The organism is Corynebacterium sp. HMSC074C04 (genome assembly GCF_001838295.1).
Classification (GTDB): Bacteria; Actinomycetota; Actinomycetes; order Mycobacteriales; family Mycobacteriaceae; genus Corynebacterium; species Corynebacterium amycolatum.
Genome location: NZ_KV836272.1, coordinates 35,160 through 92,830 on the forward strand (window position 1 = coordinate 35,160; position 57,671 = coordinate 92,830).

48 protein-coding genes and 1 tRNA gene (1 of these 49 only partly in view) are annotated in these 57,671 nt (G+C 59.2%); 19 read left to right on the forward strand and 30 right to left on the reverse strand.

All coding sequences use genetic code 11. The features are described 5' to 3' along the window. The first annotated feature begins 64 nt into the window (after positions 1-64). From HMPREF3011_RS04515 to HMPREF3011_RS04530, 4 genes are all read left to right on the forward strand, one after another. The gene (locus tag HMPREF3011_RS04515; protein WP_070841221.1) at positions 65-916 is read left to right on the forward strand and encodes a pseudouridine synthase; all 852 of its coding nucleotides are present in this window, start codon (positions 65-67) and stop codon (positions 914-916) included. 66 nt (positions 917-982) lie between these two features. Further along, on the forward strand, positions 983-3,292 hold the full coding sequence (gene der / locus HMPREF3011_RS04520) for a bifunctional cytidylate kinase/GTPase Der (RefSeq protein WP_070841522.1): 2,310 nt from the start codon (positions 983-985) through the stop codon (positions 3,290-3,292). A gap of 157 nt (positions 3,293-3,449) precedes the next feature. After that, the gene (locus HMPREF3011_RS04525; RefSeq protein ID WP_070841222.1) at positions 3,450-4,463 is read left to right on the forward strand and encodes a PASTA domain-containing protein; all 1,014 of its coding nucleotides are present in this window, start codon (positions 3,450-3,452) and stop codon (positions 4,461-4,463) included. A gap of 86 nt (positions 4,464-4,549) precedes the next feature. Beyond that, a tRNA-Pro gene (locus HMPREF3011_RS04530) sits at positions 4,550-4,623 on the forward strand. Between the two features lie 110 nt (positions 4,624-4,733). Here HMPREF3011_RS04530 and rraA read toward each other — a convergent pair. Further along, a complete protein-coding gene (rraA, locus tag HMPREF3011_RS04535; protein WP_070841223.1) occupies positions 4,734-5,207 on the reverse strand; it encodes a ribonuclease E activity regulator RraA in 474 nt (157 codons plus the stop codon). Between the two features lie 205 nt (positions 5,208-5,412). On the opposite strand from rraA, the gene secA2 reads away from it, so the two are divergent. The 5 genes from secA2 to HMPREF3011_RS04560 all read left to right on the forward strand — a co-directional run bounded on the left by secA2 (position 5,413) and on the right by HMPREF3011_RS04560 (position 10,723). Then, a complete protein-coding gene (secA2, locus tag HMPREF3011_RS04540; protein ID WP_070841224.1) occupies positions 5,413-7,692 on the forward strand; it encodes an accessory Sec system translocase SecA2 in 2,280 nt (759 codons plus the stop codon). A 238-nt stretch (positions 7,693-7,930) separates the two neighbouring features. After that, positions 7,931-8,356, forward strand: a complete 426-nt coding sequence (gene odhI / locus HMPREF3011_RS04545; RefSeq protein ID WP_038625554.1) for an oxoglutarate dehydrogenase inhibitor Odhl — start codon at positions 7,931-7,933, stop codon at positions 8,354-8,356. A 71-nt stretch (positions 8,357-8,427) separates the two neighbouring features. Then, complete coding sequence (locus tag HMPREF3011_RS04550) at positions 8,428-9,186, forward strand: transcriptional regulator FtsR (RefSeq protein WP_070560220.1); 759 nt, start codon at positions 8,428-8,430, stop codon at positions 9,184-9,186. Between the two features lie 45 nt (positions 9,187-9,231). After that, positions 9,232-9,831 (forward strand): bifunctional nuclease family protein, encoded by a 600-nt coding sequence (locus HMPREF3011_RS04555; protein WP_070628530.1) that lies wholly within the window; start codon positions 9,232-9,234, stop codon positions 9,829-9,831. A 388-nt stretch (positions 9,832-10,219) separates the two neighbouring features. Then, positions 10,220-10,723: a MerR family transcriptional regulator gene (locus HMPREF3011_RS04560; RefSeq protein WP_172620271.1), complete on the forward strand. Its 504-nt coding sequence runs from the start codon at positions 10,220-10,222 to the stop codon at positions 10,721-10,723. A 144-nt stretch (positions 10,724-10,867) separates the two neighbouring features. Here the strand turns inward: HMPREF3011_RS04560 and HMPREF3011_RS04565 are convergent, their stop codons facing one another. From HMPREF3011_RS04565 to gndA, 7 genes are all read right to left on the reverse strand, one after another. Beyond that, complete coding sequence (locus tag HMPREF3011_RS04565) at positions 10,868-12,481, reverse strand: vWA domain-containing protein (protein WP_070841225.1); 1,614 nt, start codon at positions 12,479-12,481, stop codon at positions 10,868-10,870. Positions 12,482-12,578: 97 nt separating this feature from the next. Next, positions 12,579-13,496 carry a 3-methyladenine DNA glycosylase gene (locus HMPREF3011_RS04570; RefSeq protein WP_070841226.1) on the reverse strand — a complete coding sequence of 306 codons (918 nt, stop codon included), beginning with the start codon at positions 13,494-13,496 and terminating at the stop codon, positions 12,579-12,581. After that, complete coding sequence (locus tag HMPREF3011_RS04575; RefSeq protein ID WP_070841227.1) at positions 13,493-14,707, reverse strand: hemolysin family protein; 1,215 nt, start codon at positions 14,705-14,707, stop codon at positions 13,493-13,495. The genes HMPREF3011_RS04570 and HMPREF3011_RS04575 overlap by 4 nt, the downstream gene beginning before the upstream one ends. Continuing rightward, positions 14,704-16,089, reverse strand: a complete 1,386-nt coding sequence (locus HMPREF3011_RS04580; protein ID WP_070841228.1) for a hemolysin family protein — start codon at positions 16,087-16,089, stop codon at positions 14,704-14,706. Before HMPREF3011_RS04580 ends, HMPREF3011_RS04575 begins: the two co-directional genes overlap by 4 nt. A gap of 3 nt (positions 16,090-16,092) precedes the next feature. After that, a complete protein-coding gene (locus HMPREF3011_RS04585; RefSeq protein WP_246821420.1) occupies positions 16,093-17,427 on the reverse strand; it encodes a DEAD/DEAH box helicase in 1,335 nt (444 codons plus the stop codon). Between the two features lie 79 nt (positions 17,428-17,506). Next, positions 17,507-19,120: a bifunctional hydroxymethylpyrimidine kinase/phosphomethylpyrimidine kinase gene (locus HMPREF3011_RS04590; RefSeq protein WP_070841230.1), complete on the reverse strand. Its 1,614-nt coding sequence runs from the start codon at positions 19,118-19,120 to the stop codon at positions 17,507-17,509. A 47-nt stretch (positions 19,121-19,167) separates the two neighbouring features. Then, positions 19,168-20,610 carry an NADP-dependent phosphogluconate dehydrogenase gene (gene gndA, locus HMPREF3011_RS04595; protein ID WP_210401640.1) on the reverse strand — a complete coding sequence of 481 codons (1,443 nt, stop codon included), beginning with the start codon at positions 20,608-20,610 and terminating at the stop codon, positions 19,168-19,170. Between the two features lie 114 nt (positions 20,611-20,724). Between gndA and HMPREF3011_RS04600 the strand changes: the two genes are divergently transcribed. After that, positions 20,725-21,288 carry a PaaI family thioesterase gene (locus HMPREF3011_RS04600; protein WP_224786555.1) on the forward strand — a complete coding sequence of 188 codons (564 nt, stop codon included), beginning with the start codon at positions 20,725-20,727 and terminating at the stop codon, positions 21,286-21,288. 92 nt (positions 21,289-21,380) lie between these two features. Here HMPREF3011_RS04600 and HMPREF3011_RS04605 read toward each other — a convergent pair whose 3' ends face one another. Beyond that, positions 21,381-22,802 carry an NAD(P)/FAD-dependent oxidoreductase gene (locus tag HMPREF3011_RS04605; RefSeq protein WP_070841232.1) on the reverse strand — a complete coding sequence of 474 codons (1,422 nt, stop codon included), beginning with the start codon at positions 22,800-22,802 and terminating at the stop codon, positions 21,381-21,383. 186 nt (positions 22,803-22,988) lie between these two features. Here HMPREF3011_RS04605 and HMPREF3011_RS04610 point away from each other — a divergent pair, with 186 nt between their 5' ends. Beyond that, positions 22,989-24,443, forward strand: coding sequence for a class I SAM-dependent methyltransferase (locus HMPREF3011_RS04610; protein WP_070841233.1), 1,455 nt, complete (start codon positions 22,989-22,991; stop codon positions 24,441-24,443). Between the two features lie 117 nt (positions 24,444-24,560). Further along, positions 24,561-26,288: an FAD-binding dehydrogenase gene (locus HMPREF3011_RS04615; protein WP_038625529.1), complete on the forward strand. Its 1,728-nt coding sequence runs from the start codon at positions 24,561-24,563 to the stop codon at positions 26,286-26,288. A gap of 39 nt (positions 26,289-26,327) precedes the next feature. Here HMPREF3011_RS04615 and HMPREF3011_RS04620 read toward each other — a convergent pair whose 3' ends face one another. Next, positions 26,328-26,612: an Lrp/AsnC family transcriptional regulator gene (locus tag HMPREF3011_RS04620; RefSeq protein WP_005511316.1), complete on the reverse strand. Its 285-nt coding sequence runs from the start codon at positions 26,610-26,612 to the stop codon at positions 26,328-26,330. Positions 26,613-26,786: 174 nt separating this feature from the next. Here HMPREF3011_RS04620 and tpx point away from each other — a divergent pair, with 174 nt between their 5' ends. Continuing rightward, entirely contained in the window at positions 26,787-27,284 is a 498-nt protein-coding gene (gene tpx, locus HMPREF3011_RS04625; RefSeq protein ID WP_070841234.1) for a thiol peroxidase, read from the forward strand. 64 nt (positions 27,285-27,348) lie between these two features. Here the strand turns inward: tpx and HMPREF3011_RS04630 are convergent, their stop codons facing one another. The 5 genes from HMPREF3011_RS04630 to HMPREF3011_RS04650 all read right to left on the reverse strand — a co-directional run bounded on the left by HMPREF3011_RS04630 (position 27,349) and on the right by HMPREF3011_RS04650 (position 31,831). Then, on the reverse strand, positions 27,349-28,386 hold the full coding sequence (locus HMPREF3011_RS04630) for a hemolysin family protein (RefSeq protein ID WP_070841235.1): 1,038 nt from the start codon (positions 28,384-28,386) through the stop codon (positions 27,349-27,351). A 3-nt stretch (positions 28,387-28,389) separates the two neighbouring features. Then, positions 28,390-29,826: a hemolysin family protein gene (locus HMPREF3011_RS04635; protein WP_070841236.1), complete on the reverse strand. Its 1,437-nt coding sequence runs from the start codon at positions 29,824-29,826 to the stop codon at positions 28,390-28,392. Between the two features lie 487 nt (positions 29,827-30,313). Beyond that, positions 30,314-30,532 carry a hypothetical protein gene (locus tag HMPREF3011_RS04640; RefSeq protein WP_070841237.1) on the reverse strand — a complete coding sequence of 73 codons (219 nt, stop codon included), beginning with the start codon at positions 30,530-30,532 and terminating at the stop codon, positions 30,314-30,316. Between the two features lie 181 nt (positions 30,533-30,713). Then, entirely contained in the window at positions 30,714-31,424 is a 711-nt protein-coding gene (locus HMPREF3011_RS04645) for a YceI family protein (RefSeq protein ID WP_049181060.1), read from the reverse strand. 17 nt (positions 31,425-31,441) lie between these two features. Continuing rightward, positions 31,442-31,831, reverse strand: a complete 390-nt coding sequence (locus HMPREF3011_RS04650; protein ID WP_083327068.1) for a hypothetical protein — start codon at positions 31,829-31,831, stop codon at positions 31,442-31,444. Positions 31,832-31,912: 81 nt separating this feature from the next. Between HMPREF3011_RS04650 and HMPREF3011_RS04655 the strand changes: the two genes are divergently transcribed. After that, the gene (locus HMPREF3011_RS04655) at positions 31,913-32,302 is read left to right on the forward strand and encodes an RNA polymerase-binding protein RbpA (RefSeq protein ID WP_005511311.1); all 390 of its coding nucleotides are present in this window, start codon (positions 31,913-31,915) and stop codon (positions 32,300-32,302) included. Between the two features lie 290 nt (positions 32,303-32,592). Here the strand turns inward: HMPREF3011_RS04655 and HMPREF3011_RS04660 are convergent, their stop codons facing one another. From HMPREF3011_RS04660 to HMPREF3011_RS04680, 5 genes are all read right to left on the reverse strand, one after another. Next, a complete protein-coding gene (locus tag HMPREF3011_RS04660; protein WP_070841239.1) occupies positions 32,593-33,408 on the reverse strand; it encodes a polyprenol monophosphomannose synthase in 816 nt (271 codons plus the stop codon). A 12-nt stretch (positions 33,409-33,420) separates the two neighbouring features. Next, complete coding sequence (lnt, locus tag HMPREF3011_RS04665) at positions 33,421-35,109, reverse strand: apolipoprotein N-acyltransferase (RefSeq protein WP_070841240.1); 1,689 nt, start codon at positions 35,107-35,109, stop codon at positions 33,421-33,423. Positions 35,110-35,147: 38 nt separating this feature from the next. Continuing rightward, entirely contained in the window at positions 35,148-35,768 is a 621-nt protein-coding gene (locus HMPREF3011_RS04670; RefSeq protein WP_049181058.1) for an FxsA family protein, read from the reverse strand. 112 nt (positions 35,769-35,880) lie between these two features. Beyond that, positions 35,881-39,531 (reverse strand): cobaltochelatase subunit CobN, encoded by a 3,651-nt coding sequence (gene cobN, locus HMPREF3011_RS04675; protein ID WP_070841241.1) that lies wholly within the window; start codon positions 39,529-39,531, stop codon positions 35,881-35,883. Between the two features lie 173 nt (positions 39,532-39,704). Continuing rightward, positions 39,705-41,258, reverse strand: a complete 1,554-nt coding sequence (locus tag HMPREF3011_RS04680) for a lipase family protein (RefSeq protein WP_070841242.1) — start codon at positions 41,256-41,258, stop codon at positions 39,705-39,707. A gap of 249 nt (positions 41,259-41,507) precedes the next feature. Here HMPREF3011_RS04680 and cobG point away from each other — a divergent pair, with 249 nt between their 5' ends. The 5 genes from cobG (at position 41,508) to HMPREF3011_RS04700 (ending at position 46,151) form a co-directional block, all read left to right on the forward strand. Further along, a complete protein-coding gene (cobG, locus tag HMPREF3011_RS04685) occupies positions 41,508-42,683 on the forward strand; it encodes a precorrin-3B synthase (protein ID WP_070841243.1) in 1,176 nt (391 codons plus the stop codon). An 11-nt stretch (positions 42,684-42,694) separates the two neighbouring features. Further along, positions 42,695-43,345 (forward strand): precorrin-8X methylmutase, encoded by a 651-nt coding sequence (locus tag HMPREF3011_RS04690; RefSeq protein ID WP_070841244.1) that lies wholly within the window; start codon positions 42,695-42,697, stop codon positions 43,343-43,345. A gap of 3 nt (positions 43,346-43,348) precedes the next feature. Continuing rightward, positions 43,349-44,971: a precorrin-3B C(17)-methyltransferase gene (gene cobJ / locus HMPREF3011_RS04695; protein WP_070841245.1), complete on the forward strand. Its 1,623-nt coding sequence runs from the start codon at positions 43,349-43,351 to the stop codon at positions 44,969-44,971. Between the two features lie 297 nt (positions 44,972-45,268). Then, on the forward strand, positions 45,269-45,865 hold the full coding sequence (locus HMPREF3011_RS11085) for a hypothetical protein (RefSeq protein WP_141737494.1): 597 nt from the start codon (positions 45,269-45,271) through the stop codon (positions 45,863-45,865). Beyond that, positions 45,846-46,151 carry a hypothetical protein gene (locus HMPREF3011_RS04700; RefSeq protein ID WP_070432160.1) on the forward strand — a complete coding sequence of 102 codons (306 nt, stop codon included), beginning with the start codon at positions 45,846-45,848 and terminating at the stop codon, positions 46,149-46,151. The genes HMPREF3011_RS11085 and HMPREF3011_RS04700 overlap by 20 nt, the downstream gene beginning before the upstream one ends. 24 nt (positions 46,152-46,175) lie before the next feature. Here HMPREF3011_RS04700 and HMPREF3011_RS04705 read toward each other — a convergent pair whose 3' ends face one another. The 10 genes from HMPREF3011_RS04705 to tatA all read right to left on the reverse strand — a co-directional run. Beyond that, complete coding sequence (locus tag HMPREF3011_RS04705) at positions 46,176-46,907, reverse strand: cobalt-precorrin-6A reductase (protein ID WP_070841246.1); 732 nt, start codon at positions 46,905-46,907, stop codon at positions 46,176-46,178. Continuing rightward, complete coding sequence (cobM, locus tag HMPREF3011_RS04710) at positions 46,895-47,668, reverse strand: precorrin-4 C(11)-methyltransferase (RefSeq protein ID WP_038625492.1); 774 nt, start codon at positions 47,666-47,668, stop codon at positions 46,895-46,897. Before cobM ends, HMPREF3011_RS04705 begins: the two co-directional genes overlap by 13 nt. Positions 47,669-47,713: 45 nt before the next feature. Continuing rightward, positions 47,714-48,940 carry a bifunctional cobalt-precorrin-7 (C(5))-methyltransferase/cobalt-precorrin-6B (C(15))-methyltransferase gene (locus HMPREF3011_RS04715; protein ID WP_070432158.1) on the reverse strand — a complete coding sequence of 409 codons (1,227 nt, stop codon included), beginning with the start codon at positions 48,938-48,940 and terminating at the stop codon, positions 47,714-47,716. Continuing rightward, positions 48,937-49,701, reverse strand: a complete 765-nt coding sequence (locus HMPREF3011_RS04720) for an SDR family NAD(P)-dependent oxidoreductase (RefSeq protein ID WP_070841247.1) — start codon at positions 49,699-49,701, stop codon at positions 48,937-48,939. The genes HMPREF3011_RS04715 and HMPREF3011_RS04720 overlap by 4 nt, the downstream gene beginning before the upstream one ends. A gap of 31 nt (positions 49,702-49,732) precedes the next feature. Next, positions 49,733-50,848, reverse strand: coding sequence for a M24 family metallopeptidase (locus tag HMPREF3011_RS04725; RefSeq protein ID WP_070432156.1), 1,116 nt, complete (start codon positions 50,846-50,848; stop codon positions 49,733-49,735). Positions 50,849-50,895: 47 nt separating this feature from the next. Next, positions 50,896-52,512, reverse strand: coding sequence for an AMP-binding protein (locus tag HMPREF3011_RS04730; RefSeq protein ID WP_070841248.1), 1,617 nt, complete (start codon positions 52,510-52,512; stop codon positions 50,896-50,898). A gap of 68 nt (positions 52,513-52,580) precedes the next feature. Continuing rightward, positions 52,581-53,432, reverse strand: coding sequence for a GDSL-type esterase/lipase family protein (locus HMPREF3011_RS04735; RefSeq protein WP_005510760.1), 852 nt, complete (start codon positions 53,430-53,432; stop codon positions 52,581-52,583). Between the two features lie 162 nt (positions 53,433-53,594). Next, positions 53,595-56,381 (reverse strand): DEAD/DEAH box helicase, encoded by a 2,787-nt coding sequence (locus HMPREF3011_RS04740; protein ID WP_070841249.1) that lies wholly within the window; start codon positions 56,379-56,381, stop codon positions 53,595-53,597. Positions 56,382-56,405: 24 nt separating this feature from the next. Then, the gene (gene tatC, locus HMPREF3011_RS04745) at positions 56,406-57,632 is read right to left on the reverse strand and encodes a twin-arginine translocase subunit TatC (RefSeq protein ID WP_235191256.1); all 1,227 of its coding nucleotides are present in this window, start codon (positions 57,630-57,632) and stop codon (positions 56,406-56,408) included. 18 nt (positions 57,633-57,650) lie between these two features. Further along, on the reverse strand, positions 57,651-57,671 hold the final stretch of the coding sequence (gene tatA / locus HMPREF3011_RS04750) for a Sec-independent protein translocase subunit TatA (protein WP_070841250.1). The gene runs 309 nt beyond the window's last position; only the last 21 of its 330 coding nucleotides appear in the window; its start codon lies off the right edge, out of view — the gene reads right to left on this strand; it ends in the stop codon at positions 57,651-57,653.

The window sequence follows — 57,671 nt, forward strand, 5'->3', positions numbered from 1 at the left end:
CAACCGCGTACACGGCTCCACTAACGCCCAGCGCAATCGCAGCCGTCGCGACAGCGGCGCGAAGATGGAGACCTCCAACGTCCACGCGAAGGACATTTACGTGTCCAACGCCCGCCCGGCGCGCCATCAGCACGTGGACTCCGACCGTCGTAGCTCGGGCAAGCGCGCTCACAGCCAAGCAGGTGAGGGCGTGCGCCTGCAGAAGGTACTCGCGCAGGCAGGCGTGGCGTCGCGTCGTATGGCGGAAAAGCTTATCGACGAAGGCCGCGTCGAGGTCGACGGCAAGATTGTGACGCGACAGGGCGTACGGGTGGACCCGAACACGTCTGTGATTCGCGTTGATGGTTCCCGCGTCATCGTCAATGAGGACATGCAGTACTTCGTCCTGAACAAGCCGCGTGGTGTGCAGTCGACCATGCACGATGACATGGGCCGCCCGTGTGTGGGCGACATCATCGGTGAGAAGATCAGCGCTGGTCAGCGGCTCTTCCACGTTGGTCGTCTGGATGCGCCCACCGAAGGGCTGCTGCTGCTCACCAACGATGGTGAGCTGGCCAACCGTCTGATGCACCCGAGCTACGAGGTCACCAAGACCTACATGGCCACCGTTGTCGGCGAGGTCGACCCCAAGGTCATGCGTGAGCTGGAAAAGGGCATTGAGCTCGATGATGGCATCGCTAAGGCGGACATGGCGCAGATCATCGATGTTTGGCAGGGGCGCTCTATCGTCCGCATCGAGCTGCACGAGGGGCGCAAGCACATTGTGCGCCGGATGCTCAAGACTGCGGGCTTCCCGGTCGAGCGCCTGGTGCGCACTAAGATTCACACTGTCCAGCTGGGCGAGCAGACCCCGGGCGCTCTCCGCGCACTCAACCGCGCTGAGCTGACCTCCCTCTACAACGCGGTGGGGCTGTAAATGGCACTAGTGAAGAAGAACGAAGAAAACCACGGAGTGGAACAACAAGGCGCTGAAGGAGCCCACATGAGCGAGCAGAACACTGACGACATGCTGTTGGTTGCCATCGATGGCCCCTCCGGCACTGGCAAGTCGACTGTCTCTCGGATGGTCGCAACCGAACTGGGCGCAAAGTACCTGGACACCGGCGCAATGTACCGCGTGGCCACCCTGTGGGTGCTGCGCCAGGGCATTGACCCGACCGACGAGGAAGCCGTGGCCAAGGCGACCGCCGCCCTGCCACTGGAAGTCTCCGATGACCCGAACTCCACCGCTGTCCTCCTCGACGGCGAGGATGTTTCCGGCGAGATTCGCGGCCCGGAGGTTACCCGCAACGTGTCGGCTGTCTCCGCGATTCCGGCCGTGCGCACCAACCTGGTTGCGCTCCAGCGCTCGCTGGCCGCATCGGCGGTGCGCTGTGTGGTGGAAGGCCGCGACATCGGCACGGTTGTGCTTCCGGACGTTCCGGCGAAAATCTTCATGACCGCCTCCGCTGAGGTGCGCGCCCGCCGCCGCTACGACCAGGACATCGCCACTGGTCGTGACGCTGACTTCGACACCGTGCTTGCCGACGTCATCCGCCGCGACGAACTCGACAGCAACCGTGCGACCTCGCCGCTGAAGCCAGCCGAAGACGCATTCATTTTGGACACCTCTGAGATGGACATCGAAGAGGTCGTGGAAAACGTCCTCGATGTCGTTGAGGCCGGCTACCCGGGGTCCACCATGGACTGGGACGATGTCGACAACGAGGAGTTCGAGGGCTCTTACGAGGACTCCGAGGACGCTGACGACGACACCGCCGGACACCTGGTCGCAAACGTGGAGAGCGAAAACGCGCCGGGCACCGCAGGTAGCCACACCAGCGCAGACGAGTTCATCGACCGCACGATCGCTGACCACGAGACGATCATCTCCGAAGCCATCGAGCGCGCCGAAACCGGCCAGATCGACGACGATGCCGACTGGGAAGAGTTGGAAAACGCATTCGCAGCACTTGGTGTCAGCGACGAGGAGGAAGAAGCTCTTCCGACCGTGGCCATTGTGGGACGACCGAATGTTGGTAAGTCCACCATGGTTAACAGGTTCATTGGCCGTCGTGAAGCAGTTGTCGAAGACTTCCCGGGCGTGACCCGCGACCGCATCTCCTACCTGGGTGAATGGGGCGGACGTCGCTTCTGGGTGCAGGACACCGGCGGCTGGGATCCGGATGCCAAGGGCATGCACGCGGCGATTGCTCGTCAGGCGGAGACCGCCATGGAGACCGCCGATGTGATTGTCATGGTCGTCGACACCACCGTCGGCATCACCGCCACGGAAGAGGTTATGGCCCGACGTCTGCAGCGCGCGGAGCAGCCGGTTATTCTCGCCGCCAACAAGTTCGAGTCGGATTCGCAGCTTGGCGACGTCGCGGAGTTCTGGGCCCTCGGGCTCGGCGAGCCGCACCCAACCTCGGCCCTCCACGGTCGTGGCAATGCCGACGTGATGGACGAAGTTGTGGCCTCCTTCCCGGAGGTGCCGCGTGCGAAGTCGCTGCCGACCGGGCCGCGTCGCGTGGCGCTGGTGGGCAAGCCGAATGTGGGCAAGTCCTCGCTGCTGAACAAACTCTCCGGTGAAGATCGCGCAGTAGTCAGCGACGTGGCCGGTACTACGGTTGATCCGGTGGACTCGCTGGTGCAGATGAACGACACGCTGTGGCGCTTCGTGGATACCGCGGGTATCCGCAAGAAGACCAAGACCGCCAAGGGCCACGAGTTCTACGCTTCGCTGCGTACTCGTTCGACGATTGATAACGCCGAGGTTGTGATCTTCCTGGTCGATGCCTCTGAGCAGATTACCGAGCAAGATCAGCGCGTGCTGCGCATGATTCTCGACTCCGGTCGCGCACTTGTGGTGGCCTACAACAAGTGGGACCTCATGGATGAGGACCGCCGCGACCTGCTCGAGCGCGAGATTGAAGAGCAACTGGCACATGTGCCGTGGGCTCGTCGGGTGAATATCTCCGCCAAGACCGGGCGTGCTGTGCAGAAGCTGGAGCCGGCCATGCTGGAGGCTGTGGAGTCGTGGGATAAGCGCATCTCCACTGGTCGCTTGAACACTTGGTTGCGTGCGATTATGCAGCAGAACCCGCCACCGCTGCGTGGTGGTCGACAGCCGCGCGTGCTGTTTGCCACCCAGGCGTCCTCGCGCCCGCCGGTGATTGTGCTGTTCACAACCGGCTTCCTGGAGCACGGCTACCGTCGCTTCCTGGAGCGCAAGCTGCGTGAAGAATTCGGATTCGAGGGCTCGCCAGTGCGCATCGCGGTGCGTGTCCGCGAAAAGAAGAAGCGTCGGTAGGAAGCTGCTAGGAAGCGCCGCTGGGACGTGCTTTTAAGCCCTGCTAGTCGCTCGAACTGAGCTGAGAAAAGCCCAAAATGTGATTTAGGCAATTGCATTTTGGGCTTTTCGTTGGCATTTTGGAGTTTTAGGAAATTAGCGATAAGGAGAACTGACAATGGTCAGGCGCGGCAACAACCGTGACGGCTCTCAGCACGACGGCCGAGACAACAGCTACGGACGCGATTCCTCAAGCTCATACGGCGATGACTCCGCGACTCGCTACATTCCGCGGGGCGAGGGACATCGCGGGTACAACCCAGATGCCGACTTTGCGGGCGAGCAACCGACCGAATACTTCGGTGGCGACTCCTCTGAGACGCAATTCCTCCAGCGTGGCGGTGAAACACGATTTGATAACCCGCGAGGTGCCGGTGTCGGCTCAGGCGCGGGTGCCGGGGCGCAAGGTGCTGGCGCACAGGGCAGTGGCCAGTACTGGGCGCCGCTGTCTGAAGAAGAGCGCGGCTATAGTCAGGCGAGCCAGCAGGCAGGTCAGACCCAGCAGTACGCTGCAGGTGGTGCAGGTGTCGCAGGCGGTTACGGCGACCCGAACAACGGCAACAACCGCGGTAATAACCGCGACAACCGCGGTAACGATGACTCCAAGAAGGGCTGGGGTAAGCCCGTCGCCATCGTGGCCATTGCCGCGATGGTGGCCGTAGTCGCGCTGGTAGCCCTGGTTTTGTCCTTTACTTCCGGAACCGAGGACAAAAACGACAATATGGCGGAGCCGACGCAGGAGACGTCGTCAAGCCCGACGCCGACGACAACCTCGCCGGAGGAAACCACGACAAGCCCTACCGATCGTTTGGACCCGTCGGGCACGATTAACGACACCCGTGAGCGCCTTGAGCAGGAGCTGGATCAACTTCGCGAGTCGCCACCAGCTATCCCTGGGCCCGGTGAGCGCAGTAGCGGCCGGGGTACTATCCCGCAGGGTGTGGTGGGCAAGAGCCCGGCCTCGGTCGAGGTGGAGCTGCGTACCAACGGCTACCAGAACGTGACCGTCGTCGACGCAGAGGGCAACCAGACCAATTCTGTGGCCGCGATCATGGGCAAGGTTGCCTCGATCGATCCACCGGAGGGACAGATGGCGGAGACATCCACGCCTGTGACCATCTACCTGCAGTAATGCGATAGGTAGGGCATGCGTCAGGGGCGATTTCCGCCAGCAAACACCAATGATGTAACCTATAGCTCGTTGCACTTTCGTGCACACGGGCTGTAGCGCAGTTTGGTAGCGCACCTCACTGGGGGTGAGGGGGTCGTCGGTTCAAATCCGGTCAGCCCGACAAAAATAACCGCCGCCTTCTGGAAGATTCCGGGAGGCGGCGGTTTTTGTTTACGGCTATTGCTTACGGTTTGTTTGCCGTCTATCGCACCGCACTAGCGCACAATCGCACTAGCGCACGACAATGCCGTCAGAGTCCGCGTAGAGCGTCTCGCCCGGAACGAAGTCAATGCCGCCGAAGGAGACAACGACATCGCGCTCGCCCTCGCCGGTCTTGGTGGACTTGCGCGGGTTTGTGCCAAGCGCCTTGCAGCCGAAGTCCATCTCGCCAATCAGCTTAGAGTCGCGGATTGCACCGTTGACGATCACGCCAGCCCAGCCATTGTCCTTGCCGAGCCCCGCAATCACGTCACCGACCAGCGCAGTGTGGACAGAAGCGTCACCGTCGATGACGAGCACGCCGCCCTCAGACGGCTCGGAGAGGACCTTCTTCAGCAGCGCGTTGTCCTGGAAGCACTTGACCGTGGAGATCTTGCCACAGAACTCCAGGCGACCGCCGAGGTCGCGCATCTGAGTATCGCAGGAACGCACGTCCGGGCCGATTTCGTCAACCAGGTCAGCAGTGGGGATGAATTCGATTGCCATAGGGGATTTCAAGTCCTTCCGAAAAATGATCACAAGAATGTGTTCGTAACAAGTGTTAACTCCATTGTTTCAAACTCAAGATGTGACCAAAGACATATGGTGCAAATTCGCTGGCAGCGATTGACACTCCGAAGGCCGGTCCAGATTGATTACTCTGGTGAGTCAGAACGCGCCGACAACCACACGTGCGCAGGAAGGGTAGAAGATGGCTGGGTTTAATTGGTTTTGGAAGGCTCTCGGCGGCAAGCAGGGGCGCAACCAAAAACGCAGCGTAGGGCTGGTGGCGCGCGCTGCTGAGCTCGAGCCACAGGTACAGGCGCTTTCCGACGCCGACCTCGCCGACTTCGCCCGCCAACACGCCACCGATGCACCGGAGCTTTTAGCCGCGCTCCGCGAAGTCTCCCAACGCACCCTATCCATGCGCCCCTTCGATGTGCAGCTGCAAGGCGCGCTGGCGCTCATGGAGGGAGACGTTGTCCAGATGGCCACCGGTGAGGGCAAGACTCTCTCCGGCGCCCTGGCCGCAGCCGGGTTCGCGCTGCGTGGCCACCGCGTGCACTCCGTGACCGTCAACGACTACCTCGCAGGCCGCGACGCGCAGTGGATGCAACCGCTGTTCGGGTTCCTTGGACTCTCGGTGGCGGCTATTTCGCCGCAGGATGGTCCGGGGGAGCGTCGTAAAGCATATGCGGCAGACATCATCTACGCCGCCGTCAACGAACTCGGCTTTGACGTCCTGCGCGACCGTTGCGCGCCGACTATCGAAGACCGCGTGCAGTCGCCTGCTGACGTCGCCATCATCGACGAAGCCGACTCCGTGCTGGTCGATGAAGCGCTGGTCCCACTCGTGCTCGCCGGCAACGAACCTGGCACCGCGCCAACCGGGCAGATTACCGACGTGGTGCGCCGCCTGCAGCTCGGCGATGACTACACCGTCGACGAAGGCCGCCGCAATGTCTTCCTCACCGATACCGGCGCTGCGCGCGTCGAACGGCTGCTCGGCATCAGCTCGCTGTACGACGCCGAACACGTCGGCACCACCCTGGTTCAGGTCAACGTCGCACTGCACGCCCACGAGCTGCTGCAGCGCGATGTCGACTACATCGTGCGCGACGGCAAGGTACAGCTCATCGACGCCTCGAAGGGACGCGTGGCGGAACTGCAGCGCTGGCCGGACGGTCTACAGGCGGCGGTAGAGGCCAAGGAGGGCCTGCAAGTCTCGGAGGGCGGTCGCATCCTAGACTCCATGACCATCCAGCAACTCGTCGGCCGCTACGACATCACCTGCGGCATGACCGGCACCGCCACCTCCGCGGGCGACCAGTTCCGCGAGTTCTACGGACTCCACGTCTCTGTCATTGAACCCAACGTCCCATGCATCCGTGACGACGAGCCCGACCGCATCTACGCCACCACCGACGACGCGTTCGCCGCGCTTGTCGACGAGGTCGTGGAACTCAACGGCACTGGTCGACCAATACTCGTAGGCACCCGTGACGTGGCGGAATCGGAACGACTGGCCGATGCGCTGGTTCTGCGCGGCATCGAATCGTCGGTACTGAACGCGAAGAACGACGAGCTGGAGGCCCAAGTCATCGCGGGTGCTGGCGATATTGGCCGCGTCACGGTGTCCACCCAGATGGCCGGCCGCGGTACCGACATCCGCCTCGGAGGGGCAGACGAATCCAACCGCGATGCCGTAGTCGAACGCGGTGGCCTATGCGTCATTGGTCTGGGTAAGCACCGCACTGACCGACTGGATAACCAGTTGCGTGGCCGCGCCGGGCGCCAGGGCGATCCGGGCTCGTCGGTGTTCTTTGTCTCCCTGGATGACCCGGTGATTTCCGAAGGTGCTGCCGGCGAAACACTGAGCGTGCTGCCTGAAGACGACGGTCGCGTCCGCGATAAGCGGGCATACCAGTTCATCGACCGAGCACAGCGCGTGACAGAGGCGACCATGCTGTCCATTCATGCGACGACGTGGAAGTACAACAAGCTCATCGGCGACCAGCGCGAGATTCTGGATGAGCGCCGGGAGAAACTGCTGACTACGAATGCTGCCTGGGAAGAACTGTCCAAGCTGGCATCGGCGCGGGCGAAAGACGTGGAAGCCGCAGCCGGGCGCGACGTCGCCGAGGACGCTGCCCGGGAAATCATGCTGAGCCACCTGGATCTCGGATGGTCGGAACACCTGGCGGATCTGGACGACCTGCGGGAGTCGATTCACCTGCGCGCGCTGGCTAAGGAAAGCCCCATTGATGAGTTCCACCGCGCCGCCATCGGTGCCTTTAAAAACCTGGTCAACAATGCCGTCACCGAGTCGGTGCAGACCTTCCAGGAGGCCGAAATCGATAGCGATGGCGCGCATCTGGAGGACACGGGACTTGCCCGCCCGAGCTCGACGTGGACGTACATGGTCAACGACAACCCATTGAGCAATGGTGGTGGCTCGGTCGTCGGTTCAATTGCAGCGATGTTTAGGTAAGCCGTAACCACAGGTTTGGTAACAATTTGAAAATATTTCTCAAGTGACCGGCCTAGGTACACCCACGGAGAAAGCTCTCCGATGTCGGTATTTACGCATATCAATCATGTTGTACATACCCTCTCGGTGAGCTGCGTCACAACATGGTTGGGATTAGATAACAACACGAAAGCGGTTGGGGCGCTATTATCTAAAAAGTAACGAGTAAATCGCCCAAGGTTATCCCGGAGGGAAAGATATGACTAGCAATAGCGGCCAGCCAGAGGCATCGGTCGAGACCACCTCGGTCTTCCGTGCAGATTTGCTGAAGGAGATGGAGTCCAGCTCTAACACGGACTCCACGGTCTCCGGTGTTGAAGGACTTCCGGCAGGCTCGGCACTCTTGGTCGTCAAGCGGGGGCCAAACGCGGGTTCGCGTTTCCTGCTCGATCAGGCAGTCACCACCGCTGGTCGTCACCCGGAAAGCGACATTTTCCTCGATGACGTGACTGTTTCCCGTCGCCACGCAGAGTTCCGCAAGAACGGTGACTCCTACGAGGTTGTCGACGTGGGATCGCTGAACGGCACCTACGTTAACCGCGAGCCGAAGAACTCCGCGGTTCTGGCTAATGGTGACGAGGTCCAGGTCGGTAAGTTCCGCCTCGTATTCCTTATCGGTAACTAATTCGACATCGGTTAGTGTCGACGTCTGTCGGCATTAACCCCCTTATTTTTGTAAAGGCTCGGAAAAGACCAGTGGCAGCAGTACACAAATCAGCGGTTTCGCAGCCGGCTTCGTCAGAAAGCACTGCGAAGCAAGCACGCTCGGTGGGCAAGAAGAAGACCATCGGTGCTGTGCTGAAGGAAGTCAAGGTTGAGTTCCCTGATGTAACGCTGTCCAAAATTCGTTTTCTCGAGTCGGAAGGGCTGCTGTGCCCGTCGCGTAGTTCCTCGGGCTATCGTCGCTACAGCCAGGCGGACATTGACCGCCTGCGCTACATTCTGACCGTTCAGCGCGATAACTACTTGCCGCTGAAGGTTATTAAAGAGCAGCTCGACGAAATTGATGCGGGCAACGCTGGCGGCGACGGTCTGGCTTCGGTTACTCCACTGGTGACGGCGGATCAGTTCCGCGAAGCTGCAGTGGTCTCGCTGACGCAGGCGGAGCTGGCAGAGCGCACCGGCGCTAGCGAGAAGTTCATCACTGAGCTGGTCCGCGTCGGCTTGATTACTCCGGACACGCTGAACATGTTCGACGGCGATGACCTGCTCATCACCGAGACGGCAGTCAAGCTGTCTGAGTTCGGTCTGGATGCCCGCCACCTCAAAACTGTGCGTACCGCTGCGACCCGTGAGGCTGATTTGGTGTCGCTGGCAGCTAGTCCGCTGAGTAAGTCGCGTGCGGCTAGTGGCAAGCAGAAGGCTGTGGAAATGGGTCGTGAGATGACCGCGCTGATGGTCACGCTGCACGGCACTTTGGTCAAGCGCCAGGTCAACAAAGATCTGGGGAAGTAGTCAGTAGTCCCGCGTGAATAGCGGCTCGCTACAATTATCGCTGTTATGGACGAAAAACTCGTAGAAGTCAAGTTTCTAGACTGGATGGCGCACCCTCCTGAGGATGATCCGGTGCTGCTCCTGCATGCCGAAGAGACTAACCGGATTATCCCGATCTGGATTGATTTGGCGACGGCGACGGAGTACTCCGCCCGCGAGACCGGCGCTACGCAGCGTCGTCCGGGCATGCATGACGTCTTTGTCGATACGCTGGACATGGTGGGGCAGAGCGCCCTGCGTGGTCAGATTACGGGCGTGCACGAGGGCGTTTTCATCGCCAGCCTGGTGCTTGAAGGCGGCGCAGAGATTGACATGCGCCCCTCCGACCTAATCCTTATCGCCAGCGAGCTTGAGGTGCCGCTATATGTTGCACGCGATGTGCTCGATGCCATGTCGGTGTCGGCGCGTCTTGTCGCTACCAATGGCGGTTCGCTTACCGACGACACGGAGACCGACTCTGTCGAGGCGTCGGTGTCGGAGTTTGCTGAATTTCTCGACAGTATTGATGCTGACTACTTTGCCGAGCCGTATGGTGATGCGGAGGGTAGGGAGTCCGATGGTGAAGCCGACGGTGGCGCCGACTCGGCTTCCGATAGCGACCGTTAGCAGTGTGACTGGAGTGAACACCTGACAACTTTTGATGTAGTTGTGGCGCGTATTTCCTCCGGCACGTCGCTGAATGACCCCATAAAAGGGGTAACTTTTCTTAAGTTATAGTTTCACCCCTTCCTGGGGTTTTTCTCCCGGGCTGTGCTTGAGCTGGGGAAACTGCGACTCCAAACTCTAAACCTTAACTTTAGGTTTAGAGATTCGGCGTGTCGTCCTGTGATGTATTGACAGCCGATTAACCTTGGCGAAAGATAAATAACGGCAGTGAAACTACCTCGGGAGAATTTATATGGTCGACGACAACAGCGGTTCGCTCTTTGGCGACAATGAGCTCCGTGCGTCGGACTCGCAAGAGCCACGCGCGGTCCAGGAATCCCTGTTCGACATGGGACCGGACGAGCAAGTTGGCTACCGCGTTCCCATCGCATGTCAGGTAGCGGGCATTTCTTACCGTCAGCTGGACTACTGGGCGCGCACCAAACTGGTGGAGCCTTCGATTCGTACCGCCAAGGGCTCGGGCACCCAGCGTCTGTACTCCTTCCGCGACATCCTCGTTTTGAAGATTGTTCGCGGTCTGCTGGACACCGGTATTTCCCTGCAGAACATCCGTCTGGCTGTCGACCGTCTGCGCGACCTCGGTGTCGATGACCTGGCTACCATCACGCTGGTTTCCGACGGTCGCACCGTCTACCAGTGTCGCTCCAATGAAGAAGTCATTGACCTGCTCAACGGTGGCCAGGGAGTGTTCGGCATTGCTGTCCCGGGCATTATGAAGGAACTGACTGGCACCATCGCCTCCTTCCCATCCGAGCGTATCGACGGTACTCAGGAAAACCCAGGTACTGGCATCGACGAGTTGGCTGAGCGCCGTCGCCGCCGCATCTCCTAACAGCCAGCGATACGGCTAGATAGTGGCGTTGCTGCTACGGCCGCCGCTCAAAGAAGCGAAACAAAACTAAACGAAAACCGCCTTCCACAACTGGTTCCGTTTTCCTCTCCCGAGGTTGGGCCAGATGGAGGCGGTTTTTGCTGGTTACTCGGTACCGATTGCCGCAGCCAACTGAGAGGCCAGGCCATCGCCATAGTCAGCCGCAATGCGCAGAGAACCAGTGGTCATATTCGCCACTTCCTGCAGTTCAGGGATGGAGCTGTCCCCGTCGGGAAGCACGATGACCTCAATCGTTACCGGGCGGTCCGGGCTAATGAGTTCCTTGATTCGCTCGACGGACTCGGCGGCATCGGCGCCCGAGGCATCGCGCCCCGAGGTGAGCACGACGAGCCGGTTCGGCTTGTCAGGGGAGTAGGTGTCGCGGGCGGCCTGGTAGGCATCGATAAGCGCTGGCCAGAACTGCGCCTCACCACCGGCCGGAAGTTCGGCCAGCGAGCTCTTTACGGCGTCTGCGCCATTGTTGGCCTCGTCATCGGGGGCTGGAAGTTCCGCGAGACGGTTCACCTCGGGGGCGAATGTCCACAGGCCGTAACGGCCGCCAGGTGCCGCATCGATAGCGCCGGTCAGTGCCGCAGACAGCGCCCCGACATCGATGCCTTCGGAGGTGTCAGTAAGCAGGAGTGCCGAACCCACCGCAGTTGCGGGCTGTTGCGCGTCCGGCTGCTCCAGTGCTGGCGGCAGCGCAAAGGAATCTGTCTGGATCTGCGAGAGCACTCCAAAGTTCTCCGCTACTTTAGGGCTGAAGGTGCTCTCACTAGCTTCGCCGTCGGCGCCGTGATCTGCCGCGAAGTTCCGGAAGTCCTCGGCCGCGCGAGCCGTGTTCTCGTCGATCTTGCCGCCGGAGCCAAAGGTGACAACTGGCGCGTGCAGCTGGGGTGCATCCGCAGGGGAGACCAGCTTCAGCCCCTCGCCGGCCATCTGCAGCATGGGCTGGGTTGCGGCCACACCGTCGAATTCGGCGACATTCTGGCTGAGCATGGTCAGCAGAGTATTGGAGGTGTAGACCTCACCCAAGTCCGCGCGTTCGCGAGCGACATCCGGGCCGCCGCCAAGTCGAGCACTGATCACGGCAGACAGTGCAGCATCGGAGCCACCGGGGGCGGCCACGCGCAATCCCGCAAGCTCTTCCCAGGTGGCGTTGTTCAGCTGGTCAGCACGATTGGTTGTGAAGGCCACGCCACTGGCAATCGGTGGCAACCACGTCTTGGGGTTGTTGACCTTGACCTTGTCTGAATTCTTCGCTTGATCCACGAAGGAGATATCGGCGGGAATCCAGACTCCCGGCGTCATAATTCCGGCGCTGGCCTCGTCAGCTGCAGAATCATCCGCAGCGGGGTCCTCCGGAGCCCCCTCACCAGCTTCAGCACCGTCAGCATCAGCCAAGGCGTTCACAACCTCCTGCGAGCCGGCCACAGTAATCTGTGGCCGCACGCAGAAGTCCCTCACCACGGGATTTGACTCGCCATAGTCCTGCACGAGTTTCTGTGCCGAGCCCACCGCAGCAGGGTAAGCGGTCACCACCAGTGTCAGGTCACCCTTGGTACACCGTGCACGGTCCGCATCAATCGACGAATCGTTGCTCTTGCGCAGATTAACCCAGGCAAAAACCGCAGCCACCAGAACAATGACGACCAAGACGGCAATAAAAGGCCCCTTAGCCACTCGATAGTTGTTCTCACCCGAGGCGTGTCGTCCCATGTCGTTTTAGCCCTTTCTATGCTGAGTGTGCTCGGCGCTGTCGACTCGCAGCAGACCTCGTCGTAAAGCACAAACGCGCACGTAACTCCTGCCAACTCTACTGCGTGGACAATGCGACATCTACTACTTGCAGCAAACGCCCGCGCAGGACGTCGGCGCGAGCAGAAATCTCACGCTGGCGGCGGACGTACTCGGCCTTGCCCTCGGGAGTCTCAATGCGAATGGGAGCAAAGCTCCAATCCCGCAGATCGTAGGGAGCGGCGCGCATATCCAACTCACGGGCACTGCACGCGAGCTCGAAAGTATCCAGCCACAGGTCGCCGGGCACCGCCTCGCCGAGCTTGGTCGCCCATTTATACAAGTCCATGTTGGCGTGCAGACAGCCCATCTGCTCACAGTGCGGCTGTGTCTCGCGCGTCGGCGCAAACTCGTTGAGCGGGACGGCGTCGGGCGTGAAGAAGCGGAAGGCGTCGAAGTGCGTACACCGCACTGTGTGGGCCTCGACGACCTCGTCCGTGCCTGCCTGACCAAGCCGCAGTGGCTCCGGGTGACGATGCTCGGGCTGGCGATACACCATCGCCCATTCATGCAGGCCGAAGCAGTCAAAGTGCGCTGGATTCGCGCGCGTCGAACGTAACAGATTGCCGATGTACGCCACCGTCTTACCTCGCTTATCGACGTACGCCGAAACATCCATGCGTGCCGTCCCCGAGGCGGTATCGGTGGGCTCCTTGCTAGCAGGACTGTCGGTAGCGTCATCCATGTCGAGGGTAAAAAACTTCAGGTGACTGATGTCCTTGGCTGTCGCACCGGGAAGATCTACGCCGATGCCCGGTGACCAGCGGCGGAGTTGACCGGGCTTGACGGGGTAGTACTCGAAGATGAAGTCCCACACCGGGTGGCGCTGGCCACGACTGCGACGGGACAGGTGATCGCGGGTCAGGGCATCGACGCGGGCGATATGCCTTGCTTTGGCTTCACGCCAGTCGAAAGACGAATCGGGCGTAGATGTCACTGCTGGTGTCCCTGCGTGGTGCCCGGCCGGATTCGGGGCTGGTTCACGATTGGGTACTGCTTTGGTGCACCGCTGCGACGCGGGGAGACCTCGTGGGTCCAGTCACGCACGACACCGACCTGCTCTTCGATGAGGTCCTCCAGAGCCACGATGCCGATCTGCTCCGCGCCGGAGAAAGCACCGGTCTTCGGGGCGATACTTGCCGGGGCGCTTGCGCGCAGGTGCGGCTTTGGCATGCGAGCGCGTACAGCCACTGCCATGTGGGCGCTGTAGCGGCGCATGATGCGCAATCCCTCATCCAGCGTGGCATCGATCGGAATCTCGATCATCGGGCGAATCTCGTCATCAGGGATGGCTGTCTCCGGTCCGGAGGCAGGGTCCATGACGCGGTCGAGGACATCCTTGACGTGAACGTAGCCACGGTACTCGTTGGGTTCATTGTTGGCCGCAGCGACGGGGAACCGGGAGAAGCCAGTTTCGGTGACAGCCGTCTCTAGGTCGCCCACAGTCGGTGCAGTGGGGAGGCGCCGAATCTGCTCGTGCGGAATTAGCACCTCCTCAATGGTGCGCGTGGCCGAGGCCAGCGTGCGACGAAGTCGGACGTGCTCCTCGCTGTCAAGGAGCCCCTCTTGACGAGACTCCGCAATCATCGATGCCAACTCCGTGGAGTCGACAGTGGTGTCGAGCTCATCGCGCTGCTCAATGCCGAACAGCCTCAGCGTATGGCGAGCCATCCAGTTAAACAGCAGCAACAGCGGCTTGGTCAGGCGGTAGAAGACCATATGAACCGGAATAAGCAGCATGGCCATCGTCTCTGGGCCAGCCAGCGCGATGTTCTTCGGGACCATTTCGCCGAGCATGATGTGCAGCACTGACACCAGCATCAACGCGATGGCAAAGCTCAGCGGGTGTAGCAGTGATTCCGGAATACCCATGGCGTGGAAAGGAGCTTCCAGCAGATGTGCCAGCGCCGGTTCAGAGACCTTACCCAGCAGCAGCGAGGCAATGGTGATGCCCAGCTGTGCGGCGGCGAGCATCATCGACAGGTGCTCAGAAGCATTGATAACTGTGCGAGCGCGCTTCTTTCCCTGAGCCAGCAGCGCTTCCAAACGGTCACGGCGAGCAGCAATAAGTGAGAACTCCGCGCCCACGAAAAATGCGTTGACCAACAACAAGAAGAAGGTCAGGAGGATTCCAAACCAGTCACTCATAGGTTGAACATCTCCTTAGCACGCTCGTTGGTCACAGGAATCAAAATGGCACGATCCACGCGGCGGTCATCCATCGCCAGAATGCGGGCGTACCAGCGTCCGGCGATACCCGATTCGAACTCGTCCATGAAGTCGCGTTCGGTCTCTGGCAGTAGGACGACGTCACCGACCTCCGGGATGCGACCGAGCGCAAACATAATCAGGCCACCGAGGGTTTCGAAGCTGCCCTCCGGGGCGAAGTATCCGACCTTGGTCGGCAGCTCGTCGGTACGCACAAGGCCGGAGCAATTCCAGCCTTCAATTGCGCGCTTGACTTCCTGCTCGGACTCCTTGTCGTCGTACTCATCCCAGACCTCGCCAAGAATTTCCTCGACGACGTCCTCGATGGTGACAATGCCGGCGATGCCGCCATACTCGTCCGCGACCAGCGCAATCTGCGAACCAGCCGAACGCACGGCCTCCAGTACGGCATCGCCGTCCAGCGACTGCGGCAGCGTGGGCACTGGCCGTGCAACCTCCCGCATGGTGGTAGTTGAGCGCTTCGCCGCAGGCACCGCGAATGCGTCCTTGACGTGGACAACACCGACAGTGGCATCGAGGTCCCCGTCAGTAATGGGGAAGCGGGAATGTCCTGATTCGATGGCGACAGCCAGCAGATCCAGCGCCGTGTCATCGACATCGAGAGAAGTAATCGTCGACCGCGGCGTCATCAGGTCCTCCGCAGTAGTTTCGCCAAAGCGTAACGACGACTCGAGCACAGCAGCCTTCGACTCATCCAATGCACCCTGCTCCGCAGAATTGCGCACCAGTGCTTCCAGCTCCTGCGGGGAACGCGCCGAAGCCAGCTCATCCGCCGGTTCAATGCCGAGCTTGCGCACCAGCCAGTTCGCCGAGGCATTCAGCGACTGAATGAAGTAGCGGAACACCCAGTTAAACGCCATCACCGGACGAGCCGTAACGCGCGCCGAAGCCAGCGGCTCTGTAATCGCGACATTCTTCGGCACCAACTCGCCGTAGACCATTGACAACATCGTGGCCACAATGAGCGCAAGAATCAGTGCGGTCGGTCCCGCTGCAGACTCGCTGAGCCCCATCCAATGCAGCATCGGCGTGAAGTACTGCGCCAGCACCGGTTCCGCGAGGAAACCAGTTGCCAGCGTCGTCAACGTAATGCCCAGCTGCGCACCGGAGAGGTGGAAGGACAGTCGATTATGTGCCTTGTGAACGGCCTCAGCAGGTGCATCCGCTGAACGGGCGCGGTCGGCGTCAATCGTAGAACGCTCCAGTCCCGTCAGCGCGAATTCAAACGCCACAAAGAGGCCGGTGCCAGCGGTTAGCGCGATAAAGCCGACAACCGCGACAATATTGAGAACAATACCCACTGATTATCTCTTCTTCTTTTTCCCTCGCTTGGGGCGGTGTACGCGACCGCCAGCACGATTCTTTCCGCTTGCCGACGGGCCGCCGCGCCCGCGGTACCCGGAACCACTAGCACCGCCTGCCGATTGGCTCTGATCTTGACGAGCCCGGCGCGGACGGCGTGCGCCCAGTTCCTTGACAAATCGCGGCAGCCCCGGAGCTGCGCGCAGCTCTTCAGCTTCAACGCCGGCTCCTGCCAGCAGCTCACGGGCCTGATCAACCTGGCGGTCACGCACAATCATCGCTACCGTGCCGGAAGCACCTGCACGCGCCGTGCGACCCGAGCGGTGAATGTACGTCGCGGAATCCCTTGGCGGATCCGCGTGCACAACCAAGTCAAGAGCATCGATATCAATGCCCCGAGCGGCCACATCCGTGGTGACGAGGACATTGATTTCACCGTCGGCAAAGGCCTTGAGGACTGCGCGACGAGTTGCCTGGCCGCGATCGCCGTGGAGGAAACCTAACTTGATGTCGTAGAACTGTAAAAACTTAGCCAGCTGCACGACACGCGCCTTAGAGTTGGCGAAGATGACGCACTGATCCTTGCGGGAGGCAATCCAGGCGACCACTTCGTCTGCCTCAGTGTTGTCCTCTACCCGAAGTAACAGATGCCGCATATTGCGCATGGTCAGCCGGGATGCAGTGACCTTGTGTTTCGCAACTTCGGTGCTACTTGCGCGACGATCGCGGATAAGCCCCGCGGCGTCGTCGTTAATCGTGGCGGAAAAGACCATGCGCTGTGCCGACTTCGGACACGCACGGACTAGGCCCAGAACATCGGGCAGAAAGCCCATGTCAGCGAGCATGTCCGCTTCGTCTACGACAACGGTAAGAACCTGCTCAAGATTGAGTAGACCGCGGCGGCGCAAATCGTGTGCGCGACCCGGTGTGACCACAGCGATATCGACTGGTGCTGCGAGCAGAGTCTGCTGCTTGGCCACGGAGTCACCGCCGACCAAGCTCAAGACACGCAGACCTGCAGCGGCGCCGATGTCAGCGAGGACATCAGCAATTTGATCTGCAAGTTCCCGCGTCGGCGAAATAATAAGCGCGCGCGGGTAACGGGGAAGCGCTGGAGAGGCGTTATTGAGTAACGTGACCAGCGGAATGCCGAATGCGAGCGTTTTGCCCGAGCCTGTGGGGGCCTGTGCAAGAACGTCCTTGCCAGCGAAAGCATCTGGCAAAGTTGCCACCTGCACGGCGGTGGGCGAAGTTATGTGCTGGGCACGCAGAATACTCACAATTGCTTCCGGCGTGCCCAACTGTCTGAAATCACTGGACTCAGCGGGAGGGGGCATGCTTGTTAGAATACCGCTATCCCCGGACTGCCATGCAATAGGCACGTCCGGTGAACTGGAAACTACCGTCCCATGAGATTTACCAACCGCGACCCGGTTGCGCATAGACCTCGCGCTCAAGAACGGCGGCTCGACGGAAGATGTTGCGGATAGATTTGAGCTCCGCATCGCTGGCCGTGGACATATTCTCTTCAAGGACCTCGAGAGCCTGCTGAACACTGTCAACATACTCGGGGTCGGAATACACCTCCACCCAGTCCGCAATCGTGGAATCCCCATCAACCAGCGATTTTCCTTGCAGAGTCAGCTCGGCTGTAACCCACATTTCGGCGACGATACTGGTTACGGCGACCCGATATGGATTGAAAGCGCTACAGGAAGAATGCACGTCCAGCAAAAGCTGCGTGATGGTTGTCGGCTCGATGTCCTCGAGCGCCGAAGAAGCCTCTTCCAGCGTGTTATTGCTCAATTCCAACGCACGCACCAGGGCTTCCTGCGCGACCGATGACCACAGAACCTGTTCCTTTGGGCAGGGTGCTTTGGTCGCCAGATGTGACAGGACTGGGAAAACTTGGTGTAAGTACCAGGCCTCTTGAGCGACGAAGAAGTTGGTTTCTTCCGAGGAAAGGTCGCCGCGGAGCATCGTGGGTACGCTGAACATTCCGCCAATCTCGGCAATGATGTCTTCGATATCCCGCCACAGCTGGGAAGTAAAGGGTCCCGCCGGAGCAATCTGGAGTGAGCGCCCGAAGAAAGATTCCAACTCTTTTGGCGATTGCGCAGTGTCAGTGCCTTCGATGGCTCCTGGGGAAAAACTGGAGTTCAGATGTACTGGTTGCATTCGCCGAAGCGCGACCTTTTCCAGGCGACGAGCCCTGTGGCCGTGGTCAATGGGGCCGTGCCCCTGGCCGACGTTGAGGTTATCCGAGAAACGAATGGACTCGCTGAGCCAGCGCGTAGTCCAGCGCAGGGCATCATTGATCGCAGAGCCTCCACCAATCCGTGTGGCGAGAGCAGCGGACAGCGAACAACCCGTGCCATGGGTGTTCTCAGTGTGAATGCGGGGAGAAGAGCTGAAGAAAACCTGGCCATCGGGGGATGCCACGGCATTTCCGGCTTCCTCATCACTTAAGTGACCAGCTTTTGCAATCACGATGACATCGTTCTTGCCCGCGAACTCCAGCGCCTGCTCAATCAGCTCAGTGAAGTCGCTGGCCTCCGGGGCGTCGGCAAGCAACGCCAGTTCGGGAACATTCGGCGTGATGACGGTGGCTTCCGCGACCAAGTCCCGCATTGCATCCATGGCATCTTCGTCAAGCAGACGGTCGCCGGAGGTAGCGACCATAACCGGATCGAGAACAACCACGGCTGGCTTGGTCTCCTGAACCCAGCTGGTGACGGCCTGCGTGAGTTCTCGTGACCCCAACATGCCAATCTTCACCGCGTCGATGGTGACATCCTCAGTCACAGCAGCCAGCTGCTCGACGAGGAAGTCAACAGGTGGGGTGTGGACGGCACGGACGCCCACGGTGTTCTGAGATACCAAAGCGGTGACCACGCCCATGCCATAACCACCGGCGGCAGCAATTGACTTTAAATCGGCATGCAGTCCAGCCCCACCGGTTGGGTCTGTGCCGGCGATGGAAAGAACTCGTGGCACAAAATCAGGCTTCGCCTTCAATGGAAATGGCATCTCAGACCCCTTTTAACTTCAAGAGTGTGAAGCGACAGACTTCAACACTATGCTTCAACCTCGGAGCGGTCGCCAGACCAGAGGGTGTGGAAAGCGCCCTCGCGGTCAACGCGCTTGTAAGTGTGTGCACCGAAGTAGTCACGCTGCCCCTGAACCAGCGCTGCCGGCAGGCGCTCTGCACGCAGGCCGTCATAGTAAGCCAGCGAGGAGGAGAACACCGGAGCCGGGATACCCATTTGTGCTGCAGTGACAACAACATCGCGCCAGGCGTCGAGGCACTCGGTGACCTGGTCACGGAAGTACTCGTCGAGTACCAGCGCCGGCAGCTCCGGATCGCGGTCGTACGCTTCCTTGATGCGGTTCAGGAACTGAGCGCGAATGATGCAGCCACCACGCCAGATGGTTGCCAGCGCACCGCGGTCAATTTCCCAGCCGTACTCCTTGGCGCCAGCGTTAATCTCATCAAAGCCCTGCGAGTAGGCAATGATCTTGGAAGCGTAGAGAGCCTTACGGACGCGTTCCACAAAAGCATCGCGATCTTCCGGGGCCTTAGCCAGGCTTCCCGACGGCAGGTTGCGCGCAGCCTTACGCTGAGCAAGGGAAGAAGACAGGGCGCGAGCGAACACGGCCTCGCCAATACCAGTTACCGGAATGCCCAAGTCCAAAGCGGCCTTTACTGTCCAACGGCCAGTGCCCTTCTGTCCAGCGGCATCCACGATGACATCCACCAGCGGCTTGCCGGTCTTCTCATCGACCTGAGAGAGAACCTCAGCGGTGATCTCGACCAGGTAGGAGTCCAGGTCTCCCTTATTCCACTCGCGGAAGATATCTGCAATCTCGGCAGGGGTGAGGCCAGCGGCCTCGCGCAGCAGGTGGTAGGCCTCGCCGATGACCTGCATATCCGCGTACTCGATGCCGTTGTGGACCATCTTCACGAAGTGGCCAGCGCCATCGGAGGAAATGTGTGTACAGCACGGAACGCCATCAACGTGAGCGGAGATGGACTCCAGCAGCGGGCCGAGGGACTCGTAGGACTCCTTCGTGCCACCCGGCATAATGGATGGGCCGGTCAGAGCGCCTTCCTCACCACCGGAAATACCAGTGCCAACGTAGTGCAGGCCACGGGCGCGAATAGCCTTCTCACGACGGATGGTGTCCGTGTAAAGAGAGTTACCGCCATCAATGATGATGTCGCCGGGCTCCATCACGTCGGCAAGCTGATCGATGACCGCATCAGTAGCGGCACCTGCCTGAACCATAATCAGAGCGCGACGCGGGCGCTCCAGCGAAGCGACGAACTCTTCGATGGTCTCGGACGGGATGAATGAGCCTTCATCACCGTGTTCAGCGATGAGGGTGCGAGTTTTCTCCGGGCTGCGGTTGTACACGGCAACTGTGTGTCCCTTGTGGGCGAAGTTGCGCGCGATATTCGAGCCCATGACGGCGAGCCCGACGACACCAATTTGTGCGAGTTCATTGTTATCGGTCATGCCCACCATCTTAAAGCCTGGCCAGGGTTCGTTGTATCTGGGACTCAGAATTTGTTACTGGTTTTAACGTTAAAACTGCCACAAGTGATGGCGTGCGCTGGCACAATGTTTGGCATGGCTGACGAGACTATTGCGAATAATGGCAGTTCACAGGACTCTAACTCTGCAGATTCCGCCGCCGAGCAGGCGAAGAGGAAGGGGCTGCGCAAGTATATGACACTGGTGACGAAGGCTAGCCAGGAAGCCTTGAGCGATGAGGAGCTGGCTGTTTTTAACAGCACCTTGGGCGATAACGGAATCGGCGGTCTAGATACGCTGCTGGGCACGAAGTTTGTCCATGTCGGGCCGGAGCGAATTCAGATGGAGCTCGCAGTCGGGCCCGACCACCTGCAACCGTGGGGCCTAGCCAATGGCGGTGTTTACTGCTCGCTAGGTGAGACTGCTGGCTCTATTGCTGGTTTCGTTGCCTGCGGTGCGAAGAAGCCGGTCGTCGGTGTGAACAACAACACCGATTTTTACCGCTCCGCCCGGGCCGGCGAGGTAATTGTCACTACTGCGGAGCCGGAGTACCTGGGGCGCACCATGCAACTGTGGCGCATTGAGCACACCCGCAAGGCAGATGAAAAACTGCTGGCCCGCACCAACCTACGAATTGCGGTACTTGACAAGCCGCTGTAGCAAATCGTCATAGGTGGTAACGGGCCAGATAGGGAACTCGCAGGTGGTTAACCTTGGTTAGCTGTTTTCTAACCTAGCCACCTGCAAGTTAACTACTTGTTCTTATTTGCGCGGTGCTCGCGGCGGGTGTCGCGAACTTCCAGAGGCAGATCCTGCTCAGCCTTGTCCTTGTTGAGCTCGGCCAGGCGATTGATTGCATTGCGTGCGTACATCTGCTGGCGGGTGGAAACCATCTGCCAACGGTTGCGGTCCAGAACATTCAGACCCCAGCTGACGCAGGAGACGAGACGGTTGCGGAAGCCCACCAGGAACATCAGGTGGACAGCCAGCCACAGGACCCAGCCGATGAAGCCGGAGACCTCAACCTTGCCCATCTTCGCCACTGCAGAGAAGCGGGAGACGGTTGCCATGGAGCCCTTGTCGAAGTACTCGAACGGCTGGCGCTCCGCGACATCGCGGCCGTCTGCCTCGGCAGCAATGTTCTCAGCGACATACTCGCCACCCTGAATAGCAACCTGAGCAACACCCGGCAGGTTCTCGCGGTTGGACATGTCGCCCACGACGTAAACGTTCTTGCAGTCACCAGCTGTCATGTCCTCGTTGACAACGACGCGGCCAGCGCGGTCGGTCTCGGCGCCGGTCTGCTCGGCAATCATCTTACCCAGCGGGGAAGCGGACACGCCGGCAGACCAAATCTTGCAGAACGACGGGATGAACTCCTCGGTTTCATCCTTCATGTTCTTGTAGGTGACGCCCTCTTCATTGACGTCAGTGACCATCGCGCCCAGCTTGACGATGACACCCATCTTCTCCAAGGACTTCTGAGCCTTACGGCCCAGACGCTTGCCGAACGGCGGCAGAACCTGCGGTGCGCCGTCGAGCAACACGACACGTGCAGCGTGCGGGTTGTAGCTGCGGTAAGACGATGCGAGAGTGCGGTTAGCCAGCTCGGCCAGCTGACCAGCAAGCTCAACGCCGGTCGGGCCAGCACCGACGACCACGAAGGTCAGCAGACGCTCGCGCTCGGCCGGATTGTCGGTCAGCTCGGCGCGCTCGAATGCGCCAATGATACGAGCGCGAATCTCGAGTGCATCGTCGATGTTCTTCATACCCGGAGCAAACTCGGCAAAGTGATCATTGCCGAAGTAGGACTGGCCAGCGCCAGCGGCGACCAGGAGGTGGTCGTATTCCCACTTGGAAGTCTGGTGACCCAGTTCGGAAGTCACGACCTGCTTTTCGACATCGATGTCGGTGACATCGCCCTTGACAACACGAACGTTCTGAACACCGTCGAAGATGGTGCGAGTAGACGGTGCGATTTCGCCCGAGGAAAGGATGCCCGTTGCTACCTGGTAGAGCAGCGGCTGGAACAGGTGGTGGTTAGTGCGGTCGATGAGAGTGACGTCGACCTCGGCGTCCTGCAACTTCTTCGCCGCGAACAAGCCACCGAAACCCGAACCGATGACGACCACGTGCGGACGTCCGGAGTGCGGGCGGTACGGAGTCTCGGTCATGTATTTTCTCCTCACAGACTTTAAAGTTCTCGAAGTTTTGATTCGGCTTTTAGCCGGCAAGCCACAATAGTAATCCTCTCGGTGCGCCACCGCCTATTCTGGGTCCCTGCGCGGTAGGATTCGAGAGCAAACTCAGTTCGTTATTCGTACCTTTATGCGGCGCGATTGTTAGGAGGTTCGGGCAGGGTGAATTCGGCAAGCCGGCAGGCAATTGACGCAGAGCGATGGCCTCGGGTTGCGCGTATTCCAGAGGGGCGTTTCTTAGCGAAACGTGCTGACGTAATGGAGCGCTCATTCGAGCGGCTCTGCCAGAACAACGGCATTGAACTGGTTGAATCCGGCGAGTTTGTCGGGGAGTCCTTCATTACTCGGTCGACGAGTGACGCCGATTTGGCTATCGACGGTGTCGGTGGCGCCAGTTCCCGCAGTGACAGTGAATCTCCCGATGATTCCGTCACATTGCGTCCAGTCGTTTTCAGCGTCATTGATCCTGTTTTCTATTCTCGACTAGCTGATTCAGAATGGCTCGGATTGGGGGAGTCCTATCTCGCGGGCGAGTGGTCCAGTGATGACTTGCCAGAGCTTCTCAGCCGACTGCTCAGCGCCGAGTTTGATATTGCCTCGTCGGGGCCGCTGGCACGTGGTCTGATGAAAGTCGCGCGTTCACGCCCGCGTCTCGATGGGCCAGATATGGCGGGAGAGTTGCCGACCTCATTGCTGGAGCTTTATTCCGGCGAATTGCTGATGGGTGGTTCTGGCCTGTTCGCCTCCGGAGTGCGAACCTCGTCGCGTGAACAGATTCCCAACTATGCCCGCGGTGCGGGCAAGGGTGGGGTTCCCTCGCACTGGTCAGTTGACGTGACTTATGTCGATGCCCCAAAATCCGTCGCACGTGCTGATTTTCTGCATGCCCAGGTGCGCAATATTGAGCACATGCTCGATCTCGCTCGAGTGCGGGCTGGCGACCGTGTAGCCGAATGGCCGTCGGCAGGCGGAGAAATTGCACTTCGAGCTGCAGAAAGGGGAGCGGGTGCGGAGGTTATTACCGTCTCAGATGACCACACCGGCACGGTGCTGGAACGGGTGGAAAAGGCTGGATTGCGCGGCGCGGTAGATGTAATCCAGATGGATCGCAACATTCCGTCGCCACGCGAATTCGAGTCTGACTTCGAGGCGGTTATCAACGTCGGGCGTCTGGAGACCTTCGGTCGTGCAGGTGCGCTGCGCTGGCTGAAGAGCGCCGAGCGTCTGCTTGTCGATCGCGGCACTATCGTCGTCCAAATGGTGGTAGCTACGGACAAATTCGACGCGCTCTCCGAGCGTAGCTTGGACCTCGTACGCGCTTACGTGTGGCCACAGCTGCAACTTTTCACCATGGAAGAGCTGCGCAAGATGGTTGACCGGGAAACCGGTCTGCGCATCGCGGCGGAGGAATACATTCCTTCGCACTTCGCGACGACCTTGCAGCTCCAGCGCGATTTATTTGCAGCTCATGCGCGTGAAGCCGCTGGTATCGGCTACGACAGAGTGTTTCGGAGGATGTGGAATTACTACCTGTCGCTGTTTGAAGCGCTCGTGCGTGCAGAGAAAGTCACGCTCGTGCAGGTCGAACTCGTGCATGCGCCACGCAGGCCTCACTAGCAGCGGGCAGCTCCGGACGCGCTGGAAATTCGCTAGATAAATAGAGCCTGCAAAAATAAATCACGTTTTTAGGCAAAACCACCTCAAAGGCGGTGTTTAGGGTCTAAAAACGAAACTATGAACGCACAGAGCACCACACGTACTGCAGACATTGTTGTCGTCGGCGCCGGACTTGCCGGATTGGTCGCGACGTATGAGGCCACGCAGGCAGGTAAGAAGGTCATCCTTGTCGATCAGGAGAATGCCAACAACCTTGGCGGACAGGCTTTCTGGTCGTTGGGAGGAATCTTTCTCGTCGACTCGCCAGAGCAGCGCCGCCTAGGAGTCAAGGACAACCGCGAGCTCGCTGAAGCTGACTGGTTCAACTCCGCGCAGTTCGACCGCGAGGAAGACAACTGGGGGCGCAAGTGGGCCAAGGCCTACCTGAACTTCGCGGCGGGGGAGAAGCGCGACTACCTCCGCAATCTCGGCGTGAAGTTCCTGCCTGTCGTCGGGTGGGCTGAGCGCGGTGAAGGGCGTGCCGACGGTCACGGTAACTCGGTACCCCGATTCCACTTGACCTGGGGCACAGGCCCCGAGATTGTCCGCGTTTTCGCAGAGCCGGTCGCTGAAGCTGCGAAGAAGGGGCTGGTGGAATACTGCCATCGCCACCGCGTTGATGAGGTGATTGTAGAAGATGGCCGCGCCGTCGGCGTGCGTGGCAAGATTCTGGTTCCCTGTGAATCTTTAGAGCGAGGAGTGGCGTCGTCACGCGAGGAAACAGGGGAAGACTTTGAGATCCACGGGTCGGCCGTGTGCATTGCGACGGGCGGTGTCGGTGGCAACCTGGAAGCCGTGCGTAAGTGCTGGCCGACCGAGCGCCTGGGCGAGATGCCGAAGGACATGGTTTGCGGTGTGCCAGAGCATGTTGACGGCCGTGGCATTGAGATTGCAGAGCAAGCCGGCGCAAACCTCGTCAACCGTGACCGCATGTGGCATTACACCGAGGGCATGAAGAACTGGAATCCAGTGTGGCCGAACCACGGTATCCGTATCATCCCGGGACCGTCGGCCATGTGGTTCGACGCAGAGGGAAACCGCCTGCCTGCGCCGTATATTCCGGGCGCGGATACTGTCGGCACGATGAAGCACATTCTGGCTACCGGACATTCCTACTCCTGGTTTGTGCTGAATAAGAACATCGTGGCCAAGGAGTTTATCTTCTCTGGCTCAGAACAAAATCCGGATCTGACGGACAAGGAGATTAAGAAGCTGATTGGCAAGGTGACCTCTGGTGTCGCCGCGCCCATTCAGGCGTTTATGGATAACGGCGAAGACTGGGTGGTTGCCGACGATTTGCCGAAGCTGGTCGAGGGGATGAACGAGATCGTGGAAGCGAGCTCGGGCGGAGAGTCTGGTTCGGGCAGCGAGTCCGGAGCTGCAGCGCCGAAGATTGACTTGGAGAAGCTTGAGGAGCAGATCCGTCAGCGCGACATGCAGACCGGCAATCCCTTCTCCAAGGACTACCAGGTCAATTACGTCAACGTGGCCCGGAACTTCCTCGGGGACAAAATCATCCGCTCTGTGCCGCCATCACCGATTTTGGATCCGAAGAACGGCCCGCTGATTGCTATTCGTCTGCGCATGCTGACCCGCAAAACGCTCGGCGGCATTGAGACGACCCTCGACGGTCAGTGCTTGCACCCCGACGGAACTCCCTTTGAGGGGCTCTACGCCGCAGGCGAGGCCTCTGGTTTCGGTGGCGGCGGCGTCCACGGCAACAACGCACTGGAAGGCACATTCCTGGGCGGCTGTATTTTCAGTGGCCGTCAGGCAGGCCGCGCGATGGCGGAAGTGGTTAAGTAGCTACCGCATACCGGCACGGTTCGGTGGAAGAATCCGCGACTACTCCAGCCCGATGGAGAATGCACTTTCCAGATCGTGCTGAGAGTAGGTGCGGAAAGCCAGCTGAGTCTGAGTGCGAATGACGCCGTCGACCTTGCTGATGAGGTTTGGAATGATTTCCGCCAAATCATCGTGGTTAGTTGCGCGCACCACGACGACCAGGTCCCAGTCGCCAGTAACGGAGTAGACCTCAGTCACGCCGTCGATCTCGACGATGGTCTCGGCGGCCTCCGGAATCTTGTCAGCTTCGACATCGATGGACACAATTGCGGTAATCAAACTCATGGCTGCCTTTCCTCGGAGTTTAAACGTGGGGCCCGCTGAGTAGCGTGGCCCGGACCGCAAGATACGCAAGATTACTCAAGATACTGCGGCCCGGAATTTCATTTCTGTCACGATTCTACTGATTTCCAGGAAACAGCCTGGAGGATCCTGACGAAAGGCGGTAAAAAGGGCGCTATGACACAAACCGCATTTCAGTCCAACCCAGTCCAGCTTTCCGGCGACCTGCCCCAGGTGGGCAACAAGGCTCCGGAGTTTACCCTCACCGGTGGCGATCTCGGGGAGGTCACCAAGGAGATCTTCGCTGGTAAGAAGGTCGTCTACAACATCTTCCCGTCTGTAGACACCGGTGTTTGTGCAGCTTCGGTGCGTCACTTCAACGAGGACGCTGCTGGGCTGGACAACACCGTCGTGGTTAATGTTTCGCGTGACCTGCCGTTCGCTCTCGGCCGCTTCTGCGCTGCAGAAGGCCTGGACAACGTTGAGGTTGCCTCGGATTTCCGCCACGGTTTCGGCGAAGCCTTCGGTGTTGTCCAGCAGGATGGCCCGCTCGCAGGTCTGCTTGCTCGTGCCGTAGTCATCACTGACGAAGAGGGCAAGGTTATTTACAACCAGCTGGTCGATGAGATCACCACGGAGCCGGACTACGACTCCGCGCTGGCTGCGCTGAAGTAATTAGCTAACTAGCTCGCAGCAGCAAGTAACCAGCTGGAATCGACGGGGCTCGTCGGCGGTCTCGCTAGGCTGTTGCCTGGCGCACTTCGCCGACGAGCTCTTCTAGTACGTCCTCCAGTGCAACGATTCCGTTGACAGAGTTCTTCGAAGTACTATTTCGCTCTGTCACCAAGGCGAAGTGAGCTTGCTCGCGCTGCATAAGCCGCATGACCGATTGGAGCTTGGCGTTCGGGCTGACGGTTGCGAAGGTGCGAATCAGATTCCGCGGGAAGGTCTGGTCGCGGTGACCGTCGTCAAGCGAAAGCAGATCCTTGACGTGAATGTAGCCGATGAAGCTGCCGTCGGTATCAGTGATGGGGAAGCGGGAAAATCGCGTGCGTGCGCTGAGCTCTTCGATGTCGGCGACAGTGGTGTCGGGGTCAATGGTGACGAGGGTGTCGAGTTCCATAGTGACGTCCGCGGCGGTGAGATGCTCGAAGCCGAGAGCTTTGTGAAGGAGTGCGAGCTCGTCATCGTCGAGAAGCCCCTGACGCCCGGACTCGGCGACGAAATCCTGTACCTGACTAGCGGTGAAGGAGGAATCGACCTCGTCCTTCGGAGTGGCGCGAAGAACCTTACGAACCACGATGTTCGAGGTCGTATTCATCGCCCAGATAACCGGGTTGAGTAGCCGCACAATCACATACAGCGGAATAGCCACGAACTTCGCTGTCGGGCTGGGGGCCGCAATAGCGATGTTCTTCGGCACCATTTCGCCGACAACCATGTGTAAGAAAGTGACGATCAGCAGCGCCAACACCAGCGCAACCACGTGGGCGGTGCCCGCGGGGAGTCCAAGTGCTGTCATGTAGGGCTCGAAGAAGTGTGCAATTGCAGGCTCACCGACGGCACCGATGAGCAGGGAACAGGCGGTAATGCCAAGCTGTGTTGCCGTCAGGGAGGCTGACACGTTTTCGATACCGCGCAGCGCGTACTTTGCGCTGGTAGAGCCGCTGACGGCATCCGGTTCAATTTGGTCGCGGCGAGCCGAGACCATCGCAAATTCAGTAGCGACAAACCAGGCATTGAGGGCTAACAGCAAAATAAGAGTAAGTAGTGGCATGATTTAGCCCTCCTGTTCGCTGTTGTGCTCGACGTGGTTGTGACTGGTGCCTTCCTGATCGGCGCCTTCATCCCTGTGCGCGACCTTGTTGCCGACGCGGTCCACCTGGACACGAATACGGCCAACGCGGTGACGCGCCATGCGCTCTACTCGGAAGGCGACTTCAGCGGTGGTAGGCAAGTTTTCCTGATCGAGGTTTTCGTGGTCGGTGGCTTCGACCGTGACAGTGTCGCCGAAACGCGGCATGCGATCTAAGCGCTCGGTAATAAATCCGCCAATCGTGTCGGATTCGTCGCCCTCCGGCAAAACCAGATTCAGAATCTCTCCCAGCTCATCCGGGCGCATGAGACCGGAAACAATCACCGTATTGGGGCTAATCCGGCTGTAGAGCAACGAACGATCGTCCTGTTCGTCATCGATTTCACCGACGATTTCCTCAACGAGGTCCTCCAGAGTCACGATGCCGTCCGTGCCACCGTACTCATCGACGACAACCGCGAACTGGTATGCATCCTCACGCAATTGACGCATCAGCGGATCAAGTGTGGTCGAATCGTTCACCACGAGTACATCTTTGGCCAGGCTCGCAGCTGACGTCGTCAAGCGTTGTGCGTGTGGCACGCTGAGCAGGTCTGTGTAGTGCACCACGCCGCGAATGTCGTCGACACTATTGCCAACGACGGGGAAGCGTGCATGTCCAGAATCTGCGACGACCGTCAGCATCTCTGCGACGCTTTGATCTTCGATAAAGATAATCTGCGTGCGTGGCGTCATCACATCAGCCGCCGTGCGCTCGCCGAACTCAATCGATCGCGCCACCAACTCGGCGGTCTGCGGGTTAATCTTTCCTTCATCGCTAGAGTGCGTGACGACGGCACGGAGTTCCTCCGCGGTTCTGGCACTGGCAACCTCTTCCTCAGGGGAGAAGCCGAGCCGTTTTAGTACCCAATTAGCCGCGCTGTTGAGCAGCCAGACCAGCCAGCCGAATGCGAACATGAAGGCATTCTGCGGCCTGACCACGAGGTTTGCGACTTTCGTGGGCTCGGCGATGGCCCAGTTTTTGGGAACGAGTTCGCCAAAGACCATTTGAGTGAAGGTTGCGATAATGAAAGCGCCCGTAGTGCTGATTGCAGTGACGGTGGCGGGAGAGACGCTAGTGCCACCAAAAGCGGCTTCGAGGAGCACGCCGAGGGAAGGTCCGGTAAGGAAACCAGCGACGAGGCTGGTGACCGTAATTCCCAGCTGTGCGCCGGAGAGGTTAGTAGAGGGGCGTGATAGAACACGGTCTACTAAATATGCGGACTTTGAGCCGGAGTCTGCGGCCTTCTTGACGTCGTTTCTGTTAACCGTGAGGTAGGAAAACTCGACAGCAACGAAAACTGCGTTGGCGAAAACGAGGAAAAGAAAAGCTGCGAATACAATGAGCGCGGATACAATCACGCGGCATCACCTGGAGTGTTTGCTGCGTTCGCTGAGGATGTTGCGGTTGCTACGGTTATTGCGCTTACTGCGGCTACAGAGAGCCCGTTTACCTTGGCTCGAGGCTCAGGGTCGTCGGACGAGTCAGCTCTATCTGACGTGTCTGACGTATCGGGTCTGTCGGAGCTACTGGATGTGTCTGAGAAATCAGGCATGAGGGAATTTTACTAAAAATTCCTGAATAGCCGTGTAGCGAAAATCAATTCTTTGCTGAGTGGGCATGGCGGTGCGGGTTGGCGGGACAGTCTGACTGACTGGCTGGCTGGTTAGGCCTGACGACAATGGCGCATCGGCGGTAATGGGGAGAGTAAGCCCCTAAGGCCAAAATGTCATAATGTATATTATCGGACAAATATTGACAGTGGTTAGGTCTGGAGGTTTCTGAATTTCTAGGGCTGCCACGTTTTCCGCCCCGTTCTACCTTGACGCTTGATCCATGCTGTCGGGCTTATTGTTCATTGGTCTTGGTGTCTGCTACAAGCTCATCCGCGTTGCGGACGGCAATCTCTTCCCGCAGTCGCTTGTTCTGCCACAGCGTCATGCCAATCAGAAATATGCCAACAGCCATGAGCCACCACACGCCCTTGTAGGCCACGAATGCAATGAAGATAATCAGTAGCGCCATTCGCACCTTTCGTGCGAGCAACATTGCTTCGTAGGTGTTCATATCGTTGTGGCTCCCAACTGGCCTATCAGAATTGTTTTTGGCGGGACCTCTGCGGTGTGTGACTAAATGGATTTATTACGTCACAGTGACGAAACGGGGCATATTTTTGCTGGCTAGAAGCCTCTTTTAAATTCGTTCTCGTGCGATCCATCTTTAGATGGCCGTGCCTGCTAGCCGAAACCTACGCGTCCTGCTTCTCCGCGACAATGCGTAGATTGAGTTCGCCGTTCTCCTCGATGGATGCAGCTACAAACTGTGGCAGGCGCACGTTGTAATCCAGGCGGTTGATTGGCAAGGTGCCCGACAGCAAAACCAGGTTTTCGGTACGAGCGGCCTTCATTGGCACGGTGACATCATTGGTGACACCGCGAATGGTCAGGCGTCCCGGAATCTCGATATTTGCCCATTGGCCGTTATCTGGAATGCTTGAAATATCGAGCGGCTCTGCAAGCTCAAACTTAGCTTCTGGGTACTGCTCAACGCTGAAAATATTGTTGCGGACATTGATGTCACGACGTTCAATATCGCTAGTCAGAGTTGCCATGTCAACAACAACGGATGCGTCCTCAAGGTTGTCGTTAGCAACCTTCAGCTCGCCAGTGACATCGTGGGTGGAACCGGACGTCGTCCGCCTACTGCCTGGCAGCACCTCGTTAAAAGTAAAGCCAACGGAGGTGTTCTGTGAGTTATCGCCACCGACAATCTTCCAGGTGCCATTCGCGTCAGTCGTTGCTGCAGGCAGCTCGTTAGCCTCGAAATCCCCAGTACGCACCCCTTCATGCGTGAAAACGCGATACAAAACTGGTCCCACAATAACAATTGCGAGCGCAACAACTGCAACGGCTATCAAAGTAATAATTGATTTACGGACACCAGAATTCATAGTGCTCATCCTATCCTTTTAATCCGCTATGGGATAAACCGTTCCACCTCACGCGTTTTCATAATCAATTCCTGCGTAATCTCCTGTAGGACGGCGGTCTCCATGTCGTCGTCAAGCGCGGTGCGCAAGTCTTCGGCGAGACAACGTACTTCGAAGAGCCCGTCCCCTATTCGCTTTACGACGTCATCGTCCGCCGGGCTGCTCGTGGCATCGGCGGTCTTCAGCGTGAGATCCGAATTGATTCGTTCGGCAATCGGCCTGGAGGCGCCTTTTGCTACGCCGGTGCGTTTTTCATACGCGCGCTGCCGGCAGGCTTGGCTGCAGAATTTGCGCCGGCGACCGCGGATGGCGACCTCCATTTCGCGGCCACACCACTGGCAATTGGCGATAGTTGTGCTCGGCTTTTGATCTGACACAGAAGTCAATTATGGCATTAATGCTGACTAAGGCGTTATAATGTGTGGTCTAGTATTTCTACCAAAGGGGGCACGTTCCACATGGCAGATCGAGTTCTTCGTGGCAGTCGCATGGGCGCCGTTTCGTATGAGACCGATCGCGATCATGACCTCGCGCCGCGAATGATGGTCCGCTACCGCACTGAATCCGGTGAGATCTTCGAGGTCCCATTCGCGGATGACGCGGAAATTCCAGGTGAATGGCTGTGCAAGAATGGCCAGATTGGTGAGCTGGTTGAAGGCGAAGGCACCGAAGCCAAGCCGGTGAAGCCGCCGAGGACTCACTGGGACATGCTCCGTGAGCGTCGCTCCATTGAGGAGCTCGATGTGCTGCTGGATGAGCGCGTTGACTTGCTGCGCAAGCGTCGTCGTAACGCCGCTCGCCTGCTGAAGGCTCAGAAGGAAGCCGAAGAGGCAGAGAAGAACGCTTAAGGTTTGAGCTGGTTAGGTTCGAACTTTAGAGCTTTGTGGCCGTCGATCAAACACTGAAATTCGGGTCCGGATAAGGTTTTGCTCCTTATTCGGGCCCGTTTTTCGTTGGTGGCTGGCTGCGGCGGGCCGAGCCGAGTTACTGACTGCATTTATGACAAAAATGGCCTGAAAAATGGCCTGAAACTGTCATAAACTAAGTCAGTTTCACATTTGCAGCCTGCAGTCATACAGGCAGCCCGTATTCATACGTGCAGCCCGCAATTTTTGTGGTTGCAATTTTTAGGGTTGCCCTACTTGCGGAATCGCTGCTTAAACTCGTGACCAGCCAGGCGACCAATCTCCGACCCCAGGTTTTTTACCTGCTGTGAGCGGTGCTTGAATCCCCACTTGGTGACCTGCAGCAGAGACTGCTTCACAAAGCTGCCATCCATCTTGGACTCGCCGTATTCGCGCTCAGTAAAGGTGATCGGAACCTCTTCCACCAGGAAGCCCGCCTGCACAGCCTCAAAGGCGAGCTCGGTCTGGAACAGGTACGCAGCCTTGCCAATGTTCTCGAGATCGAGGGTCTCGAGAACTTCCCGTCGATAAGCACGGTAGCCAGCGGTGATATCCGAGATGCCTGCGCCGAGCGCCAGCGAGATGTAGAGGTTGCCGCCGCGGGAGAGAACCTGACGGCTCATTGGCCAGTTGACGGTCTTGCCTCCCGGAATGTAGCGGGAGCCGATGACGACATCGGCGCCGTCCTCGAGCTTCTCCAGCAGCAGATGGAACTGCTCTGGTGCGTGGGAGCCGTCGGCATCCATCTCGCAGAGAACCTCGTAGTCGCGCTCGAGACCCCAAGCGAAGCCCGCGCGGTACGCACCCCAGAGACCGCCCTTGCCCTCGCGGTGCAGGACGTAGATGTGCTCTTTCCCGTTGTTGTCCGCCTTGTCAGCGGCAGCGATTTCATCGGCGAGCTCTCCGGTGCCGTCTGGTGAAGAGTCATCGACAACCAAAATGTCGACGCTCGGCTCCGCTGCGCGCAGGCGTGCGATCACGCCCGGCAGGTTTTCCCGCTCGTTGAAAGTGGGAATGACAACCAGCGTCGACTCATTTAGGGCAGTCACTCGTGATTCTCCTTAGTGCATATTCTGCTCAGTATCCCGGCCATCAACTTCATCTGCGCCTGCCCTGGCATCTCCGCCACGGCGACGCAGGACGGCACCAACCACACAAAGAATACCGAATGCAGTCAGTAGACCTTCAATCCACATCCCGAAGCGGGCTGCAAAAGTCAGGTGGGAGTACTGAGGCAAAGTCTCGGTGAGCACTTTCTGTTCGAAGATTTTGCTTTGCTTTACGACGTCTCCGTGCGCATCCACAATAGCGCTCACACCGCTGGTTGCGGCGACAGCCGTGGAGCGTTGGAACTCCATGGCTCGCATGCGGCTCATGGCCAGCTGTTGGTAAGTCATATCGGTGAAACCGAAGGTGGCGTTATTCGTGGGTGTGGCAAGCATGGTTGCGCCGTGGTTGACCGCGTTGCGGAAGGCACCGTCGAAAACCACTTCGTAGCAGGTCGCCAGGCCCAGGTAGACCTTTTTTAAACCATCGGTGCCAGGTGTTGTGACCACAGCATCGCCGTTGCCCGGGGTCATGTCTCCGGCGTGAGCGACCATGTCGGAAAAGTGACGGAGTAGTTCGCGAAATGGCATGGTCTCGCCGAAGGGCTGAAGATAGATTTTCTCGTGTTGGTCGCCGGGGCCGGTCTTTGGGTCCCAGACCACCATGGTGTTTTGCACCCCATTGGCGTAGGTAAAGGTGCCGACCACGATGGGGGCGCCAATATTCATCGCGGCATTTTCGATAATGCGTGCCGCTTCCCCATCCGTAAACGGGCTGACATCGGAGGAGTTTTCAGGCCAGATGACGATGTCCGGCTGCTGTTCCTTACCTTGGTGGACACGTCGTGCCAGTTCATTGGTGGCATCGGCGTGGTTTTGCAGTACTGCGCGGCGCTGGGCATTGAACTCTAAACCGAGGCGAGGAACATTGCCCTGGATAACCGCGACACGGGCGTTGTCAGCGGCCGTAGGTTCAGGCAGTGGTTGGGTCCACGCAGGAAGAGCCCAGCCGACGATTAACGCCCCCACCAAAAGCGCAGCGGAGGTTGCGTAGGAACGTAGCGTGAGCGCGACCAGTCCCGCACCAACGCAAGCAGCGAGGAAAGTGACCAATGCAGTGCTGCCGATTGCCACTGCTGGGGACAGCGGGCCGTCGACTTGCCCCCAGGCAACGCGGAGCCAGGGGAAGCCTCCGAAAGGCCAGCGGGCCAGCAGCGTCTCCCCTGCCACGAGCGCAGCGGCCATGCCAGGGAGCTTCAGCGCGAGGGGGAAACTGGATTGGGCAATCAGCCACATCGCAAGCGCCGCCGGAATTGTGAGGAGACCCAGCACAATTGAGAGCGCCACGTAGGGGCCAATACCGACGAAGGAGCCGATCCACGGCAGTGAGAAAAGCGCCGTCGCTGTTGCCCAGCTGAAGCCCCCCACTACGCTGGATTTCCAATCGGCTGCGCAGAAGAAGGCAAAAATGAGCAGGGCGAGGCCGACCCAGGCGGTCCACCACCAGCTCAGGGGTGCGTAGCTTAAGAATTGCAATCCACCAGCGAGGATTGCAATGAAGGCGAGAAGGAGGCGCTGCTTTAGTGGGGTAAGCGCGCGAAAGCGCGCCTGCCAGCGACTCGGATTCTCCGGAGTGTCTTTCGAAGCGTCTTTCGGAGCAAAGTCCCCGTGCTCGCTGGAGCGCGCTTGACGGTTAGTGTGCACTTGTATAAAAGAACTCTCTACGTCCGCGAGTATTCGAGTTAGCGCTTGTCGCTGTCGTCCTGGTCATCATCCCAGGCGTTGTCCGGCGCCGGTGGCACGATTTTATCCTGTGGGAAGCTCTTGCCATCCGCGCCCGGGAAACCACCAGAGAATCCAGGGAACCCCGAAAAGCCGCCAGCACCAGCGCCAGCTCCTGGAGTACCTGGGTTCATGCCGTACTGAGAGACCACCATCATGCTGCGGTCACTGAAGTTGCGGAGTCCGTTGAGCAGCGCCACCGATCCGCTCTTACGAATCAGCCAGCGAGTCGGCGGTAGCACCATGAGGAAACCAACAACGGTGGTGACGACGCCCGGCAGGGCAATCAGCCACGAGCCAACCAATAGAATTGCCGAGTCGGCCACAAAGTGTCCCGCGCCCTTTGCCGAGCGCTTGATTGCCTCCTCCGGATGCTTCTGTCCGTACTCGGTAAGAGTACGAGAAGTATCCAGCAGCAACTTCTGGTAGATGCGCTTGAACTCGATAGCGGCGAAGACCAACCCCACAATGAACAGGCCCAAAACCAATAGGACGGTCCAGCCGTAGCCAATCCATTCACCGAGTGCGATAAAGGCCGCAATCTCGACAATGAGGTAAATAATTGTGAACCACTTGCTCATAGTTCCCCAGTGTAACCGCCACTAGATGAGCAAGTGGTTAGGGCTATCGGCCGGTTCTCTTGTCGTCATCTAGCCGGCTGTAGCGGCAAGTTAGATGACGACTAGCGCTCGCCTACCGGTCAGCTCGCTCCTCCAAGTCGCCCTCTGTATCCAGGTAGGTCTGGCGCAACAGATCCATGCGTTCCTGGTCAGGGTTTTCCCACATACCGCGCTCGGCGGCCTCCATCAGGCGCTCGGAAATATCGTGCAGAGCCCACGGATTCGACTGTTCAAAGAACTCGCGGTTTTCCGGGTTCGCAACGTACTCGTCGGTAAGCGTTTCGTACATCCAGTCATCCATGACCTGTGCCGTCGCGTCGTAGCCGAAGAGGTAATCGACCGTTGCAGCCATTTCGAAGGCACCCTTGTAGCCGTGGTTACGCATGGCTTGCATCCAGCGTGGGTTGACTACGCGGGCTCGGAAGACACGTCGCGTTTCCTCGTGCAGGGTGCGGGTGCGCACGGCGTCCGGGCGCGTGGAATCGCCCACATACGCCTCTGGAGCGGAACCCGTCAGCGCACGGACCGTGGCGATCATGCCACCGTGGAACTGGAAGTAGTCATCGGAGTCGGCGATGTCGTGCTCACGGGTATCGGCATTCTTCGCGGCAACCTGAATACGGCGGTAGGCCGTCTTCATATCGTCAGCAGCCTCTTCCCCATCGACGCCGCGACCATAGGCGTAGCCGCCCCAGGTCGTGTAAACCTTCGCCAGATCCGCGTCATCGCGCCAGGAACCGGAATCGATTAGCTGCAGCAAACCAGCTCCATAGGTGCCCGGCTTGGAACCGAAGATACGGCGCGGACGCTCCTGCTGGTCGGCCTTCGCATGTGCGCGCACGTAGTTGTCCTCATCGGATTCATCAAGCTTGACGACGAGCTGAAACGCATCATCCAAAAGGTCGATAACATGCGGAAACGCATCACGGAAGAAACCGGAAATACGGACGGTCACGTCAATGCGCGGGCGTCCCAGTTCCTCTAGCGGAATCGGCTCAAGGCCGACGATACGGCGAGATGCGTCATCCCACACCGGATGCACACCAATCAGCGCGAGCACCTCGGCGATGTCATCGCCGGAAGTACGCATTGCGGAAGTGCCCCACACCGACAGGCCAACCGACTTGGGATACTCGCCGTGGTCGGCGCGATAGCGCTCAATCAGACCATCGGCGAGGTTGACACCGGTTTCCCAGGCCAGGCGTGACGGCACCGCCTTGGGGTCTACCGAGTAGAAGTTGCGGGCAGTCGGCAGTACGTTGACCAGACCGCGCAACGGCGAGCCGGAGGGGCCAGCCGGAACGAACTCGCCGTCCAAGGCCGAAAGAATGCGCGGAATCTCCTCGCTGGTAGCGGCCAGGCGCGGGAGAATTTCGTCGCGGGTGAACTGCAGCAGCTCGACAACCTGATCGAGGCCGTTCGGTACCGCGATATCGGCAAATTCCTCGGAGCCGAGAACATCAGCCGCGATCTGTGCCACTGGTTGGTCAGGATTCTTCACCACGGCGGTTACCAACGCCGTAGCCAGTGCATCGATGGAGTCCACAGTGTGGCGCTCGTCGGTGCCGTCCTCGGCCAGGCCGAGAGCTTCGCGCAGGCCCGGCAGCGTCTGCTTGCCTCCCCACAGCTGGCGGGCGCGCAGCATGGTGGTCACAGTGCCGATCAGGGATTCGTCTTCCGGTGCCTGGCTGAGTACGTGGAGGCCACCGCGGATGGCGACGTCCTTAATCTCGCAGAGCCAGCCGTCGACATGCATGAGCATGTCATCGAAGACCTCCTCGTCCGGACGCTCGTCCCAACCGAGGTCGCGGTCCATCTTCGCGGCGGTCAGCAGCGTCCAAATCTCCTGGCGGATAGCCGGCAGCTTGGCTGGGTCCATGGCGGAGATGTTCTGGTGCTCGTCGAGAAGCTGCTCCAGACGGGTGATGTCGCCGTAAGATTCGGCGCGGGCCATCGGCGGAATGAGGTGGTCGACAAGCGTGGCGTGAGCACGACGCTTGGCCTGTGTGCCCTCGCCCGGGTCGTTGACCAGGAAGGGGTAAATCATCGGCAGCTCACCGATGGCAGCATCCGGGCCACAGGAGGCGGAAAGACCGACGGTCTTGCCCGGCAGCCACTCCAGGTTGCCGTGCTTGCCCATGTGAACCACGGCATCGGCGCCGAAACCGCCCTCCGACTGCGGCAGCGACAGGAAGCGGTAGCAAGCCAGGTAGTGATGCGTCGGCGGTAGGTCTGGATCGTGGTAGATACCCACCGGGTTGTCACCGAAACCGCGCGGTGGCTGCACCATGACCACGACATTGCCGAAGGTCAGGCCCGCAATATAGATGTCCTGGGTATCCGGGTGGACGTACAGAGTGCCCGGCGCGGCACCCCACTTGTCCTGCATGTCGGAGCGGAGTTCCTCCGGCAAGGTAGCGAAGAACTTCTCGTAGGTCGCAGCGGGCAGGCGGAGCTCGGCTGCCTCCATAACTTCCTCGGTCAGCCAATCCGGGTCCTGGCCGCCGGCATCGATGATGGCGTGCATGAACGCATCTGGTTCATCGGCGCCGTCCTCGGCGGTGGCGTATCCGGGGATTTTGGTGGTGTCGCCGAGGTTGTATCCGGCGTCGGCAAGCGCGTGCAGCACCTCTAACGTGGATGCTGGTGTGTCCAGGCCGACGGCGTTGCCGATGCGGGCGTGCTTGGTCGGGTACGCAGAGAGCATGACGGCGATGCGCTTGTCAGCGTTGTCGATGTGGCGAAGTGCGGCGTAGCGGGTAGCGATGCCGGCGAGGCGGTCGCAGCGCTCAAGGTCAGGGACGTAGGAAATGAGCTCGTCGGAGTCGATTTCCTTAAACGAGAACGCGACCGAGATGATGCGGCCGTCGAATTCGGGGACGGCGACCTGTGTTGCGACGTCCAGCGGTGACAGACCCTCGTCGTTGTCTTCCCATGCCGCCTTGGAGGATGTCAGAGCCAACCCCTGGATGATGGGGATGTTGAGGTCTGCGAGTGCGGCGACATCCCAGCCGTCGTCGTCCTGACCGGCCTGTGCGAGTGCCGGGCGGTTGCCACCAGCGGCGAGCACCGTGGTGATAAGCGCGTCGCAGGATGCCATCTCTGCTAACAGTTCATCGCTGGCGGTGCGCAGGGACGCGGCGAAGATGGGCTTGGCGACGTAGCCGCGAGCCTCGACTGCGTCAGCGAGCGCCTCAATGTAGTGCGTATTTCCAGCCAGGTGTTGGGCGCGGTAATAGATAATGCCGACGGTGCCACGCGAATCTTCCGTGGCCACCTTGGAGTCGCGCTCCAGGAAACCCCAGGCCGGCATGCGAGTGGGCTCTTCAAAGCCAAGACCGGTCAGAAGCAGCGTGTCCGACAGGAAATTGTGCAGCTGTGCGAGGTTTTTCGCGCCGCCTTCCGCCAGGTAGATGTGCGTTTGCGTGGTGACGTTTGCGGGAACCGTCGAGTACTCGGTGAGTTCGGCATCGGGCGCCTGCTCACCCGAGACGAGGACGGTGGGAATACCGGAGTTCACAAAGTAGTCGATGCCGGATTCCCAGGCGCGGCGGCCACCGAGAAGTCGGATGATGACGACATCGGCGCCGTCGGCAAGCGTGGGCAAATCATCGTCGAGCAGACGCGCCGGGTTTGCCCAACGGTAGGACACCTCCGGGTTGGCCTGAGCGGCCGCGCGGGCGGACAGAAGGTCGGTATCCGAGGTCGACAGCAGCAGAATCACGGTGTAGTCATTCACTTCCTGGGGAGCAACGCGTCCCCGGTCGGCGGGAGTCTGCCTTCTAACCGATGACGAGGTCTGACTGTGACAGTGGCGCGACCGTGCGGATTTTCACCGAGCTTCTCGTCAGTGGCATGGCAGTGGATTTCTTCATCACTCTACTGCAGCGTCTATTGCTAGAGTTCCAGCGACTGCTCCGCAGGCTGATCTGGGAAGTGGGACCAGAGGAAGTCGGTGGCATTAGTCAGTTCCGCGAGCATGGGAACGATATGGTTTAGGCCTGTCTTCGGCAGCAGAGGCGAAGTCGTGTTTTCGACGTACTCCAGGTCGGCGAACCCGAGATTCAGCCAGGCATCACGTAGCTTGCGGACCTGGTTGATGGGGATGATGTCATCGTGCTCACCTGAGTAGAGGTACACCGGGGCATTCGGTACGAAATTGCCGACGCGCTGGCGTGCGAGTTCCTTCTGCACCGGCTCGTAGCGCTTAATCATCTCGCTGAGCGACTCACCGCTGGTGGTGTACTGGTCAGTGGTCTCAAACGAGTGATGGAAACCCAAGCCGCCCGCGCAGTAGTTGCCAACGTTGTCCAGCAGTTCTTTGCCTTCAGGGCTGATTTCTTCTTTGAGGACACGGCGCAGCTCCGGATCTTTATCCAGGACAGAGTTGATTGCCAATGCAATCGCGGCGGTCAGGGTCGTGCCATCAATCTGGTCGAGGACGTTTGCGAGGTCGGACGGCGGGCCGCCGGTGGCAGAAGCGGCGACATTGAGCTCCGGGGCGTAGACACCTGCACGCTCAGCAGCTGCAGCGGCTGCGGAGCCACCCTGGGAGTAGCCATAGATTCCCACGGGCGCCTTTTGATCCACGCCTAGCTCGTGGGAGGCAGACACGGCATCAAACAGTGACTGTGCCGAGGCGATATTGTCGACGTAGTCCTGGTTGCCCTGGTCATTGCGGTGGTGGTCAATCATCACCACAGTTGCACCTCGCTTCAAGTTCGCGACCATCGGAATCGTCTCGTATGGAGCAATAATGTCCATCGGACCGAACTCAATCTTCAGCCCGGTCTGCGAGGAGATCGACGGGTCGCACTTTTCCGCGCCACCCTGCGTGCCCGGCGCGATCGCCACGACCGGACGCGGACCGCTGCCCTTCCACTCTGTCTTCGGAGTTACCACAATGGCCGTGTCCACACTGGGATTGCCGAGGGAATCCGTGGAGTTGTAGTGAATACGCTTGGCATCCACATTCCACAGCTTGCCGTTCACCATCATCTCGGCATCCTCGCTGTTGACTAGCGTGCCGGCATTCGCCGCGCGCGACGGGGTCAGCGGCAGAGAATTCAGCGGAGAGACTGCGGCCACGCGTGCCTGTTCCGGGGTCAGCTGCCTGCCTGTGCCCTCGTTGCCAGACTGCTCATCGTCCTTCTCGATGCCGAGTAGCCTCTCTACATTCGGGTTCGGTACATGACCGAAACCAGGCAATTCGCGGTTTGCACTTGACGACGACACTTTATCCGCCAGCCCACTATCTGACAGGCCCGGCACGCTTAGTGGCTGAGCGTTTGCAGGTGTAGCCAGGCCGATGGTCATAAGACCCGCAAGCGCTACCCCGATTCCCGTTCGGGTTGTGCGACCGTTTCGTCGTGAAGCAGCGCGCGTCTGTGTTGAGGCATGGCCGATGCCGGCGGTGCCGTGTGTGAGTGCTTCAGCGTCGTGATGTGGCATGAAATCTCCTGAATAACCCCAGATTGAAAACCCAATGAAGACTTCCCTTAATTCGGCGGAAGTTAGGTTATGGAAATAATAAGGTTTTGAAAAAGGAAATCGGTGGATTTAGTGAAGAATTTGTATGTTTTTTGCACGGGGCTATCAAAACTCCACTTCAGAATGGTTTCGTTGGGCTGAAAAGGTCCGGATAATAAGCCCCTGTTTTCGGGGGCTCAGCTCTGTGCTTGTTTGCGTATTCTTGGAAGTATGACTGCATCTGATCAAGGAGCTCGCACTCGTCAGGACGGTTGCCCCGGCACCCGAAAGGTTCATATCGCAGCTGATGGCGCAATTGGTCGCCTTCGCTTCCCCGGAGGCTTCCTTCCCGCGCCGGGCTTTGCCGTACTCGCCGATTTGGCCGAGAATTTCGGCGACGGCGATATTCACTTCACTTCTCGCGGCAATGTTCAGATCCGTGGCATCACTAACACCGGCGCATTCGCCGATGCCGCAGAAGAGGAAAAGCTGGTTCCCTCCACGAGCCACGACCGCGTGCGCAACGTTCTTCAGTCGCCACTGTCCGGTCGCGTCGGCGGCAAGGCCGATGTCCGCGACCTGATTCAGGATTTCGACGCGGCGCTCATTGCGGAGCCGTCGCTTGCAACACTTCCTGGCCGCACGCTCATGGCTTTCGACGACGGCCGTGGTGATGTCCTCGGTGAGCGCCCCGACTTCGGCGTTGTCGCCCACGATGAGAACACGTTCGAACTCATCATTGGTGGCGCGACCTCGGGGATTGTCGTCTCGCGTGACGACGTCGTGGAGGCTCTAATCACCACAGCGAAAGTGTGGAATGACAGCCGTCGCTCGGCTTGGCGTATCGCCGAAGCAGATGCGGCCGCCCGCGTTGCCGATGGCGTAGTCGACGAACTGGGCGAGCGTGTCCGTCGCCAGGAGCCGACCCCGGCTGAGAACTTCGATGCCACCGCCGGGCTGTCCCGCCAGATCGGTTGGATTGACCAGCCGGATGGGTTGGTTAGCCTGGCCGCTGGTCTGCGCTTTGGCGTCCTCCCGGCGCGTTTGGCCCGAGCTATCTCGCACACGCAGGTTCCAGTCCATATCACTCCGTGGTATTCGCTGATCCTGCACGATTTGGAAGAGGAAGTTGCCGAACAGGTTGTCAAGGTTTTGGCGCCCAATGGCCTAATCTTCGACCGGAAGTCCACCTGGCTGCGCGTCAGCGCCTGCACCGGTCGCCCCGGTTGCGAAAAGTCGCTGGCTGACACCCGAGGTGATGCCGCTCATGCAATTGCCGATGACCGCCTGCCCGAGGGGCGCGTGCACTTTTCTGGTTGTGAGCGCCGCTGCGGCAAACCCAAAGGTGGTTACTTCGACTATCTCGCCACCGGGGACGGAGAATATGAAGTCACTGCTGTGGACTAGGCTTTAAGCCTATGAAGCGCTTTGAGTACAACACCGACGGTGCGGATATTTACCGCAACTCATTTGCCATCATTCGCGAAGAAAGCGATCTTTCCCGCTTCGACGCCGATGAGGAAATCGTCGCTGTCCGAATGATTCACGCAGCAGGTCAGACCGACTTGGCTAAGGACATCGTCTTGTCCGCGGGAGCTGTGCGCGCAGCCCGCCAGGCTCTCGAAGAAGGCGCTCCTATTTTCACCGATGTCAACATGATTGCCTCGGGTATTACCCGCAAGCGCCTACCTGTCGACAACGAGGTCATTTGCCTGCTGCGTGATGAGCGCGTCCCCGAACTGGCTCAAGAACTCGGCACCACTCGCACGGCTGCTGCCGTGGAGCTGTGGAAGCCTCGACTAGAGGGAGCGGTCGTCGCCATCGGTAACGCTCCCACTGCCCTCTTCCACCTGCTCAATCGCATCAATGAGGGATCCTTCCCCATGCCCGCTGCCATTTTGGCCATGCCGGTCGGCTTCGTTGGTGCGGCCGAATCCAAGCAGGCCACAATCGACTCCGGTGCCGACAACCCGGAGCTGAAGTACATCACCGTCACCGGCCGTCGCGGCGGCTCGGCTATCACCTGTGCTGCCCTCAATGCCATCGCCACCGCAAAGGAGATTCTCTAAACCATGTCCGGCTCCTACAGCGCTCAGCCTGGTCACCTCTACGGCATCGGACTCGGCCCCGGCGACGCAGGTCTAATTACACTTCGCGGTGCCGACATCATCCGCACAGCCGATGTCATCGCCTACCACGCCGGAACTCACGGGCGTTCCACGGCTAGGTCTATCGCAGATGAACTGATTGACGCACGTGACGACGCTGCCGTGGAAGAGCAATTGCAATACCCGGTGACCACCGGGCGCCCGGCCGACTACCGCGAGCAGCTCGCCGGTTTCTATGCAGAGGCCACTGCTCGCCTGCACAAGCACTTGGCCCAGGGGCGAAGTGTTGCAGTGCTTTCGCTCGGTGACCCGATGCTCTATAGCTCTTACCAGCACCTGCATCACGCCCTCAGCGAGGAATTCCCCACTGAGATTGTCCCCGGAGTGGCCAGCATTACTGCGGCGGCAGCAGAGATCGGTCAGCCGCTCGGCGAGGCTACCGAAATCGTCAGCGTTGTCCCGGCCACCGCAGATTCCGAGCGCATCGCTGCGGTTCTTGACTCCTCAGACTGTGTAGTCATTATGAAGCTGGGGAAAAACGTTGAGAAGGTTCGTACAGCCCTGCGGTCTGCAGGCATGCTCGAGCGTGCGTACGTTGTTGAACGAGCCACTATGAGTGAGCACACCAGCTACCCGCTGGTCAATGCTGACCCGGAGAAGGTCCCCTACTTCGCAGTTGCAGTCGTGCCTTCCGCTGTCTACGGCACTGAACTGAGTGTTTCCGGGGCGTCTGAACTAGCTAATGATGTGGCGACCGGTGCAGCCACCGATACGGCAACCCAGTCGGCAACTGAGCTGGCTACCCCAGCGGTCGGTGAAGTCGTAGTCGTCGGCCTGGGCCCGGGTGCTGAACGCTGGACCACCCCAGAGGTCACCGAGGAATTGGCCCGGGCCACGGATCTAGTGGGCTACTCCACCTACATCAACCGGGTTCCTGAGCGCGCCGGGCAACGCCGCCACCTCTCAGATAACCGCGTTGAGGCAGAGCGAGCAACGATGGCGCTGGATATTGCCAAGCGCGGCGGTCGAGTTGCGGTGGTCAGCTCCGGTGACCCTGGAGTCTTCGCAATGGCGGCGGCAGTGCTGGAAGTCGCTGACGACGATATGTGGCGAGACATCCCTGTGCGAGTCGTGCCGGGCATGACTGCGGCTCAGGCCGTCGCAAGTCGAGTCGGTGCTCCCCTTGGCCATGATTTTGCGATGCTCAGTCTCTCCGACAGGTTGAAGCCCTGGGAGGTCGTCGTTAAGCGAGTGCGTGCCGTAGCCGGAGCAGACATGGCGTTTGCCGTCTACAACCCAGCATCCAAGTCGCGGAGATGGCAGATCCGAGAGCTGCGTGCATTGGCCATGGAGTACCGCGAACTAACAACGCCGGTGATTGTGGCGAGGGCAGTCGGCTCTGAGCAGGAAAACGTTACCGTGACCACGCTGGCGGAATTCGACCCGGATGTCGTCGATATGCGAACAATGGTGATTATCGGTTCGTCGTCGACAAAGGCATACCGTGCTGGCAAAACCACCCGTGTCTACACCGCGCGCCACTACGGTGAGGGTGGCACGAGTGGAACTGGTGAGTTGCTGCGTTAGTTCTGGAATTTCCAGCACACATCTGAGCTATTAAATATCGGTGCACGAATGAAAAGAAAGATTATTCGCGCGGCTGCCAAACGCGTAAAAGTGATATTGCCGAATTGAGATTTAGCGGCCAGGGTCAAATACGGTTCTATTTGCTTAAATGACTACCACTTTTGTTTACCCCTTTCTTAGCGGGGCTACTTATTTAATCGGGAGATATTTCTAAGCGTGGCTCGATTCCAGTGTTATGCTCGGGGCAATCACCGACGTTAAAGGAGGTTTAGGTGATAGGAAAAAAAAGTTCTTCTAGTGGAATCTGCCCTTATTTTAGCGGGTATCATCTTTTCACCCGTTGCTAGCGCTGAGGAACCTGCACGTCCCGCGGCAGCTCAGGCTGAATCACTTTATAGGGCAATTGATGAAGGTCGCCTTTCGATGGCGGAGTTGGATAACCACCAAAAAAGCCTTCTGCGAGCCTATACAACTCCGGGTGAGTTGATTGTAAAACGATTGCCACAGCCGTCGAATCTTTCAACGAAGCTTTTTGCGCAGGGCGAGGCTGACTACTGCCGAAAGGATGGTGCCCGGTTTGAGCAAAAGGCTGTTATGGGTAACACCCTATACACTTACTGGCAGACTGTTGAAATCTGCGGAACCCCAGGTAAAAAGATTAAGAATGTCAAAGTCCTTGATCACGGTGGGGAAACCAGTACTCCTACATGGTCGTATAGGGGTTCGGCCTCGAATCCAGCTTCGTATGCTGTAGGGGCAGGTTGGTTCGTGCGAACTTCGGAGAACTTTGAGCAGTCCATTGTGGTTGACGGCATTGGGGCAGGTCAAAGGACGGTCTGTATCTCAGCGACTATTCGACCATCTGGAGAATATAATGCAAGCGAAAGGTGCTAAGGATAAAAGAGTGCCGGGAATAATTGACTGGGGATTTCAGATTATTGCTGTCATTCTTTTTCTGGCCGGCGTTTTTATCGCATTCCCAATTCCATTTCTTACTGGAATTTATGGGCTATTCGAGGCCAAAAAAGCCGAGGATGAATATCGTCGCCGATGGACTATTTTCACATTAATTTCTGTTTTCCTAGCAATCGCTATGTTTGTCGCATGGCTGATATTGAGTCCTTCTGGTGGAATCGAGCAAGTTCCCACTGAGCAAACAGAGTGGCAGCCCGTGCGGTAATTTAGGTCACACTAGAATTAGCCGCTATGCCCGGCGGATGACGGCGTTGTACGCCTCATCCACCGTTGTGGCGACGGTGGCGATATCCGCGCCGGGCAGCTGCGGGCGCTGCACGATAACGACCGGCTTTTTCAGGTCGCGGGCTGCCTCAATCTTGGCGTAGGTAGCAGCACCACCGGAGTTCTTGGTCACCACGCAGTCCACGGCGTAATCCCGCATGAGCTTGCGCTCCGCTGCGACATCGTAAGGCCCACGGCTGAGAATAATCTTCCGATTCTTGGGCAGTGGCGGCGCGGGCTGTTCCACACAGCGAATGAGGTAACGGCCGTTGGCATCGTCGGCAAACGGAGCTAGCTGCTGACGGCCAATAGTGAGAAACGGGCTGTAGAAGCGGTCGGCAACAATGTCCGCGGCCTCCTGCATAGAGGACACCTCAATCCAGTTGTCGCCGGGCTGCTTCTCCCACGCAGGGCGATGCAGCGCCACGAGCGGAAGACCGGTGGCGCGGGCAGCTTCAGCGGCAGATTCGCTGATTCGCTCCGCATAAGGATGCGTGGCGTCGATGATGACTTCGGTGGCATCGGCGATCAGCCATCGCGTGAGCCCCGCAGGGCCGCCGATGCGGACATTGCCGGCGGGCAGCTTGGGGTTGGATACGCGACCGGCCAGTGAAGAGGTGACAAACCAGCCCTCGCCCACTAGCCGCTTGGCCAGGGCACGAGCCTCAGCAGTTCCACCCAGAATTAGTGCACGCATGGAATGGTCCGTCCGTGTTCATCGCGCGGGCGATCATCGCTGTAGAGGTAGCTATCCGGGAACGCCTCGGCGGTGAGCACCTTGCCGACAATGATGACCGCCGTACGAGTCACACCTGCATCCTTGACCTGCTGCGCAATATCAGACAGCGTGCCACGGAGAATAACCTGTTCCGGGCGGGATGCGAAAGCCACGACGGCCACCGGACCGTGTTCGCCATAGTGCGGGGTGAGCTCCTCGACTACTCGGTCGATATCGTGGGCGGCCAAGTGAATGCATAGGGTCGCGCCCGTGCGTCCGAAGTTCTCCAAGGTTTCGCCCTCCGGCATCTTGGAAGCACGCCCGGAGATACGGGTCAGCACGACCGACTGGCCGACAGTTGGCACCGTGAGCTCGTGGCCGAGAGCTGCCGCAGCTGCGGAAAAAGCTGGCACACCCGGAACGATTTCGTAGTCAATGCCGAGTTCGCTGAGACGACGGACCTGCTCTGCCAGCGCTGACCACACTGACGGGTCACCAGACTGCAAGCGTGCAACATCCTTGCCCGCCTCATGCGCCGCCTGAATGGTCTCGATGATGGTGTCCAGCGGCATTCGTGCGGTATTGATAATCTCTGCGCCCTCGGGGCAGCTCTCCAGCACCTCAGGCGGGACAATCGATCCCGCGTAAAGGCACACTGGGCAGGAGCGAATAAGCCGGTCCGCGCGCAGCGTCAGCAAATCTGCTGCGCCCGGGCCTGCACCGATGAAATACACAGTCATTGTGGGTTACAGAGTCCTCAATATTTTTAGACAGAGAAATTACGTCTATGGTAGCGCAGGCTCTACTGGCTTCAGCGCTACCCACTGCACCACCGGCAACGCCGGCCGCCACGCAGTGAAAGTGCCGACTGCACCTGCGCGCTCTACAGAAAGCCGGGTGACATCCCCGCCATAGTCGCGACGTGCCTGCCACAGCAGAGCCTCCGATTCCAGCGTCACGGCGTTCGCGACGATGGTGCCACCCGGGGCAAGGCGTTGCCAACAGGCCTCAAGCATGCCGTCAGCAGTGAGGCCTCCGCCGATGAAAATGGCATCGGGGCGAAGATTCGAGTCAGCCAAAGCTCCCGGCGCTGCGCCGTGGTGGACAGTCACATTGCCCGACAGGTTCGCCACATTCTTAGCAATTCGCTCTGCACGAACAGCATCGCGCTCAAAAATTTCTGCGCGCCCGCCGTGTCGAGCCCACTCAATGCCAATCGACCCCGTGCCACCGCCGACATCCCACAACAGAGCTCCCGGCCGAGGATCCAACGCGGCGACGGTCATTTGGCGAATCGGTGCCTTCGTCAGCTGGCCGTCCGAATCAAAGTCACCGTCGCGCAGCCAGCCGCGCGCGCTTCCCGACGGCTCCACCGCCAGCACCGTGAGGTTGCCAGCTGGAACCGGTGGGTTCGCCACCGTGCCTTCGGCAACGGACTCCAGCAGCCCTGTAGCTTCCGAGCCGCCGAGATTGGTCAGCGCGGTGAGTTTGGTGTCTGGGCGGTCGGCCAAAACCGTAGCGACCTCTTTCACTGAGTCCGCGTTTCGACACAGCACCAGGAAGGGCCGCAGTGCATCTGCTACCGGCACAACACGTGCAGCACCAGGTATCCCCGGCTCCCCTGTTACTAGAGAGATCACCGGAGTGTCATGCAAAGGCCAGCCGAGGTAGGCACAGGCCAATGAGGCCGACGACGGTACTGGAATAACCTCCACGCCACCGCGGCCGAGCTCGCGGACAAGCGATACGCCTACGCCGTGGAACATGGGATCGCCACTGGCGAGGATGACATCGACTGCGGGGTCAATATCTGCCAGGGTGACCTGCCAGTCCTTCCAGAAGCCACTGGGCCAAGGAGAGAGTTCTGCGTCCAGGTCGACGTCGGCAAGCAAATGGAGCTGACGGGGAGAGCCAATGATGCGGCGTGCCGACGACAGCGCCTCGACCGCGCGGGCAGATAGACCCTCGTAACCGTCACAGCCAATGCCGACGACGCGAAGTCTCTGACTCATCGGGGCATCTTCCGCCAAATCCAGCGAGGAGTCAGATGCGTGGCACGGGCGAGCAACGCCAGTTTTCGTGGCACCCAGACATGGGGCTTCCGGCCATCGAAGGCGGTGACGGCGGCCTCAGCGACCTCGGCGGGGCGCGAAGACATCGGTGCCGGCTTCATGCCTTCGGTCATGCGACCGATGACGAAGCCCGGCCGGACGATTGTCAGCTGAATATGGCTGCCGTGCAGGCGGTCCTGCATGCCTTGGAGGAAACCGTCGAGGCCGGCCTTCGCCGAACCGTAGACATAGTTGGCGCGGCGCACGCGGGCACCTGCGATAGAGGAAAAGGCCATGATGCGGCCCGCGACCTTGTCGCGCACAGGCAGTTTGCCGACGGCGATGTCGGACTCCATGCGCGCGACAATCTCGGTGAGAATCGATGCCTGAGCCGTGAAGTCGGTGTGAATGACCGCGGCCGCAGCCTCCCCGGACTCTTCACACTTCTGCTGATCGCCGAGGATGCCGAACGCGACAATCACCGTGTCGATGGGACCGTGCTGCCAGGCGTGCTCAACGAACTGGCGGTGTGCGGCGATGTCATCGGCATCAAAGTGGATGCGATGCACCGCGACAGCACCGGCGTCGATGAGGCGTCCGGCAATGCCGTCGAGTGCCTCAGTGCGGCGCGCGGCGAGCGTGAAAGTGTTGTGATTGGCCAGCCGCGCGGCAACTTCCCCGCCGATTTCGCTGGTGGCACCAAGAACGAGTACGTGTCCCATGCGCTAGAAAAACCTTTCCTCTAAACTTCGATTAGACGGTAATCAAATCGTGCGGACCGTTATTGACCGATTCGCCGCCATCTTCGGTGACAATGATGATGTCCTCCAGGCGCATACCGAATTCGCCCGGAAGGTACACGCCCGGCTCCACCGAAAACGCCATGCCCGGCTCGAGTGCAAGCTCATTGCCAGCCATAATGAACGGCTCTTCATGGGTGGACAGGCCAATGCCATGACCAGTGCGGTGAATGAAGTACTCGCCGTAGCCCGCAGCGGTGAGGCTATTGCGCGCAATCGCATCAATCTCTGCAGCCGTCACACCCGGGCGAACCGCTGCTACAGCAGCTTCCTGAGCCTTCCGCAGGGCCGCCCACGCTGCGGTTTCCTTCTCCCCCGGCTTGCCGACGACATAGGTGCGCGTGCAATCGGAGTGGTAGCCGAGCGGCAAGGTGCCTCCGATATCGATGACCACCACGTCGCCGTCCTCGATGACGCGGTTGGAGAAATCGTGGTGCGGATTAGCACCATTTTCAGCCGAGCCGACAATGACGAAGTCAATGGCGACATGGCCTTCCTCCAGGATGGCTGCCGAAATCTCGTCGGCGACCTCGCGCTCGGTGCGACCTGCACGCAGCATGCCCGGAACGCGAGCGTGAACGCGGTCAATGGCGGCGCCGGCCTCGCGCAGCTGATCAATCTCAGCGGCGTCCTTGCGCATGAACAGTTCCTTCAGCAGTTCTCCGGCCAACACAGTCTTGGCTCCGGTGAGATCCTGAATGGGAATCAGGTGGTCAGCGGTCAACGACGCCCCAATTGCGAGAGTGCCCACGTGGCCGACTAGGTCGGCGACAATGCGGTGTGGATCCTGACCGTCCTCCCACAACACCACATCGGCGTTGAGGTCGTTGATAGCGCACAATGGCAGGTCCCCCCGCTCCACAGCGGGCAATACCAGCGTGGTTGTGCCGGCTGCGGTGACTACCAGCGCGGTGAGACGCTCATGCGAAGTGACCGCAGAACCGATGAGATACTGCAGGTCAGCTCCGGTTCCAAAGACTGCAGCGTCTGCATCGCGGGTGCGGAGTAGTTCCGCGGTGCTATCCAGACGCTGCTGATAGATGTCAAAGCTAAAGATACCGTTGCTCATAGTTGCCAACTGTACCCGTCAGCCTTGAATAAGACAGAGGCGCGGAACTAGATGCTGGTGTCGGGTAGACGGCGTGGGACGACCTTGCCACCGTCATTACGAGGCAACGATTTCATCCACACAATCTCGTCAGGCACATTGTGCTCCGCGAGATTCTGGCGAACGTGTTCGCGAATCATGTCGTCGGAAAGGTTAGCACCAGCAACGCTGTCTTCACGTACAACGTAGGCTCGAAGAGTCGCGACGATGTCATCCTGACTACCGTGGACAAACACATCGTCGATTCCATCGACGGTTCCGAGGAATTCCTCAACTTCACGAGGGTAGACATTTTCGCCTCCCTTGATCAGCATGTCGTCTGCGCGACCGGCTAGCTGAAGCATGCCGTTTTGATCAATGAGGCCCTTATCCCCTGTTCCGAGCAGCCCATTCATGACATCATATTTGTCACGTGCAGCCAGTAACCCGACCATCGTCATAGAGTTTGCTGCGTAGACGTTACCTAACTCTCCTGGGTTGGCCTCAGTGCCATCTTCACGGAAAATGCGGAGCTCGACGCCAGATGGAATATGCCCAGTGGTGTGCGGGTCAGCGGCGAATTCAGGGCCAGTTGCAATGGCGATTTGGCCATGCTCAGTGGAGCCATAGAAATTGCACACAACAGGCCCAAATCGCTTATTGAGCTCACGAACCAAATATGGCGGCATGGCGTTACCCGAAGAAACGATGAACTCAAATGGGCCAATCTTTGTTTCTGCTCGGTCCGCGGCAGTGACTAGATCCTTCAGGAAGACTGCAGCTGAGACAATTCCGGTTACTCCATACTGAAGGCAGTCCGCAGCAGCCTGATCTGCATCAAAATTTCGACGCAAAATGAGTGTTGAGCCAGTGGCCAAGCCAATCTGAAGGTTGAGCCAACCCCACGCATGGAAGACCGAAGCGGTCAGTTGAACTACCATGTTCTTCTTCCACGGGATTGCCTTTACAATACCGCCGAGCACCTTTGGCGTGCGCGGAACTGGGAGGCGAACGCCTTTGGGGATTCCGTAAGTTCCAGACGACATGATGATCGTTTCTTGCTGCCGCGGCTTTCGAGGAAGCTTGGAGCTATCGGTTTGGCCGGAAACGAGGGAAAGAAACTCATCATGGTCACCACCAACAGTGAGTGATTTGATTGGAAATTCTGCGTCTTGGTTGTATTCGGCGTCTACGACCAAAATATCCGCGCCATAGTCAGACATAATCGCGCTAACCTGCTTTGACGATGAGGCAGGATTCATAATCATCGGGCGGGCCCCGAGGTAGCTGCAGGCCAACAATGGCAGCACGATGGCACGAGAGTTTCGCGCAAGTATTGCGATGGTGGATCCTTCGGTAATCCCCTTTTCCATTAGGCGTACCGTGAGTGTTCTAGCCTGGGTCCGAAGCTCGCTATATGTAAGTTCGCCGAAATCATCCACAATGGCAAGTCGGTCAGGCCAATTAAGGCAGTCGTTTTCGACGAGAGCTGCCATGGAAATGCCCCATTGGGACATATTCTTCAGTGCTTTAGGACCATCATTTCTGAGGATGCCGGCACGCTTGAGAGGGCCGAGAGCAGTAGCAAACTGCTTAACCTGGGTCCAAGACGACACATGAGTTGCGCGTTGAGTGCGAGGTGTCATTTTCCCTAAAAGTAGTGAGTTGAAGATAAAAGCCCTGAGCCATAAGGCGCAGGGCTTGGAGGCAAGGACTAGATGCGAGCGACGATTGCGTCGGCGATAATCTCTTTGCCTTCACCATTGAGGTGGACCGGAAGGTTGTAGTCCTGAGTGCGGTTGTCGACTGCGCCTGCGATGATTCGCTTATCATCCGGTGCGCACTCATGGCGATCCGTGGTCATCGAGCGGACATCAACAAACTCGGCGTTATGGCGGTCAGCGGCCTGCTGTGCGTACTTAGAGGTTTCAATCTCACCCTGCTCAATCCAGAATGCGGGAACCCCAGCATCGACGTTTTGTCCAGCAACGTTCACATGGATGAGGCACTGCTTGGAATCACCGGGATGCGAAATGGTTGGGTAATTGACAAATGCAATGCGGGCATTCGGCGCATGTGCGCGAATTTTGTTTACTGCGGCATCGGAAGCATCCTTCCACCAGCCCTCACGCACGGAAGGAAGATTGACTGCGTTGTTGTAGGTGTCGTTGAAACCAATCTGAATTGCAATGAATGCAGTCTGCGGGGTCAGTGCTCCATCGCGAATAGCGCCCTCGATTTGTCGATCGAGGTTGTTTGCGTTCGGCGTGTAGAGGACGGCTCCTGCGCAGGAGTAGTCATCCAGCTGGCGGCCAGTCTTTTTACCGATCTTGGCCGGAATTCCATCAGGGTCATGCGCGCAACCATTCTTCTGCTGAACCTCTGGGAGCCCAGGAATCTGCTCTGGAGCCTTGGCAATCCAGTAGTCCTCAACGGTCGGATTGGCGAAATACGAATCGCCGAAGGTAACAACGTTTCCAGCGGGTGCAGCGTTTGCGATTGGGGCAATGCCGAAGCTCAGTGCTGCGATTCCTACAGCGGACAGAGTCTTATGAAGCTTGCGCATTCGGGGCCTTCCTGAGAAATGAAGTCAGATATGAAAAATATAATCTGCAGTTTCGTTAGTCACTGCGAGATAAGAATAGTGCCATAACTATTCTACTTTTAGTAATTTATCATCTTCACCTCAGGAACCAGGTGTTCAGGAGAAGAGATGTGTCCGAGATAACTAATTATTCAGCGCCACTACTCCTCTGCGAATCGCCTGAATAGCCTCGGCAGACTTATCGCGAATGTCTGTGGAGTAGCCGGTCTTCTTAATCTGCTGCAATAGATCAATGACCTGACGGCACCAGCGGACAAAGTCACCCGGAGTCAGCTCCGCGCCACTTTCGGCCGCTGCCTGCAGGCAGTACCCCAGCGGTGCGCCCGCAGTCCACTGATGAATTGCAGTGGCAAAGGCCATGTCCGGCAAGTTCGTCACCGGCAGACGGTAGCGGCGCTCATCCTCCGACAGCTCCTCCCAGATGCGGTAGGTGTTCCCCAGCGCCTTGGCCAACGGCTCGGTCGGAACCTCATCGCTGCCCTGGCTGGCCTTGCGGTTTTCAAAGACCAAACTCGACACGGCACCGGCCAGCTCTGCCGGGTCCAAGTCGTCCCAGATACCGCGGCGCAGGCACGTGGCCACCAGCAGATCCGACCCATTGTGAATCTGCGCCAGCCGCAGGCCTTCCTCCGTAATCGTCGGCTCCGCGCCCTCTGGCCATTCCACGTAGTCCATCTGTGTTAGCAACTGCAGCATGCGGTCGAATGTGCGTGCCAACGTATCGGAAGCGGAATCGACGCGCTTTTGCAGCTTGGCAACATGCGCCTCGGCCTGCCGCAGCGTATCGGCGTGACGAGCCATCGTCTCCACCGCAGGATCTCCATGTAGTGGATGCTCACGCAGCTCCTGCCGCAGCTTCCTCACCGCTGGCGAGTTGCCACCGCTGCGGCGCTTCAGCCTCTTTGGTCCCTTCAGCCCCTTGCGGCCGATCTCTGCACGCACAATACCGAGCGCACGTCGCGGATGCCGATCCGCATCCCGCGGCAGCTTAATCGAGCCGACTGTCTGCGGCGCCGCTGGGAAGATATGCGGTTCCACACGTCCCACAAATCCGCCGACACTGATGACACCGGGACGAGGATTCGACTTCGAATGATCCTCCCGGTACACCACCGCCAACTGCACCTTCTTACCCTTCGGCAGCGGAATAACCTCGCCCCTACGGAGCCTTCGCAGCGCGGTCACCGTTTCCGTGTGGCGGTCTTCAATATTGCGGCGCTTGGCGTTCTTCTCCTCCTGGGTCAGCTTCGCGCGCAGATCCAGGTATTCGAGCATCTGGGTCAGGCGCTCGTCGTCACGCGAACTGCCCTCTCCGCTTGACGACGACCCATCAGCTTCCGACCCTTCGGTGTGCGCATCGGCTCGCCTGCCGAGCAATTCCGCACGCAGGGCCGCGGCTTCTTGCTTGGCCTTGGACAGTTCGGCGGCGACTCCGACGATGTCGCCATCCGCCTGGAACTGTGCGAATGAGCGCTCCATGACACGCTTCGACCCCTCGTAACCGAGTGTCTGTAGGAGGTTGACGCTCATGTTGTAGCTCGGTGCGAAGGTGGAGATCAGCGGGTACGTGCGCGTGGATGCCAGTCCTGCGACGGCCTTCGGGTCCATTGCCGGGGCCCACTGCACCACGGCATTGCCGACGGTGTCGATACCGCGGCGGCCAGCGCGACCCGTCATCTGCGTGTACTGACCGGGCGTGAGATCTACGTGTGCCTCGCCGTTGAACTTGACCAGCTTCTCCAGCACAACCGTGCGGGCAGGCATGTTGATGCCCAGTGCGAGCGTCTCGGTGGCGAAGACGACCTTGACCAGGCCTTCGTTAAAGAGCTCTTCCACAATGTGCCGAAACGCAGGCAGCATGCCCGCGTGGTGCGCCGCAAAACCTCGAATGAGAATGCGGCGCCAGCGCAGGAAGCCGAGAACCTGCAGGTCTTCCTTCGGAATGTGCGCGACACCGTCATCGATAATCTTGGCGATGCGCTCCTGCTCATCTCGGTCAGTGAGTTCTGCGCGAGTAGCGCCGACCTGCGCCAACGCGCCTTCGCAGCCCGCGCGGGAGAATATGAAAACAATCGCGGGCAGCATGTTCATGGAGCCGAGCATGCGGATAACACCGCCGCGCTTCGGTGGGCGGAACTTGCGCTGCCCCCTATCGCCCCAGCTGTATGAGCGCCCACCGCCCTTGTGTTTTTTGTACTGGTAGCGCTCCCTGGCCCCAGCGTCCCCGTAGCCGAACTCGGCGCGACGGCACGCCTCCAGCAGGTCCTGATTGACCTTGTCCGACTTCGCCTCGAAAAGAGGATAGAGTCGGTTGCCCACTAGCATGTGCTGATGCAGTGGAACCGGACGCAAATCCGTGACAATAACGTCCGTGTGCCCGCGCACCGTGGACAGCCAGCGCCCGAATTCCTCGGAGTTGGATACCGTCGCGGACAAACCGATGACAGCCACGGACTGGTCGAGGTTCAAAATAACCTCTTCCCACACAGCGCCGCGCTCCCGGTCAGCGAGGTAGTGAATCTCGTCCATCACCACATGCGTGAGTTTCTTCAGCGTCGGCGAGTTCGCGTAGATCATGTTACGCAGCACCTCGGTGGTCATCACCACGATGTCTGCGTCGCCGTTAATCGAAGTGTCACCAGTGAGCAGGCCCACGCGGTCCTCGCCGTAGTCCTCGACTAGGTCGTGGTACTTCTGGTTGCTCAGTGCCTTAATAGGGGTGGTGTAAAAGCACTTGCCGCCGCGCTCGAGCGCAGCATAAATAGCGAATTCGCCAACAATAGTTTTGCCCGCACCGGTGGGTGCACAGACGACAACGCCCCGCCCTGCCTCAATTGATTGGCAGGCGCGGAGCTGAAAGTCGTCAAGATCGAAATCCTGTTGGCTAACGAAACCGCCGAGAAGAGTCATGCCTCTAGAGTGTCATAAACCACGCTAGAGAACATCATCAAAGTCACTCGTCGGACGATTTCGCAAGTCCTGCGTTGGCATCGGGGTCTCCGGAATCATTCCGTGTGGCCGCGGTGGACGCGAATTGCGAGTCGGGCGCATCTGGGATGCCTGAGTCGGCGTCGGCGGGTTAACTGGCGTCGGTCCAGAAATCGGGGAGGTTGTCGGAGCCGCTGATGCCGTCGGCATGCCGCCCGGCTGAATTGACGTCGGCGTGCTTACTGAAGTCGGGGCGTCGATGCCGCCCACGTCGCCGATACCGCCAGTAGAGCCAATTGGACCGGAGGCCGTGATTGGTCCGGAGCCTTGTTCGTCATCCAAATCCAGCCACTCCGGACGCTCATTTGCTTTACGACGGTCATGGAGGCGACAAATCTGGATTGCGACTTCCACCAGCAATGTCAGCGCCGTCGCCATTGCGACCATAGATATTGGTTCCTGACCTGGGGTCATAAAAGCCGCAAAGACAAACAGCGACATGATGATAATGCTGCGTTTGTCCTTGATGCCCTCGTAGGTAATGACGCCCGCCATGTTCAACATCACCACGAAGAGTGGAACTTCGAAGCTGACTCCGAAAACCAGAATTAGTGCGAGGACGAAACCGAAGTATTGCGAACCGGTGAGTGCAGAAATCTGCGTTTCTTCACCGATCTGAAGCAAGAACTCCAAACCGAAGGCGACAACGAAGTAAGCCAGGACGGAACCCATGACAAACAGCAGTGCTGCGGCAGTCACAACTCGGCGGGTGGTGCGGCGTTCCTTCCGAACCAAGCCAGGGGTGATGTAGGCCCAAATTTGGTAGAGCCACCATGGCGACGACATCACCAGACCGGCCAACGCGCCGACCTTTAGTCGCAGCATGAACATTTCGAACGGACTGGTCGCCAGCAGACGACACTCCGCACCCTCGCCGCCGCCGAGACGCATCTCGGGTGGAAGCTGACAGTACGGATCCTTGAGCAATTCACCCAGGGACTTAAAGTGCAGCGGACCGACATCGGTCGAGGTAAACGGTATGCGGAACTGGCCAATTGTAAAGGCGGTCTGGTACCAGATGAAGCCCACAACAGTGCCAACGGCGATACCAGCAAGAGAGAGAACGAGACGACGCCGGAGCTCTTGAATGTGCTCGACAATAGTCATCACGCCCTCGGGATTGCGCTTACGTTGGCGCTTCCGAGGACGTGATGTGGATGTAGCTGAAGTCACGCTTCAACCGGCCTTCTACTACTGCTGCGGCTGGCCAGG

What these genes read in the sequence shown, in the direction of transcription:
- HMPREF3011_RS04525 (WP_070841222.1), top strand. Translation starts at nt 3,450, where the DNA reads ATGGTCAGGCGCGGCAACAACCGTGACGGCTCTCAGCACGACGGCCGA.
- HMPREF3011_RS04735 (WP_005510760.1), bottom strand. Translation starts at nt 53,432, where the DNA reads ATGCGCAAGCTTCATAAGACTCTGTCCGCTGTAGGAATCGCAGCACTG.
- HMPREF3011_RS04730 (WP_070841248.1), bottom strand. Translation starts at nt 52,512, where the DNA reads ATGACACCTCGCACTCAACGCGCAACTCATGTGTCGTCTTGGACCCAG.
- cobM (WP_038625492.1), bottom strand. Translation starts at nt 47,668, where the DNA reads ATGACTGTGTATTTCATCGGTGCAGGCCCGGGCGCAGCAGATTTGCTG.
- gndA (WP_210401640.1), bottom strand. Translation starts at nt 20,610, where the DNA reads ATGACCGATAACAATGAACTCGCACAAATTGGTGTCGTCGGGCTCGCC.
- HMPREF3011_RS04605 (WP_070841232.1), bottom strand. Translation starts at nt 22,802, where the DNA reads ATGACCGAGACTCCGTACCGCCCGCACTCCGGACGTCCGCACGTGGTC.
- HMPREF3011_RS04620 (WP_005511316.1), bottom strand. Translation starts at nt 26,612, where the DNA reads ATGAGTTTGATTACCGCAATTGTGTCCATCGATGTCGAAGCTGACAAG.
- rraA (WP_070841223.1), bottom strand. Translation starts at nt 5,207, where the DNA reads ATGGCAATCGAATTCATCCCCACTGCTGACCTGGTTGACGAAATCGGC.
- HMPREF3011_RS04560 (WP_172620271.1), top strand. Translation starts at nt 10,220, where the DNA reads ATGGGACCGGACGAGCAAGTTGGCTACCGCGTTCCCATCGCATGTCAG.
- HMPREF3011_RS04690 (WP_070841244.1), top strand. Translation starts at nt 42,695, where the DNA reads ATGAAGCGCTTTGAGTACAACACCGACGGTGCGGATATTTACCGCAAC.
- HMPREF3011_RS04705 (WP_070841246.1), bottom strand. Translation starts at nt 46,907, where the DNA reads ATGCGTGCACTAATTCTGGGTGGAACTGCTGAGGCTCGTGCCCTGGCC.
- secA2 (WP_070841224.1), top strand. Translation starts at nt 5,413, where the DNA reads ATGGCTGGGTTTAATTGGTTTTGGAAGGCTCTCGGCGGCAAGCAGGGG.
- HMPREF3011_RS04600 (WP_224786555.1), top strand. Translation starts at nt 20,725, where the DNA reads ATGGCTGACGAGACTATTGCGAATAATGGCAGTTCACAGGACTCTAAC.
- HMPREF3011_RS04740 (WP_070841249.1), bottom strand. Translation starts at nt 56,381, where the DNA reads ATGACTCTTCTCGGCGGTTTCGTTAGCCAACAGGATTTCGATCTTGAC.
- HMPREF3011_RS04725 (WP_070432156.1), bottom strand. Translation starts at nt 50,848, where the DNA reads ATGAGCAACGGTATCTTTAGCTTTGACATCTATCAGCAGCGTCTGGAT.
- HMPREF3011_RS04575 (WP_070841227.1), bottom strand. Translation starts at nt 14,707, where the DNA reads ATGAGTGACTGGTTTGGAATCCTCCTGACCTTCTTCTTGTTGTTGGTC.
- HMPREF3011_RS04590 (WP_070841230.1), bottom strand. Translation starts at nt 19,120, where the DNA reads ATGCCATTTCCATTGAAGGCGAAGCCTGATTTTGTGCCACGAGTTCTT.
- HMPREF3011_RS04670 (WP_049181058.1), bottom strand. Translation starts at nt 35,768, where the DNA reads ATGAGCAAGTGGTTCACAATTATTTACCTCATTGTCGAGATTGCGGCC.
- HMPREF3011_RS04515 (WP_070841221.1), top strand. Translation starts at nt 65, where the DNA reads ATGGAGACCTCCAACGTCCACGCGAAGGACATTTACGTGTCCAACGCC.
- HMPREF3011_RS04640 (WP_070841237.1), bottom strand. Translation starts at nt 30,532, where the DNA reads ATGAACACCTACGAAGCAATGTTGCTCGCACGAAAGGTGCGAATGGCG.
- HMPREF3011_RS04645 (WP_049181060.1), bottom strand. Translation starts at nt 31,424, where the DNA reads ATGAGCACTATGAATTCTGGTGTCCGTAAATCAATTATTACTTTGATA.
- HMPREF3011_RS04715 (WP_070432158.1), bottom strand. Translation starts at nt 48,940, where the DNA reads ATGAGTCAGAGACTTCGCGTCGTCGGCATTGGCTGTGACGGTTACGAG.
- HMPREF3011_RS04615 (WP_038625529.1), top strand. Translation starts at nt 24,561, where the DNA reads ATGAACGCACAGAGCACCACACGTACTGCAGACATTGTTGTCGTCGGC.
- cobJ (WP_070841245.1), top strand. Translation starts at nt 43,349, where the DNA reads ATGTCCGGCTCCTACAGCGCTCAGCCTGGTCACCTCTACGGCATCGGA.
- HMPREF3011_RS04680 (WP_070841242.1), bottom strand. Translation starts at nt 41,258, where the DNA reads ATGCCACATCACGACGCTGAAGCACTCACACACGGCACCGCCGGCATC.
- HMPREF3011_RS04655 (WP_005511311.1), top strand. Translation starts at nt 31,913, where the DNA reads ATGGCAGATCGAGTTCTTCGTGGCAGTCGCATGGGCGCCGTTTCGTAT.
- HMPREF3011_RS04720 (WP_070841247.1), bottom strand. Translation starts at nt 49,701, where the DNA reads ATGGGACACGTACTCGTTCTTGGTGCCACCAGCGAAATCGGCGGGGAA.
- HMPREF3011_RS04565 (WP_070841225.1), bottom strand. Translation starts at nt 12,481, where the DNA reads ATGGGACGACACGCCTCGGGTGAGAACAACTATCGAGTGGCTAAGGGG.
- odhI (WP_038625554.1), top strand. Translation starts at nt 7,931, where the DNA reads ATGACTAGCAATAGCGGCCAGCCAGAGGCATCGGTCGAGACCACCTCG.
- tpx (WP_070841234.1), top strand. Translation starts at nt 26,787, where the DNA reads ATGACACAAACCGCATTTCAGTCCAACCCAGTCCAGCTTTCCGGCGAC.
- HMPREF3011_RS04585 (WP_246821420.1), bottom strand. Translation starts at nt 17,427, where the DNA reads ATGCCCCCTCCCGCTGAGTCCAGTGATTTCAGACAGTTGGGCACGCCG.
- HMPREF3011_RS04630 (WP_070841235.1), bottom strand. Translation starts at nt 28,386, where the DNA reads ATGCCACTACTTACTCTTATTTTGCTGTTAGCCCTCAATGCCTGGTTT.
- cobG (WP_070841243.1), top strand. Translation starts at nt 41,508, where the DNA reads ATGACTGCATCTGATCAAGGAGCTCGCACTCGTCAGGACGGTTGCCCC.
- HMPREF3011_RS04555 (WP_070628530.1), top strand. Translation starts at nt 9,232, where the DNA reads ATGGACGAAAAACTCGTAGAAGTCAAGTTTCTAGACTGGATGGCGCAC.
- HMPREF3011_RS04700 (WP_070432160.1), top strand. Translation starts at nt 45,846, where the DNA reads ATGCAAGCGAAAGGTGCTAAGGATAAAAGAGTGCCGGGAATAATTGAC.
- der (WP_070841522.1), top strand. Translation starts at nt 983, where the DNA reads ATGAGCGAGCAGAACACTGACGACATGCTGTTGGTTGCCATCGATGGC.